The 49783-nt window shown below is 69.7% G+C and carries 37 protein-coding genes and 2 pseudogenes; 25 read left to right on the forward strand and 14 right to left on the reverse strand.

The annotated features are described in order from the left end of the window. Nucleotides 1-173: 173 nt before the first annotated feature. From ABZ826_RS21320 to ABZ826_RS21335, 4 genes are all read left to right on the forward strand, one after another. Nucleotides 174-494 (forward strand): hypothetical protein, encoded by a 321-nt coding sequence (locus ABZ826_RS21320; protein WP_361450339.1) that lies wholly within the window; start codon nt 174-176, stop codon nt 492-494. Between the two features lie 25 nt (nt 495-519). Continuing rightward, nucleotides 520-900, forward strand: a complete 381-nt coding sequence (locus tag ABZ826_RS21325) for a hypothetical protein (protein WP_361450342.1) — start codon at nt 520-522, stop codon at nt 898-900. 9 nt (nt 901-909) lie between these two features. Then, nucleotides 910-2655: an alpha/beta hydrolase gene (locus tag ABZ826_RS21330; RefSeq protein ID WP_361450345.1), complete on the forward strand. Its 1746-nt coding sequence runs from the start codon at nt 910-912 to the stop codon at nt 2653-2655. 131 nt (nt 2656-2786) lie between these two features. Further along, complete coding sequence (locus ABZ826_RS21335) at nt 2787-3632, forward strand: hypothetical protein (protein ID WP_361450348.1); 846 nt, start codon at nt 2787-2789, stop codon at nt 3630-3632. Nucleotides 3633-3743: 111 nt separating this feature from the next. On the opposite strand, the gene ABZ826_RS21340 is transcribed toward ABZ826_RS21335, so the two are convergent. The 4 genes and pseudogenes from ABZ826_RS21340 to ABZ826_RS21355 all read right to left on the reverse strand — a co-directional run. Beyond that, a complete protein-coding gene (locus ABZ826_RS21340; protein ID WP_361450351.1) occupies nt 3744-4616 on the reverse strand; it encodes a hypothetical protein in 873 nt (290 codons plus the stop codon). A gap of 36 nt (nt 4617-4652) precedes the next feature. After that, on the reverse strand, nt 4653-5669 hold the full coding sequence (locus tag ABZ826_RS21345) for a helix-turn-helix domain-containing protein (protein WP_361450354.1): 1017 nt from the start codon (nt 5667-5669) through the stop codon (nt 4653-4655). 615 nt (nt 5670-6284) lie between these two features. Next, entirely contained in the window at nt 6285-7499 is a 1215-nt protein-coding gene (locus ABZ826_RS21350; protein ID WP_361450357.1) for a beta-ketoacyl-[acyl-carrier-protein] synthase family protein, read from the reverse strand. Between the two features lie 170 nt (nt 7500-7669). Then, nucleotides 7670-7903: pseudogene (locus ABZ826_RS21355) on the reverse strand (ATP-binding protein); the annotation flags it as partial. A 175-nt stretch (nt 7904-8078) separates the two neighbouring features. On the opposite strand from ABZ826_RS21355, the gene ABZ826_RS21360 reads away from it, so the two are divergent. From ABZ826_RS21360 to ABZ826_RS21375, 4 genes are all read left to right on the forward strand, one after another. Next, nucleotides 8079-8957 (forward strand): helix-turn-helix transcriptional regulator, encoded by an 879-nt coding sequence (locus ABZ826_RS21360; RefSeq protein WP_361450463.1) that lies wholly within the window; start codon nt 8079-8081, stop codon nt 8955-8957. Then, nucleotides 8954-9163, forward strand: a complete 210-nt coding sequence (locus ABZ826_RS21365; protein WP_361450360.1) for a DUF397 domain-containing protein — start codon at nt 8954-8956, stop codon at nt 9161-9163. Before ABZ826_RS21360 ends, ABZ826_RS21365 begins: the two co-directional genes overlap by 4 nt. A gap of 420 nt (nt 9164-9583) precedes the next feature. Further along, on the forward strand, nt 9584-13684 hold the full coding sequence (locus ABZ826_RS21370) for a carboxypeptidase regulatory-like domain-containing protein (protein ID WP_361450363.1): 4101 nt from the start codon (nt 9584-9586) through the stop codon (nt 13682-13684). 290 nt (nt 13685-13974) lie between these two features. Further along, complete coding sequence (locus ABZ826_RS21375) at nt 13975-14451, forward strand: hypothetical protein (protein WP_361450366.1); 477 nt, start codon at nt 13975-13977, stop codon at nt 14449-14451. 160 nt (nt 14452-14611) lie between these two features. Here ABZ826_RS21375 and ABZ826_RS21380 read toward each other — a convergent pair whose 3' ends face one another. Then, the gene (locus ABZ826_RS21380; RefSeq protein ID WP_361450369.1) at nt 14612-15913 is read right to left on the reverse strand and encodes an LCP family protein; all 1302 of its coding nucleotides are present in this window, start codon (nt 15911-15913) and stop codon (nt 14612-14614) included. 119 nt (nt 15914-16032) lie between these two features. Here ABZ826_RS21380 and ABZ826_RS21385 point away from each other — a divergent pair, with 119 nt between their 5' ends. Continuing rightward, nucleotides 16033-16581 (forward strand): acyl-CoA thioesterase, encoded by a 549-nt coding sequence (locus ABZ826_RS21385; RefSeq protein WP_361450372.1) that lies wholly within the window; start codon nt 16033-16035, stop codon nt 16579-16581. 302 nt (nt 16582-16883) lie between these two features. Here ABZ826_RS21385 and ABZ826_RS21390 read toward each other — a convergent pair whose 3' ends face one another. After that, a complete protein-coding gene (locus ABZ826_RS21390) occupies nt 16884-18248 on the reverse strand; it encodes an LCP family protein (protein ID WP_361450466.1) in 1365 nt (454 codons plus the stop codon). A gap of 277 nt (nt 18249-18525) precedes the next feature. On the opposite strand from ABZ826_RS21390, the gene ABZ826_RS21395 reads away from it, so the two are divergent. Next, complete coding sequence (locus ABZ826_RS21395) at nt 18526-19539, forward strand: glycosyltransferase family 2 protein (protein WP_361450375.1); 1014 nt, start codon at nt 18526-18528, stop codon at nt 19537-19539. A gap of 134 nt (nt 19540-19673) precedes the next feature. Here ABZ826_RS21395 and ABZ826_RS21400 read toward each other — a convergent pair whose 3' ends face one another. From ABZ826_RS21400 to ABZ826_RS21415, 4 genes are all read right to left on the reverse strand, one after another. Then, a complete protein-coding gene (locus ABZ826_RS21400; protein ID WP_361450379.1) occupies nt 19674-21344 on the reverse strand; it encodes an LCP family protein in 1671 nt (556 codons plus the stop codon). Nucleotides 21345-21392: 48 nt separating this feature from the next. After that, nucleotides 21393-23201: an LCP family protein gene (locus tag ABZ826_RS21405; protein WP_361450383.1), complete on the reverse strand. Its 1809-nt coding sequence runs from the start codon at nt 23199-23201 to the stop codon at nt 21393-21395. Nucleotides 23202-23424: 223 nt separating this feature from the next. Continuing rightward, entirely contained in the window at nt 23425-24666 is a 1242-nt protein-coding gene (locus tag ABZ826_RS21410; RefSeq protein ID WP_361450385.1) for an LCP family protein, read from the reverse strand. A 181-nt stretch (nt 24667-24847) separates the two neighbouring features. Beyond that, nucleotides 24848-25600 carry a TIGR03089 family protein gene (locus ABZ826_RS21415; protein ID WP_361450388.1) on the reverse strand — a complete coding sequence of 251 codons (753 nt, stop codon included), beginning with the start codon at nt 25598-25600 and terminating at the stop codon, nt 24848-24850. A gap of 137 nt (nt 25601-25737) precedes the next feature. Here ABZ826_RS21415 and ABZ826_RS21420 point away from each other — a divergent pair, with 137 nt between their 5' ends. The 3 genes from ABZ826_RS21420 to ABZ826_RS21430 all read left to right on the forward strand — a co-directional run bounded on the left by ABZ826_RS21420 (nt 25738) and on the right by ABZ826_RS21430 (nt 29390). Further along, nucleotides 25738-27078, forward strand: a complete 1341-nt coding sequence (locus ABZ826_RS21420; protein ID WP_361450391.1) for an N-acetylmuramoyl-L-alanine amidase — start codon at nt 25738-25740, stop codon at nt 27076-27078. Nucleotides 27079-27201: 123 nt separating this feature from the next. Beyond that, nucleotides 27202-28293, forward strand: a complete 1092-nt coding sequence (locus tag ABZ826_RS21425; RefSeq protein ID WP_361450394.1) for an NDP-sugar synthase — start codon at nt 27202-27204, stop codon at nt 28291-28293. A 98-nt stretch (nt 28294-28391) separates the two neighbouring features. Next, complete coding sequence (locus ABZ826_RS21430) at nt 28392-29390, forward strand: DNA-3-methyladenine glycosylase 2 family protein (protein ID WP_361450397.1); 999 nt, start codon at nt 28392-28394, stop codon at nt 29388-29390. A gap of 24 nt (nt 29391-29414) precedes the next feature. On the opposite strand, the gene ABZ826_RS21435 is transcribed toward ABZ826_RS21430, so the two are convergent. The 3 genes from ABZ826_RS21435 to ABZ826_RS21445 form a co-directional block, all read right to left on the reverse strand. Then, entirely contained in the window at nt 29415-30743 is a 1329-nt protein-coding gene (locus ABZ826_RS21435; RefSeq protein ID WP_361450400.1) for a coenzyme F420-0:L-glutamate ligase, read from the reverse strand. Beyond that, a complete protein-coding gene (cofD, locus tag ABZ826_RS21440) occupies nt 30740-31696 on the reverse strand; it encodes a 2-phospho-L-lactate transferase (RefSeq protein WP_361450403.1) in 957 nt (318 codons plus the stop codon). The genes ABZ826_RS21435 and cofD overlap by 4 nt, the downstream gene beginning before the upstream one ends. A gap of 92 nt (nt 31697-31788) precedes the next feature. Further along, entirely contained in the window at nt 31789-32289 is a 501-nt protein-coding gene (locus tag ABZ826_RS21445; RefSeq protein WP_361450406.1) for a cysteine dioxygenase family protein, read from the reverse strand. A 701-nt stretch (nt 32290-32990) separates the two neighbouring features. Here ABZ826_RS21445 and ABZ826_RS21450 point away from each other — a divergent pair. From ABZ826_RS21450 to ABZ826_RS21460, 3 genes are all read left to right on the forward strand, one after another. Beyond that, the gene (locus ABZ826_RS21450; RefSeq protein ID WP_003968728.1) at nt 32991-33254 is read left to right on the forward strand and encodes a WhiB family transcriptional regulator; all 264 of its coding nucleotides are present in this window, start codon (nt 32991-32993) and stop codon (nt 33252-33254) included. Nucleotides 33255-33664: 410 nt separating this feature from the next. Continuing rightward, nucleotides 33665-37543, forward strand: a complete 3879-nt coding sequence (locus tag ABZ826_RS21455; RefSeq protein WP_361450409.1) for a glycosyltransferase — start codon at nt 33665-33667, stop codon at nt 37541-37543. Continuing rightward, on the forward strand, nt 37540-39057 hold the full coding sequence (locus ABZ826_RS21460; protein ID WP_361450412.1) for a DUF5719 family protein: 1518 nt from the start codon (nt 37540-37542) through the stop codon (nt 39055-39057). Before ABZ826_RS21455 ends, ABZ826_RS21460 begins: the two co-directional genes overlap by 4 nt. 75 nt (nt 39058-39132) lie before the next feature. Here ABZ826_RS21460 and ABZ826_RS21465 read toward each other — a convergent pair whose 3' ends face one another. Further along, entirely contained in the window at nt 39133-39561 is a 429-nt protein-coding gene (locus ABZ826_RS21465; protein WP_361450415.1) for a metallopeptidase family protein, read from the reverse strand. A 322-nt stretch (nt 39562-39883) separates the two neighbouring features. Here ABZ826_RS21465 and ABZ826_RS21470 point away from each other — a divergent pair, with 322 nt between their 5' ends. From ABZ826_RS21470 to ABZ826_RS21510, 9 genes and pseudogenes are all read left to right on the forward strand, one after another. Beyond that, nucleotides 39884-40261, forward strand: coding sequence for a DUF3499 domain-containing protein (locus ABZ826_RS21470; protein WP_361450418.1), 378 nt, complete (start codon nt 39884-39886; stop codon nt 40259-40261). A 128-nt stretch (nt 40262-40389) separates the two neighbouring features. Beyond that, nucleotides 40390-41428 (forward strand): annotated as a pseudogene (locus ABZ826_RS21475) (L-lactate permease); the annotation flags it as partial. Nucleotides 41429-41644: 216 nt separating this feature from the next. Further along, on the forward strand, nt 41645-43018 hold the full coding sequence (locus tag ABZ826_RS21480; protein ID WP_361450421.1) for a phosphomannomutase/phosphoglucomutase: 1374 nt from the start codon (nt 41645-41647) through the stop codon (nt 43016-43018). Between the two features lie 332 nt (nt 43019-43350). Continuing rightward, nucleotides 43351-43533 carry a Trm112 family protein gene (locus ABZ826_RS21485; RefSeq protein WP_328894320.1) on the forward strand — a complete coding sequence of 61 codons (183 nt, stop codon included), beginning with the start codon at nt 43351-43353 and terminating at the stop codon, nt 43531-43533. 56 nt (nt 43534-43589) lie between these two features. Further along, entirely contained in the window at nt 43590-44726 is a 1137-nt protein-coding gene (locus tag ABZ826_RS21490) for an SIS domain-containing protein (protein ID WP_361450424.1), read from the forward strand. A gap of 116 nt (nt 44727-44842) precedes the next feature. Next, nucleotides 44843-46024 (forward strand): mannose-6-phosphate isomerase, class I, encoded by a 1182-nt coding sequence (gene manA, locus ABZ826_RS21495; RefSeq protein ID WP_361450427.1) that lies wholly within the window; start codon nt 44843-44845, stop codon nt 46022-46024. Nucleotides 46025-46111: 87 nt separating this feature from the next. After that, entirely contained in the window at nt 46112-47122 is a 1011-nt protein-coding gene (locus tag ABZ826_RS21500) for a cation diffusion facilitator family transporter (RefSeq protein WP_361450430.1), read from the forward strand. 331 nt (nt 47123-47453) lie between these two features. Further along, entirely contained in the window at nt 47454-48911 is a 1458-nt protein-coding gene (gene ahcY / locus ABZ826_RS21505) for an adenosylhomocysteinase (RefSeq protein ID WP_361450433.1), read from the forward strand. 164 nt (nt 48912-49075) lie between these two features. After that, nucleotides 49076-49687, forward strand: a complete 612-nt coding sequence (locus ABZ826_RS21510; RefSeq protein WP_361450436.1) for a hypothetical protein — start codon at nt 49076-49078, stop codon at nt 49685-49687. Nucleotides 49688-49783 lie beyond the last annotated feature (96 nt).

Genomic DNA, 49783 nt, shown 5'->3' on the forward strand with positions numbered 1-49783 from the left:
CTGGCAGCTTCTCCGGCTCACCCCGCCGGGCCCGTCCGGCACTGCACCGTTAACCGAAGTCGTACCCGCACTCGTGGGCTTGAGAGACCTGCTGACATCGGCTGCGGCTGCCGAAGCCGCAACTGGTGCAGTCTGCCAAGAAATCCCAGCTGGTCAAGGACCACGTGGCATCGGTGAGGCTTGACCAGACCAGGGTGGGCAGTTGCGTGGTCGCCGTGCACACCCCGCTCCCCGACCCTCCGGCCCAGGCCCATCTGTTCGACTACGAGTCCCGCGGCGAGCCCTTCGCCAGACGGGTCTCCCGGAGGCTCTACGAGGCACTCACCTGTGCCCGGGAGGCCGCCGACCTCAGCCTGCGCGATGACGAAGTAGCCGACTTGGCGCCATACGTTCCGGCGGGACTGTCGGTGAATCTCTGCGAAGCGCTGGTCAAGATTGGTGGCGACGAAGGGCCGGGCTTCTCACTCGACAAAATGGGAACAACTCAAGGCTGAGGTGGCTGAACGGCATTCGGCGCGGATGCAGCTCAATCAGGCTGGCAAAGGCCTCAGTAGCAGTTCGGAGGGAGTGAAATCCAATAAAACTGCGTGGATACGAGCGGGCGAGGGCGTCGGTGTGCTGGGAGGGAACGTCAAGAGCACCCTGTCAAAGTTGGAGCAAGAAAAGACGGGCACTGAGGTCAACCGCGAGGTACTGAGCGCGGTGGCTCAGCAAGAGGTCTATCAGTCTTGGAACGAGTACCTCACGAAAGTGCGTGGCAGATGTGGCGCTCTGCGGAACCTATTAGAGAAGACGGGTCACGACCAGTTCAAGAACGACGACGCGATCCGCGAAGCGTTCAATGCGCTGGGGGAGCAGTACGAGGATACGGATAGTGGCCACCACGGCCGGGGGCGGTGACCTAGGGCAGTGGACTACGCCACTCTCAAGAACCTCGACCTCTCCGCGTTCGAGGACGCGGCGGATGGTTACCGCGAGGCCAGCAGCATGGCCAGCCAGGCCAAGGACCAGCTCAACAACCAAGTTATTCCTGGGATGCAGAAGTCTCTCCAGGGTGAAGCTCTGGAATCGGCTGTCATGCAGCTTTGGGAACTGTCGAAGAATTTTCAGTACGCCCAGGTCGAGTGCGGCTTGATCGGTGCTTCCCTGAACGCCTGCGCTCTGGAACTACGGATGGCCAAGGTCAAGCTTGACCTGGCGGTCGGTGACGCAGAGGACGCGAATCTCAAGGTGCGAGAGGATGGGTCAGTCAGTTACTCGGCCTGGAGTGAGGAGCCCGGCACCACAAGTATTCCGGGCGGCAACGTGTCGGGCGGTACCTCGCTGGTGCAGGGACCGGGAATCAACCCAAACCATAACGTGGCGCAAGTCTACGCCAACCGCATTGCCGAGGCTCTCAAAGAGGCGGCTGAGGCGGACGCAAAATGGGCCCCGAAGCTGAGGAATCTGAAGGCAGATGATGACCTGACGGTTTCCGACCACGACTGGGCCGACACCCAGAAAGACATGCGAGGCGCCCGTAAGGATGCCGGGGATTACATGGACCTCATCCTCGAACCGCCCAAGGATGGAACCCCCCAAGAGAATGCGAAGTGGTGGAAGGGGCTGTCCGAGGAACAGAGGAGCGATTACGTCTCCCTCAACCTTGCAACTGTTGACACCCTCGACGGACTTCCGTCAGAGGTTCGAGATGAGGGGAACCGTTACGTCCTGCGGACATCCACTGCCGACTTGGAACTGGAGCGCGCGAATTTGATTGGCCAACGCGACATGCTCTCGCCGAATGGAAGGTATTCGGTCAGTGCTGCCACCGCGCGGATTAAGGATATCGACAAGAAGCTGGCCGGCTTGGAGCAGGTTCAGGAGCATCTCGATTCCACTGGCAGGAAAGGTGTGCCAGAACTGTATCTTCTTGGCATCGATAATGAGAAAAATGGGCACGCCATTATTTCCGTGGGAAATCCTGACGGAGCGGACAATGTAACAACGTATGTTCCCGGCATGAATACTAAACTCGAAACGATTGGCAAAGATATTGACAGAGCGGAAAGTCTTTACAGTCAATCGGTTGCGATGGGGGATCCGGACAAGAAATATGCATCGCTGATGTGGCTTGACTACGATGCCCCGCAAAATCCCGTATCGGTTGCCAAGGAGAAGTTGGCGGATCAGGGAGCTCCTGTTCTTAACGAATTCCTCGACGGATTGCAGGTGTCGCATCAAGGGGAGCCTGCCCACGACACGCTGTTAGGGCATAGCTACGGTTCGCTTGTGTCGGGGAAGATGCTTTCCGGGGACGAGACCCCTCCCGTTGATGCCGCTATTTTCGTGGGTAGTCCCGGAGTTGGGGTGGACCATGCGGGTGACCTCAACCTCTCGCCGGACAGTGTATGGGCAGGGAAGTCGGCGAACGACCTGGTGGCGGGTCTCCCGACACGGACGATCTACAATCCGTGGAGCTGGGGCGAACGCCCTTTCGGCGTCGACCCCACGACCCCAGAGTTTGGCGGCAACAGGTTCGGGGTTCAAGACGGAAGTAAATGGCCCCTGTTTTCTGCACATAGTCTGTACTGGGATGAAAATTCTGAGTCTTTGAAGAACATGGCGCTAATCGTGAATGGGGAATATCCGATGAGTGGGACGGTGTCCGAGTGAAAATAGCACACCTGCTCGGATTCCTCGTCGCCGCTTCTTTCCTTGCAGTCGGTTGCGGGGTGAGCGGCGAGGGTGAGTCGATAAGTCCTCATGCATTGAGTAGCCCCACTGGTGAAAATGGAGGCGCGAGCATGGACATGGACCAGGCCGAGCGGACGGCTGAAGGGTTGATTCAGGAAGCGATCCGTGGAGTGAGTCCCGAGCCGCGTCTGGAGCCGTTCGGTGGAGGTGTGAAGTCCTGTCAGGAGCCCAGCGACGGCGGGTCCGAGGGGCGTGTCACCCTGACACGGAACTACTGGCTCAAGGGGATTCCGCGAGACGAAGCGAAGAACGTGGTCCGGAAGGTCTTCGAGAACTGGAAGGAGGCCGGACACATCGTTGACGCTGCGCCAGATTATGAACGTCGAGTTATTGCGGCCAATTTGAGAAGCAAGCCGGACGACTTCCTCATGCAGGTGGCAATGGGGCTGGGCGGCCAGCTGAGCGTGGGCGTTACCTCTCCCTGTTTCTGGGACAAGAAGCCGACGTCCGAGTCTCTTGGCTACCCGGCGCCCCGGACCGAGGCCGAGCTGCAAGACCGGCAGGAAGCCATGAACGGGGTGCGGTCCGTTTCCAGCCAGATCCTGGACAGCCTCGCCGGCGGGCGCCCTTCGCGTGACGAGCCCGCCGTTCTGGTACGTCTGCAGGACGGCTCGTGCTACGCGGATCATCAGTGGACGTACACCTGTGAAGACGCCTCGACCGCAGAGCGTGCCTTCCACCAGATGGTGCGTACTCTGGGCGAGCGTGGATGGCGGATTGAGGAGCCAGCCACAGAGCTGGCGGCGCAGGGCGGTGACGCCGTCGTGGTCCTGACACCGGATGATCACGAGGCAGGGGCTGGGGTGGCCCGGAACCGCGGAGAGGCCGCCATCAGTATTTCTGCTGCGTGGGAACGCGAATGGCCGCCACCCTACATGCGCGAGGGCGGTCATTAGGTCTGGTTATCGGCCCCGACGCGCCGGGTCCTGCTCCGGCCCTCGGACGCGCGGGGAGTCGCGAACGAGGGGCGGCCTGCGGACAGAAAATGCGCAGGCGCAGGGGCGGGGTTACTCCTCGGTGAAGACTCCCTCGGCGGTGGCGACGGTGGCGGCGTGGTGGAGCCACTGGCGCAGGAGCTGGAGGTCGTCGCAGTTGGTGATCTTCTCGCGGATTTCGTCGGTAACGGCGATACCGCGCGCTTCGAGAACCAGTAGAAGGCTTTCTGCCAGGCCTTTTGCTCGGCCTTCGTCCCGGATTTCTTCCGACATGAAGGACTTGTAGAAAGAGAGGTCCACGGCCACCAGATTCCTCCACTGTTGTGCGGCCGGGCGGTTGCCCAGACCTTGCGCGGTGAGTTCGACGAGGGGGTCGGCGATTGCTTCCGGTGTGTCCCGCAGTGCGGCGGACAGGGTTTTCAGTATGGCACCGACGTCCGGATTGTCGGCGTGTGTGATGGCGGCCAGGGTGGCGAGCGCGAGGTCTTTGCGGGCTTCGGCCACATCGGTGATGACAGGCATGTTGTGCGGACCCGCGACGAGGGGGTTCAGGGCGAGTGTCTGCCATTGACGGACGCCGATGGAGATGGGGCGTGCGGCCCATTCGGCGGTTGTGTGGTCCTGGCAGACGACCAGCAACAGGATGGGCAGCCCATATCTGTTGTGGAGATAGCTGACGTAGTACGGCCAGCTGGCGGTCTTGCGCGGGTCGTTCTTGCCCTGGGCTTCGATGGCCAGGAGGAAGTGCCCGTCGTGCTCTGTTTCGATGCGCAGGAGGGTGTCCACCCGGCGTTCGACGGGACGGGCTTCGGTGAGGTCGGTAGGCAGGGCGGTGGCCAAGGTGGGTGGTGGGATGTCGACTCCGAGCACCTCGGAGACGCGGGAGAAGAGGTCCGGGTACTCCTGGAAGATGCGATGCATTGCCTCATGGGGCGAGCTGACCAAACCATGGAGGTCCGTTCGGGTTGAGTGGCGTTTCGGTCAGGCGGCTGTGGTGAGGTCTGACCGGCAGTCGCGGCAATGGCCGGGGTGGCGGGAGCGGAAGGCGCGGTCGCAGCGGTCGCAGTTCTGGAGCGGGATGACGATGACGCCGGGGCGCGTGGGTGCGAGGTCCTCGGCGCCCGGCAGCGGCGGTGGCAGGAGCGTCGTGATCCGGTGCCGGAGGAGCTTCGCCGGGTGCTTCAGCGGGACGGGGAGGTCGTTGCTGAGGACGTGGCGGATGGTGTCGGGGTGGGCGTCGCGTTCGAGCCAGGTCGCGACGCCGGGGATGAGTGCCTGGATGTCGTGCTCCGAGAGAACGAGCTGGGGCTCGTGGCGGCGCAGGTCGGCGAGGATCGCGGCGGCTGCGCGGTGCAGTTCCGGCGTGAGTTCCCGGGGCTGGGGTAACGGCTGGGGCAGCGTCCTGGGGGCGGTGGGAGCCGGTACGAAGACGGGGGCGGGGCGCGGTTCGGGTGCAGGGGCGGGCCGAGGCTCGGGCATCCGTTGCGGCACGGGCGGTTGCGGCGCCTCGGAGGAGGCAGGGTGCGGCTCGGCGGCGCTCTCGCGTGGTGGCGGCTGTGGCGCGGGGAGCGGGGCTGCCGGTTTGGTGCGCCCGGTCCGCTGCTCGGGTGCTGGGGCGGTGGACGCGGTGGCGCCCGGCTGGTTGTACGAGACGGTGCGGGTGACGACGCGGCCGTCGGCGAGGCGCACGCGGCTGCGGTGGAGATAGCCGTGGGCTTCGAGTTCGCGCAGGGCGGCGGCGATGCGGGATTCGCTCTCGGGGAAGCGGTCGGCGAGGCGCTTGATGCCGATCCTGGCTCCGGCGGGCAGCGACTGGATGTATGCGGCGAGCCCGATGGCGGTGAGGGAGAGGCCGCGGTGCTGGGCGAGGTGGTTGCCGATGACGGTAAAGCCTGCGGCGTGCCGGACGTTGGCGTGGATGACGCCGGATGACGGTGTGGCGTCCCCGGATGCGGGGGACGGGGCGCACGGGGGCGCGGTAATCTGCTGGGTACCCATCGGGAAGCTCCGAACTTCCTCGGTGGTCAGGCCCTCGATCGAGACTGCAATCTCGTCGGGGGCCGTCGCATGTCTGTAGTTGTCGCGCCGAGCTTATGTCAGTCAACCCGTGTGAAATCCAGCCCAGTTGCCCTATGTCACCCGGGCGAGTGACAGGGCCGGGATGGGTTCGGGGTTGGGTGGGGAGGGTGATTTCCCCAAGTTCTTCAAAGCTTTATGCGTCGTGGGACGCGGCGACGTGGCCCAGCGGGTCGTGGGTCTCCGCGACCCGGTGGAAGGGCCACGGTGCGAGGTCGAGTTCTGCCCAAATGGTCTTGCGAGGGACGGGCCCGAGGCCGATGCCCCAGTGGTCGGCGAGGGCCTCGACAATCAGCAGGCCGCGCCCGGGCCGTCTTACGCAGGATGTCGCGCTCCTCCTCCAGCTCGCGGATCCTCTTGCGTACTGCGGCAAGCTCGGCCGACACCGCGTCGTGACTCGGCGCCGCGGCGTTGCCTGCCCAGCGGTTGAGTGCGAGCCGATGTGGCGTCCGCCGACGGCCCGGATTCGGTTCCGCAGCGTTCCGGGGCACCACCCGGCGTCCGCCGTCCATCATTCCTGCCCCCAGACCCGGCGAACTACTTCGTAAACACAAGGCTGATGTTGTGCCCGCCGAACCCGAAGGAGTTGGCCAGGGCGGCCGACCACTGGCCGGTGCGGTTCTCGCCCCGCACCACGTCCAGATCGACCTTCGGGTCCAGCCGGTCCAGATTGAGAGTGGCCGGGACGTTGCCCTCCTTGAGGGAGAGCAGCGCGACCATCGCGCCCACCGCGCCGGAGGCGCCGAGCATGTGACCGGTCATCGACTTCGTCGCCGTCACCGCCGCCTGCCCGCCGATCGCCCGGCGGATCGCTTCGGCCTCGGCCACGTCACCGGCCTCGGTGGAGGTGGCGTGCGCGTGGACGACTCCGATGTCCTGCGGACTGACGCCGGCGTCACGCATGGCCAACTCCATGGCGAAGACCTGGCCGTCGGCGTCAGAGGCGGTGATGTGGTGCGCGCTGGAGCTCACGGCGCTGCCGGCCAGCGAACCGTACGCCCGCGCGTTGCGCGCCCGGGCGAACTCGGCGCGTTCGAGCACCATGATTCCCGCGCCCTCGCCCATGACGAAGCCGGACCGGGCCACATCGAACGGGCGGGACACCGCCTCCGGGTTCTCGGACGCGGTGGACAGCGCCTTCATCTGGGCGAAGGCGGCGATGGTGAAGGGGTGCAGGCACGCCTCGACGCCACCGGCGACCACCACGTCGACCCGCCCCGCGCGGATCAAGTCCTGACCCATGGCGAGGGCCTCGGCTCCCGACGCGCAGGCACTCACCGGCGTCCGCGCGCCGCCCTTCGCGCCGAGGTCCATGCTGACCCAGGCGGCCGGGCCGTTGGGCATGAGCATCGGGACTGTGAACGGGGACAGCCGACGGGCACCCGAGCGCTCGAACACATCGTCCTGACCGAGGGTGGTGAGCACCCCGCCCGTGCCCGTTCCGACGACCACGGCCAGCCGCTCCGGCTCGACCTCGGGCGCGCCGGCGTCCTGCCACGCCTCGCGGGCGCTGAGGATGGCGAGCTGCTCACCGCGGTCCAGCTTCCTCGCCTCCACCCGGGGAAGCATCGTGGCGGGGTCCGACGGGAGGCCGGCCGCGACGTGCACGGGCAGGTCCGCGGCCCACTCCTCGTCCAGGAAACGCACTCCGGACTTTCCGGCCAGCAGAGCGGACCAGGAGGACGGCGCATCGGTGCCCACCGGCGTCATGACGCCCATGCCCGTGACCACGACCTGACCGTTTCCAGTCATTTTCTATCTCCTCAGGATAGTAGAGATCCCACAACAAACTTGCTGGTCTCATGAAGATCATGCCGCCTGAAACCTCACCAGTCAGGGAATGTCCTTGACTGATTCGACGCATGGTCCTTATAGAGTCCCGACAATTTCAACTGCTTCCCGCAGATAGCGGCGGACGTGGTGCCGGGTGCGGGAAGTAATTGCTCGTCCCGGGTGTCGGTCACCTCGATCCGCAGGAGTGCGTCGCGGTGGAGCCGAGTTGGAAGTCCGGCCGGGTGCGCGGCGTGCTCCGGGGGCGGGTCCCAGCCGCCCAGATGTGCCGTGGCGAGGAGGCGGGCGAGCCTGGCACCTCGGCGGGTCGAGGAGAGCAGCCCGGCGAACCGCCAGGTGGGAGTGGAATGTTCGGTTCGAGTGATTTCTTCGGTGGCATCACTCAGCGTGGCCGCGCCTGCGTACCGTGAATAGCGACGAGCCGCTTACGTACGGCGATTGTCCCGGGCTTGTCCAGTGCTGTCCCGGCTGTCCGGGGTGACGTGCTGGGGAGACCAGGGGTTGAGCAAGAACGGCATGCACGTCGGAAGTGGGGCACGGATGAGCGTGGATGGGACTGGTTCGGAGCGCGGGGACGGCGGGGCGGATGAGTCCGGCTGGGACGTCGATCCCGACGACGAGTCGGGGGTTGCGGTGGTCGCCGCGGTGGGCCGTCAGATCAAGGCCTGGCGGGAGGCGGCGGGGCTGCGGGCCGGCGAGTTCGGGGCCGCGATCGGGTATGGGGAGGACCTGGTCTACAAGGTGGAGGGCGGCCGGCGTATCCCTCGGCCGGAGTTCCTGGACCGGGCGGACGAGGTGCTCGGGGCGGGCGGGAAGCTCGCGATGATGAAGGGGGATGTGGCGGAGGTTCGGTACCCGAAGAAGGTTCGGGATCTGGCGAGGCTGGAGGCCAAGGTCGTCGAGCTGGAGGCGTACCACCACCACAACATCAACGGCCTGTTGCAGACCGAGGAGCATATGCGGGCCCTGTTCGCGTCGTGGCTGCCCGCCTACACGCTGGATGAGATGGACCGCGTGGTGGCTGCTCGCATGGCCCGGCGATCCATCTTCGACCGGGATCCCCTTCCATCGCTGAGTTTTGTCCAGGAAGAGGTGACGCTTCGCCGTCCGGTCGGAGGCACAATGGTGTTGCGCCGACAACTCGAACGCCTCCTGGAAGTAGGGCGGTTGCGGAATGTGGCGATCCAGGTTATGCCGACCCATTGCGAGGAGCATCCCGGGACGGGTGGGCTGATCGAGGTTCTGAAGTTCCCCGACGGCAGTGCGGTGGGGCGTTCCGAGGGCGCGTTCAGCGGACGCCCGGTCTCCGACCCGAAGCAGCTCAGGATCCTTGGGTTGCGCTATGGGATGATCCGGGCCCAGGCTCTTACGCCACGGGAGTCGCTGGCCTTCATCGAGCAAGTTCTGGGAGAGACATGATCCACAAGCCCTTTGCCAGGGACACCTCGGAGCTGGAGTGGTTCAAGAGTAGTTACAGCAGCAGTGGCGACGGTAACGACTGCGTTGAGGTGGCGTCCGCACCCGGTACGGTCCACGTCCGCGACTCCAAGAACGCCCCCGGACCCCGGCTGGTCTTCACGCCGGGTGCGTGGGCGGGCTTCGTCTCGTATGCCTCCGGGAGCTGACCTCCTCATCACTCGCGCCCCGTGCCCGGTTGATATCGGGAACGGGGCGCGAAGCTGTCAAAAGAACCGTCGTTCAACGGCTGGCCGAGCCACGCTCAACCCATCACGGAGCGCCTCGGGATCGTCACCGCCGCCGACATCGCCCGGGTGCGTGACCAACAGCTGATGATGCGTCATAAATGGTCGAGGCCATGCCATGTCGCGTATTCGCCACGAAGGCCTTCTTGTCGAGAACATGGCAACAATGTTTAGTTGTCCCGGCGGATGAATCCATCCGCTGTCGACCGAGAACCAGCGCACGGGTCGACCCCAGCTCAGCAGCATGGGAGTCACACATTGCGCACTTCGAGGTATTCCAGACCGGCCGCGCGGAGGACCTCCGCGCGGCTGGCCGCTTTCACCGCAGCAGCCGTCGCCGTCATGGCAGCGGGATTGCCCGCAGCCCAGGCTGCCACCGGCACCGCGGCCGCTTCGGGCACCGCCGCCACCGCGACGCATCCCGGGGTGGAACAGGTCTGCAGCACGCCCAAGAAGGGCGAGTTCAGCTGCTTGGCGCTGCGTCGCACCGACATCAAGGGCGTCAAGGGCGTCCAGCCGACGGCCGGTACACCGAACGGCTTCGGCCCCACTGACCTGCAGGGCGCGTACAACCTGCCGGCGAACGGCGGAGCGGGCCAGACGATAGCCATCGTCGACGCCTACGACGACCCGACCGCCGAGGCCGACCTGGCCGTCTACCGCCAGCAGTACGGCCTGCCCGCCTGCACCACCGACAACGGTTGCTTCAAGAAGATCGACCAGCGCGGTGGCACGAACTACCCGGCGCCGAACGCAGGTTGGGCGGGCGAGATATCGCTCGACCTCGACATGGTTTCCGCGGCCGCGCCCAACGCCAACATCCTGCTGGTCGAGTCCGACAGCGCCAACTTCGAGGACATGGGCGCGGCCGTCGACCAGGCCGTCGCGCAGGGCGCCAAGTACGTGTCCAACTCCTACGGAACCGGCTACGACTCCACGCCGGGCAGCGGTGAGGACCCCTCCGAGACCACGGAGTTGGACGCTCACTACAACCACCCGGGCGTGGCCATGGTCGCCTCCTCCGGCGACAGCGACTACGGAGTCTCCTACCCGGCGGCCTCGCAGTACGTGACCTCGGTCGGTGGTACCGCCCTGGCGCGGGACACCACCACCAGCCGCGGCTGGTCCGACTCGGTGTGGCACAACAGCTACGGCGGTCCGGGCTCGGGCTGTTCGCTGTACGAGCCCAAGCCGGCCTTCCAGACCGACACGGGTTGTGACAAGCGGGCCGTCGCCGACGTCGCCGCGGTCGCCGACCCGGTCACCGGCGTCTCGGTGTACCAGACCTACGGCGGATCCGGCTGGTCCGTGTACGGCGGCACCAGTGCCTCGTCGCCGATCATCGCGGGTGCGTACGCCGCGGCCGGCACCCCGGCCGAGGGCAGCTACCCGAACTCGTACCCGTACAAGAACCCGTCCGCGCTCAATGACGTGAAGCAGGGTTCCAACGGCAGCTGCAACCCGTCGTACCTCTGCACCGCGGGTGAGGGCTATGACGGCCCGACCGGTCTGGGCACGCCCAACGGTCTCGCCGCCTTCCGTGTCGGCCCGCACGGCGAGCTCTCCGGCGCCGTCACCGACAGCTCCGGCAAGGCGCTTTCCGGCGCCTCCGTCGTAGCCGGTGTCTACCGGGCGACCACCGACGCCCAGGGGCGCTACAACCTGACGGTGCCGCCCGGCACCTACAACATGGCCGCGTACGCCTACGGGTACGCGCCCAAGAAGGCCCACAGCGTCGTCGTCGACGGTGGTACCGTCACGACCGACTTCGCGCTGGACGCGGTGGCCCGGCAGACCGTGACCGGTAAGGTGACCGACGGCTCCGGCCACGGCTGGCCGCTCTACACGAAGATCACCATCGATGACGTGCCCGGCGCCCCGGTCCTCACCGACCCGTACACCGGCGCGTACAGCGTCGACCTGCCGCAGGGCGTTGACTACACCCTGCACTTCACTTCCGTGTACCCCGGCTACAAGGCGGTCACCAAGCAGGTGACCGTGGATGACGCGGCGCAGACCGTGAACGTCGCGGTCCCGGTGGACGCCCAGGCGGCCACGGCGCCCGGTTACCAGGTCAAGCGCTCCGGCCCGACCGAGCCCTTCGACTCCACCGCCGGCGCCCCCGAGGGCTGGAGCGTGGTCAACGCCGACGGCACCACCGGCGGCTGGGCCTTCGACGACTTCGGTAACCGGGGCAACAAGACCGGTGGTTCCGGCGCCTTCGCCATGGTCGACAGCGACAAGATCGGCAGCGGTAAAAAGCAGGACAGCTCGCTGATCACGCCGGTCTTCGACCTGACCGGCAACGACAGCCCGCAACTGGAGTTCGACACCGACTACAAGAGCTACACCAACCAGACCGGCGACATCGACGTCAGCACTGACGGCGGTGCGACCTGGACCAACATCTGGAACCGCACCACCACCCTGACCGGCCCTGCCCATGTCGAGCTTCCGCTGACCGACTACGCCGGGAAGCCCGGCGTGCAGCTGCGGTTCCACTTCACGGGCAGCTACGGCTACTGGTGGGAGCTCGACAACGTGTTCGTCGGCAAGCGCGCCTACGAGCCCGTCACCGGTGGCCTGGTCGCCGGCACCGTGACCGACGCCAACACCGACGAGGGCATCGTCGGCGCCACCGTCGTCAACGCGGACGCCTCCGCGGAGAAGGCCGTCACCGCCGCCACCCCGGACGACCCGGAGCTGGGCGGCGGCTTCTACTGGATGTTCTCCACCAAGACAGGCAAGCACGCCTTCACCGCCTCCAAGTCGCACTACACCGACCTGGCCAGGACGGTGAACGTGGCACCGGACAGCACCACCCAGGCGGGCTTCAACCTGAAGGCCGGCAAGCTGGTGGTCTCCCCCAACTCGGTCGACAAGACGCTCGCCTGGGGCAAACAGGGCACCCAGAACCTGACGGTGAAGAACACCGGTGGTGCGCCTGCCGGTCTCACCCTGGGCGAGCAGCCGGGCGGCTTCACCCAGCAGGCCAAGGGCGGCGCGCCGCTCAACCTGGTGAAGGGCAACTACTCCCCGCTGGCCCTCAGCAAGGGCAAGACCTCGGAGGCGGCTCCGGCGGCCAACGCGGCCGGTGACGCCTGGCAGCCGGTGGCCAACCTGCCGACCGCTGTGCAGGACAACGCGGTCGCCGTCTACGACGGCAAGGTCTACTCCGCCTTCGGCTACACGGGCAGCGCGGACACCAACGCGCTGTACGCCTACGACCCCGACAGCGGCTCCTGGACCAAGCTGGCCTCCGCGGCCGACACCCGCGAGGGCAGCCCGGCCCACGGCTTCATCGGCGGCAAGCTGTACGTGGTCGGCGGCTGGGGTGCCAGCGGCGACCCCGACGCCAAGCTGGAGGTCTACGACCCGGCGTCGAACAGCTGGTCCACCAAGGCGTCCTCGCCCAAGCCGTACGCCGGTTCGGGCAGCGCGGTGCTAGGCGGCAAGCTGTACGTCGTCGGCGGCTGCACCAGCAGCTGTGGCACCACGGACGCCACGGTCTACGACCCGTCGTCGGACAGCTGGTCCCAGATCGCCTCCTACCCGGAGCCGATCTCTTGGCAGTCCTGCGGCGGCATCGACGGCAAGCTCTACTGCGCCGGTGGCAGCAGCGGCAGCAGTTCGACCAAGCACGCCTACGTCTATGACCCGGGCGCCGACAGCTGGTCGCCCGTCGCCGACATGCCCGCCGACCTGTGGGGTTCGGCGTACAGCGTGGGCAACGGCATGCTGCTGGTCTCCAGCGGTGTCGTCAACAACAGCGCCGCCATCACCAACCAGGGCTACGCCTTCGACCCGGGCACCGGCAGCTGGACCGCCCTGCCCAACGCCAACACCAGCGCCTACCGTGTGGGTGCTGCCTCCGGCTTCTACAAGGTCGGCGGCAACCCCGGTGGCAGCCTTACGCCGCCGGTGTCCACCGTCGAGGTGCTGCCCGGCTACGACCAGGGCGGCGAGTCCTCGGACGTCAGCTGGCTGTCCACGAGCAAGGACAAGGTGACACTCCAGCCCGGGGAGAGCACCACGATCACCGTCGGCCTGGACGCCACGGTCCCCGAGGTCACCCAGCCCGGCGACTACACCGCGGCGCTGACCGTTCAGACCGACACCCCGTACTCGGTCGCCGACGTCGGCGTGAAGATGCACGTCAACCCGCCGAAGAACTGGGGCAAGTACGCCGGCACCGTGCTGGGCGCCGACGGCAAGGGCGGCACCGCGCCACTGGCCGGGGCGACCGTCCAGATCGACAGCTGGGCGAACAGCTACACGCTGCGGACCGCCAAGGACGGCACCTTCGCCCTGTGGTTCGACACCCGCAACAACCCGGTCACCGTGATCGTGGCCAAGGACGGCTACCAGCCGGTGGTCACCACTGTGAAGCTCAAGAAGGGGGAGACGACGACCGGCAACTTCACGCTGAAGAAGGCCTCGTGACCCTGTTCCCGTGAAACAGCGCGGGCCGGCCCCTCGGGGTCGGCCCGCGCGCCGCTCACTGGCCCACTACCTGAAGGAGGTCCTGCCGCTGATCGAGGAGGCCGACGAGCGGGAGGCCGCTGTGCATGCGCGGGCGGCGGAGCGGTTCATGAAGAGGCTCCGGCCCGATGAGCCGGAGGTGCGGGGGCGTTGCTCCCAGGAGTGGGGCAACGTCAACTCCAACGACTGGCGGTGGACCGGGGCCGTTCCTGATCGCGGCATGACGGCCGCGTGGCGTACCTTCCACGTCCATGACCGACATCGACAAGCTCACCGGCCTGTTCACCGCGCTCGGCGCCGACGACGCCGCGGGCTGGGCCGACTCCGAGGCCGAGGAGAACATTCCGCAGCTCGCCCGCTACCGGTTCCTGCGCATGGTCTGGCAGGACATCGACGGGTGGAGTGCCGCGGCCCCCGACTGGGTCGAGGCGTACCGGAAGGACGGGCTCGCCGGTGGCGCCGTCGAGCGGGCGCTGGCCCTCGGTCTGACCGCCGACGACCTGGGGGAGATAGCCCGAGAGGTGGCGAAGGAGACCGCGTTCGGCCTTCTCTACGGGCTGGCCGACCCGGCCGACGGCGACCTCCCGCCCGAGGTGGAGCGACAACTGCCCGGCTGGTGCCTGGCCGAGCTGTCGCCGCAGGGCGAGCCCACGGGGCGGATTCTGGACGCGCTGTACGAGGACTTGGACGAGACCGAGCCACAGGGGCCCGCGGGAGGCGTGCGATGACCGCGTTCGACGTGAGTGAGCGGCTTATCCGGGAGGGGCGGGCCGAGAGCTACGCCCGTCCGGTGTGGTCGAACGGGCCGGGTTCCCGGGCCCGCGTCCGACACGCAGCTGGGCCCGGACGGCGAACCGTCCGGGCCCAGCTCGTGCCTGCCGCCTGCCGTCAGTTGCCGGAGACGGTGACCTTCTCGTCGTTGTTGAGCTGCTCCACGAGCTGCTTCACCTTGGCCTTGTCCCAGACCAGGTTGCCGCCGGTGGAGCCCGAGATCGGCATGTTCATCGACGTGCCGTCACCACCCGTGACGCCCTTCATGGCGAAGAACATCTGCCCCAGGGACCAGAGCGACATGTCCTTGTCCACGATCAGGGTGTCCAGACCGGCGCCCATCGTCGGGTAGAACTTGAACGGGTTGAGGATCGTGGACGGCGTCGCCGTCTGGCTCGCCAGCGCCGCGAGGAACTTCTGCTGGTTCTTCGTACGGGCCAGGTCCGACTCGGCGAACGCGTACCGGGTGCGGACGAAGGCCAGCGACTGCTCGCCGTTCAGTGTCTGCTTGCCCGCCTTGAAGTCGGCGCCGGACTTCTTGTCCTTGAACCCCTTGGGGATGTCCAGCTCCACCCCGCCGATCGCGTCCACGATCTTGGCGAAGCCGCCGAAGCCGATCTCGACGTAGTGGTCGATGTGCAGCCCGGTGTTGAACTCGATGGTACGGACGAGGAGTTCGGGGCCGTCCTCGGCGTACGCGGCGTTCAGCTTGGTGAACCGGCCGCGGGCCGGGTAGAGCTTGCCGGAGTCGGAGCCCTTGTACGAGGGGATCTCGACGTTCGAGTCGCGCGGCAGGGAGATCAGCGTCGGGCCGTTCGACCCGTCGTGCAGGATCATCATCGAGTCGGTGCGCTTGCCCTCGGCGGAGCCGGTGTGCAGCCGCTTCTTGTCCTCGGCCGTCATGCCCGCGCGGCTGTCGGAACCGACGATCAGGTAGTTGGTGCCGTCGCCGCCCTTCGGCCGCTCGATGACCTTGGAGAGGTCCACCTCGCGCTTGAGCTTGGAGTCGGCCCAGAAGTACGTGCCTATGGAGACCGCGAGCACCACGACGACCAGGGACAGCGTGCCTATCTTTATCCGGCGGCGCCAGTCCGGCGCCGGGCGCCCCTGGAGGTGACCGCCGTCCCCCCGGCCGCCGCCGCCCGTGCCGTTGCCCCGGCCGCCGCCGTTGCCGCCGCCGTAGACCTGGCCCGTGTTGTAACCGCTGTCGTAGCCCGCTCTGTCGTCGTAGCCGCCCGAGTACTGCTGCTGCTCCGCCTGGCGCGGGCGGGGCGGAGCGGGGCGCTGCTGCGGCGGCGCGGGACGCCGCTGGACGTGCGGCATCGCCCGGGCGCCCTCGGGCCGCTCGCCGGCGCTGCCCTGCCCGTAGCGGTTGCCGCCGCGGTTGTCGTCGGACCATCCCTCGGGCCAATCGTTCATGCGGTCCAGTGTGCAGGCCGGGTACCCCGCTCTTACAGGGGGCAAGGGAAATCGCGTCAGGGCTGTTGCGAAGCTGATGCATTGCCGCCGACCGGAGGCCCCCGCATAAGGTGGACGGTATGACAGATCAGGCCCTGCGCCCGGAGGGCGACATTCCGGGCAAACCGACCGCCGCTTCCCGGACCACCCTCAGCCACATCATGACCGGCAGCGACACCAACCTGCTGGGTACGGTGCACGGCGGCGTGATCATGAAACTGGTCGACGACGCGGCGGGCGCCGTGGCCGGTCGGCACTCCGGCGGACCCGCGGTGACGGCCTCGATGGACGAGATGGTCTTCCTGGAGCCGGTCCGCGTGGGTGACCTTGTTCACGTCCGCGCCCAGGTGAACTGGACCGGCCGTTCCTCGATGGAGGTCGGCGTCCGTGTCATGGCCGAGCGGTGGAACGAATCCACCCCCGCCCAGCAGGTCGGCAGCGCGTATCTGGTGTTCGCCGCGGTCGACGCGGACGGCAAGCCCCGCCCCGTACCGCAGGTGATACCGGAGACGGAGCGCGACAAGCGGCGCTACCAGGAGGCGCAGATCCGGCGCACCCACCGTCTCGCCCGGCGCCGGGCGATCAAGGAACTGCGCGAGAAGCGCGTGGCGGACGGGATCGACGCCTGAGAGCCTGTCGGGCGGCCTCTGATCGGGCGGCCACGCCCTGGCACGTACTCCCCCAAGGCCTCAAGGGCCAGGGGGGACCCCCTCCCGCGTTGTCGAAATGTCCTAGTAGCTCCATCCCCGAACTCTCAGCTTCGTTCGAGCAGGGGAGACCCCATTCGAGGACATCCCGGCGCCTTGGAATCGCACGCACCAGACCGCGTCCGCTGTCCGATCGAAGGCCGCCCGACAGGCTCTGAGCCGGACCGGCACCCGGGAGAGCGCCGTCCCGGGGCGGGCCGGCCCCGAGCCCGGCCCGCCCGAGATCAGGGGCAGGCCACCTGGTCGCCCGTGACCGTGCCGAACTCGCCCCGGTTCGTCTCCGCGCCCCGTACCGTCCGCACCTTCTCGAAGTCCGTGCCCGCCGTCACCTTCAGCATGGCGCCCTGCCCCTTCACCGCCCGCAGCTCGGCCCCGGGCAATGCGACGGCCAGGGACTTCGCGGACCGGTCCCAGCGCGGGTCGTAGGTGATCAGGGTGCGCTTGAGATCACTCGGTTCGCCGTTCAGCGGGGCTCGCGTGGTGTCGAAGCCGGTGGCGCGCAGTGCGTCGTCGACCGTCTTGCCGAGCCCGTCCTTCGGGGTCCCGTTGTAGACCTGGACCCGGATCCGCTGCGGGGCGACATCGACCTGCACGGACTTCGGCTGCCCGGAGCGTTCCGGGGCGAGCGGCTTGTCGTCGCGCAGCGCCTCGAAGAGCTTCTTCGACTTCGGCTCGTCCCACCTGACCGTGGAGCCGATGCCCTTGACCGGGAAGGCGAGGTTCCCCAGCGGTACGGAGGTGAACTCGGACGAGGCGGGGGAGAAGCCGCGCATCGCCTGGCCGAGCTCCAGCATCTGCTCCGTTCCGAAGCCCTTGTCGGCCCGGACCGAGCGGAGCATCGTCGAGGCCACGTCCCGGAACTTCACCGGGTTCAGCAGCACGCCGCTGCTGGTCGCCTGCTTGATCAGTGAGGCGAGGAACTTCTGCTGGCGCTGCATCCGGCCCAGGTCGGCGGCCCCGTCGACATGCCGGGAGCGGACGAACTGGAGCGCCTGCCCGCCGTTCAGTTCGTGGGTGCCCGCGGCGAGATCGAGACCGGTGTACGAGTCCTTCATCGGCCGGGCCGTGCAGATCCGCACCCCGCCCAGGGTGTTCACCGTCTTCATGAAGCTGGTGAAGTCGACCTCCAGATAGTGGTCGATCTTGATGCCCGTCATCTGCTCGACGGTCCGCACGGTCAGACCGGGCCCGCCCTCGGCGTACGCGGCGTTCAGCTTCAACGGGTGGGCGGCGTGCGTCTCGCCGGTGTTCTGGTCCTTGTGCTCCGGGATCTCCGCGTAGCTGTCGCGCGGCAACGAGACGACGCTCGCGCGCTCCTTGTCCGCCGACAGGTGCACCAGCATGACTGTGTCGGTGCAGTTGCAGGGCGCACCGCCCAGCCGGTACTTCTGCTTCTCCTCCGCGGTGATCCGGTCGCGGCCGTCGGTGCCCACGAGCAGCAGATTCATGCCGTGACCGGCCCGGGGCCGGTTCTTCATGTCCTTGAACGGGTCGATCCGGTCGATCCCGGTCTCCAGGCTCGTCACCACCGCGTGGCCGATCCCTCCGGCACCGAGGACCAGCACGGAAATGCCGGTCACCACCCGCATGCCCCAGCGCGGCCGCTCGTCCTGCTTTCTGGGCCTGCGCTGCGGCGGGACTTCGCGGTAGCGCGGCGAACGGGGGGAGGGGTGCGTTGTGGGCACGGGGGGAACCTCCGTGGTACAGGGGGGACCGTTCGCACAGTAGGCCCATATGATCTGCACTCCGCCGAGCGACCCGGCGGCGCGCGCCCGCGTCCCCCATTCGCGGTAACGTGGCGGCCGAATATCACCGCCCGGTGGGGTGCGAACCCCCGGCGCCCCCGAGGACCACCCGAGGACCACCATGTCTGCCGCGCAGCACCCCGCCGTCTCCGTGATCATGCCGGTGCTCAATGAGGAACGTCATCTCAGGAACTCCGTCCGGCACATCCTGGAGCAGGAGTACGCAGGTGAGATGGAGGTGGTGATCGCGCTGGGCCCCTCCACGGACCGTACGGACGAGATCGCCGCGGAGCTGGTGCGCGAGGACCCCCGCGTCCACACCGTCCCGAACCCGACCGGCCGCACCCCGGCCGCCCTCAACGCCGCGATCAAGGCCTCCCGCCATCCCATAGTCGTGCGGGTCGACGGCCACGGCATGCTCTCGCCGAACTACATCGCGACGGCCGTCCGCCTCCTGGAGGAGACGGGTGCGCAGAACGTGGGCGGCATCATGCACGCCGAGGGTGAGAACGCCTGGGAGGACGCCGTGGCCGCGGCCATGACGTCGAAGATTGGCGTCGGCAACGCGGCCTTCCACACCGGCGGCCAGGCGGGCCCGGCGGAGACCGTGTATCTCGGTGTCTTCCGCCGCGAGGCCCTGGAGAAGGCGGACGGCTACAACGTGGAGTTCATCCGCGCCCAGGACTGGGAGCTGAACTTCCGCATCCGCGAGGCGGGCGGACTGATCTGGTTCTCGCCCCAGCTGAAGGTGCAGTACCGGCCGCGGCCCTCCGTACGAGCGCTCGCCAAGCAGTACAAGGACTACGGCCGCTGGCGGCATGTCGTCGCCCGCTATCACTCCGGCTCGATCAACCTGCGCTATCTGGCGCCGCCCACCGCCGTCTGTGCCATCGCGGCGGGCATCGTGGTCGGTGCGGTCGTGACCCCGTGGGCCTTCGTCGTCCCCGCCGGGTACGTCGCGGCGATCGTCGCCGGGTCCGTACCGGCGGGCAAGGGCCTGTCGCTGAAGGCGCGGGCCCAGATTCCGGTGGCCCTCGCGACCATGCACATGTCGTGGGGGTACGGCTTCCTGACCAGCCCGCGCTCGCTGGCCAAGAAGGTCATCGCCAGCCGGCGCCCGGCCGTCACCGTCTGACCGTCGTCCGGCGCCCGGCCGTCACGGCATGACCGTCGGCCGGCGGCCGGCCGACGCCGCACAGCCGCCGAGACGGTGTGGGGGCCTTCCGATCCGTCGGAAGGCCCCCACCGTGCGTCGTGCCCGTTACGGCGCTACCAGCCGAAGCCCTGCTGAATGTCCATGCAGGCCGTTTCGTCGTCGCCGTTCAGGGCGCGGGCGCTCTCCGGGGTCTTCTCCTCGGCGCTGGGCGCGGGATAGTCGCCGTCCTCGCGCCAGTCGGCCCCCACGGTCAGGGTGATGCCGGAGACGGCGGTCGACTTCTTCACCGCAGAGAGCGGGATACCGAGTGCCTTGGCGACGGCCTGGGCATTGCCCTGCATGTCCACGCTGGGGAAGAGCACCCCGGTCCGCGCCGCCGCGTCGGTGTTCTGCGAGTCGATCGCGGCCTGGGTGAAGCCCTTGCCGACCAGCAGGTCCTTGACCGCCGAGGCGCGGCCCTTGACCGGGTACGCGGTGTCGGTGCGCGTTCCGTTACGGACGCTGACCGGGATCTCGGCGACGGGGGCGGTGGGCTTCTTGGCGGCCGGCGCCTTGCGCTTGGACGCCTTGCCGTCCAGCGGGACGTCGTCGCGGACCATCTGGAACAGCTGATCGGCGTCGCCGGGCTTCGGGAGGACCCGCTCCGCGTTCACGCCCGTCCCGTAGACGTTCGGCATGGTCGTCATGGTGATGCGCTTGGTCGGCGCCTTCTTGAGCTCTTCCGCGAGGTCGTACAGCTTCTTGACCGTGTCGAGGCCGTTGTCGACCGTCAGCGCGTTGGTCGCGGCCTCGGCGAGGCCCATCAGCTTGCCCGGGTCGGTGAGCTTGGTGCCCTTGCGCAGCTCACGGACCATCGAGTTCATGTACATGTGCTGGGCGTGGGTGCGGCCGAGGTCGGTGCCGTCCTCGAAGCCGTAGCGGGTCCGCAGCCACTGGAGGGCCTGCTTGCCCTTGATCTTCGTGGTGCCCTTCTCCAGCTTCAGCCCGGAGCCCTTGCCCGCGCTGGTGTGGGAGTAGACGTTGCCCTTCACACAGACCGGGACACCGCCGATCGCGTCGGCCATCGAGACCACACCGGAGAAGTCGATCATCATGAAGTGGTCGATGGTGATGCCGGTGAGCTCGTACCAGGCGGCCACCGTGCATCCGGGGCCGCCGCGGCCGAGCGTCTCGTTGGTCATCGCCAGGCCCGTGGTCGCCGGGTAGACGTGTTTCGTCTTCGGGTCGGTGCACTTCGGGACCTTCAGCAGCGTGTCGCGCGGCATGCTGACCACCGACATGTTGCTGCGGTCCGCGGAGAGATGGAGCAGCATCTGTACGTCGGCCAGCGGCGGGGCCCCGAAGGTGTCCTTGGCCCCGCCGAGCTTCTGGTTCTCCTTGGAGTCCCGTGCGTCCGAGCCGATGAGCAGGATGTTCAGCGGCGTCTGACCGGCGGAATTGGCCTTGTGGTCGGCCATCTTCTTGTCACCGAGCGTCAGGTCGGCCTTCTTCAGGTTGCCGTTGAGGTGCTGGTAGTAGAGGTATCCGGCCCCCGCGCCGCCGACTATGAACAGCGTGAGAACCGCGGCGACCCAGCGCAGCACCCGGCGCTTGCGCTTCCTGCCGTGCCGCTTCTGCCCGCCGAGCCGGTGACCGTCGTCCGCCGCGCCGGACTGCCGGCCGTCGTCGGCGGAGTCCGGAGAATTCCCCGGCGCATCCTCGTAGAGCCCGTCGTCCCAACCGAGTTGACCGGCGTGCCGGACGCGTGGTCGCGTCTCCTCTCCGGGTGTACCGCTCCGTCCCACCAGGACCCCCTGTTACTCAGACTCGTGGTTTGGCGCAGTGACCCGGTGTCACTTGGCGCACTCTGCCTTGTCGGCGTTTGCCTGCTGAATACCGTCCGGCACCTTTGCCGGTCCTGTGACGGGGATGCCCGCGCCCTTGAAGTCGGCGCCCAGGGTCAGCACCATTGCCTGGAGCCCCTCGGCGTCCGTGGTGCCCTTCTTCAGGGCCGAGCCGGGCAGGCCCATCATGGCGGCCAGCGCACGGGCCTGGTCCGCCTGGTTCGGCGCGTACTCCAGCGTCGTCTTCTTGATCTTCGCCGGGGCGTTGGCCTTGTTCGTGGACTTGAGCACGCCCTCGTTGTTCTGCAGCCAGACGACGGTCTTCTGCGCGCCGCCGTCGACCTCGCCGCCGTTGTACACATCGACCCGTACGTCGGCCGCGGCGGCCTTGGGGCCCTTGAGGAGAGCGTCCTGCTTGCTCTTCGCCTTCTTCTTCTGCGCCTTCACCTCGGTCAGGGAGGTGTCCTCGCGCATCATGGCGAACAACGGGTCGGCCTTGGCCGTGTTCAACACGACGGTGGCACGGATCTTCTCGGCCGGGTTGTCCAGCACGGGCACCGTCGTGAAGGTGATGTTCTTGGTGTTGACCTTGGCCAGTTCCTGGGCCAGCGAGGCCAGCTTCTTCCCCGTGCCGATGCCGGTGTCGACGGTGAGTGCCTTGGTCGCCGCGTCCGCCAGCTTGAACAGCTTGGTCGGGCTGGTCAGGGTGTCGTCCGACTGCATCTGCCGGATCATCGAGGCGATGAACTGCTGCTGGACCTTGATCCGGTCCAGGTCGCTCTCGTTGCCGAAGCTGTGCCGGGTCCGCACGAACGCCAAGGCCTGCTCGCCCTGGATCCTGTGCTCACCCGCCGGCAGGTCCAGATGCGAGTCCTTGTCCTTGACCGGCTTGGCCAGACAGATCTCGACACCGCCGACCGCGGTGGACAGCTCCTTCACCGCGTTGAAGTCGACCATCATGAAGTGGTCGACCTGCAGGCCGGTGATCGCCTTCACCGTCTCCATGGTGCAGCCGGGGTTGCGGCCTTCCTGGCCGAGGCTCTCGTTGAAGCGGACGTTCGGCGTCCCCGGAATGACCTTCTCCGAGCCGTCCGGCTGTTTGGCCTTGCAGTCCGGGATGTCGGTGATCATGTCGCGCGGGATGCTGAGCGCCGTCGCGTTGGTCCGGTCCTTGGAGACGTGGAAGAGGATGTTGGTGTCGGCGTGGCCCACGCTGCCCTTGTCGCCGTATCCCTCGTTGCCCTTACCGGTGCGCTTGTCGGTACCGATGATCAGGATGTTGACCGGGGCGTTGTTGTCGAAGACGTTCTTGTTGCCGGCGCTGCCGACGTCGACGGTGTTCAGGTTGCCGTTGAAGTGCTGGTACAGCGCGTATCCGGCCACCGACAGGCCGACCAGTACGAACGCCATCGTGCCGCCCGTCCACAGCAGCGCCTTCTTGCGGCGCGCCTTCGGCGCCTTGCGGCTGCGGCGGCCCGCCGTCTCGCCGTGACCGGAACGCTCCTGGCCGCGCGGGCCGTTGGTCGAACGGCGGCCACGCTGTCCCGGCACCGCGCCGCGCGGACCCGACCCCTGCTTGTCACGAGCCGGACCCCGGCGTTCACCACCGCCGTCACGAGTCGTGGTTCTGCGCTCGCCGTCACCGTCGCGGACCGGTTCTCTGCGACGGGGGATACGCGGGGCCGACGGCTGTGAAGTGCCGGCCGAATCCCCTCCGGAATGATTCAGTCGCAGTTCGTAATCACCGGTGTGCGGGTTGAGGACCCACTGGTCTGCGGGGTCGAATTCGTCCGCCCGCCCACGGCTTTGCGCATCCACGGTTGCTTGAGTCCTCCGTCGGTGCCACGCGAGGCGCCTCCCCCGTTCAGGCGCTCGATCTTTCGCTCCGGAAGTGCGCGGCCCGAAGGCCGGAAGCACCGGATCGCGTCACACTATCGGCCCAGTTCGACGTCGAGCGACGAGCGTGACAAATTCCACGGTTCTTACAACTGGTCATTCTGCCCATTACGCGCCGATCACCGGCTTCTGCTTGGGAATTGCTTTACCGCTTGCACAGGTCGGCCGCCGCGTTGTTGCCCGAATAGGTCGGTGTGGGGTTCGGGCCCGCGGCGTCCGGTGTTCCGGTCGCGGCATTGTTTTTCCCGGTGTTCTTCCCGTTGTCGTTCTCAAGTCGGTCCGCCGGGACCACCGTGACCGGAGCGTCGTCGCGCAGCCGCTTGAAAAGCCGGTTCGCATCGGGCTGGACGAGTTCGTCCCGGTTCGGGTCGGCGGCGTACGGCTGCCGGGGCACGGTCAGGAACTGCACCCTGTCGGTCGGCACGTCGCGCAGGCCGCGCACCAGGTCGTACAGGTCCTTGAGGCTGTCCAGCCCCGGATCCGTGGTCAGCGACTTGGTGGCGGCGTCCAGTACCGGGTAGAGCCGGGTCGGATTGAGCAGGACACCATTGCTCTGCACCTTGTTCACCAGCGCGCCCAGGAACTGTTGCTGGCGGTCCATGCGTTCGGTGTCGCTGCCGTTGCCGATCGACTTACGGGCCCGTACGTACCCCAGGGCCTGTTCGCCGTCGAGCTTCTGGCGTCCGGCGGGGAGCTTGAGGTGGGCGTCGGGGTCGTCCACCGGCTTCTTGAGGCAGACCTCGACGCCGCCCACGGCGTCGACCATGTCCTTGAAGCCGTTGAAGTCGACGACCATCTGGTGGTCGATCCGGATGCCGGTCAGCTTCTCGACCGTACGGATCGTGCAGGCGGTGCCGCCGAACTCGAAGGCCCAGTTGAACTGGGCGAATTGTTTCTTCGTGGCCGTACCGTCCGCCTTGTGGCAGACCGGGATCCACACCATCAGATCGCGCGGCAGGGAGATCGCGGTGGCACTCTTCCGGTCCGCTGCCAGATGCAGCAGGATCGTGGTGTCCGAGCGCTGGCTGCCGCCGTCGTCACGACCGTACTCGCGGTTGTCACCGGCCCGGCTGTCGGATCCGATGAGCAGGATGTTCTCCGCGTCGTGCACCACGGTGGCGGGCCGCTCCCGCTCGTACGTCTTGAGTTCGGCGGCCGCCGAGGTGTCGGTCCTGATGTTGCCGTCGAGCTTCCGGTACAGCCACCAGCCGCCGCCCGCCGCGACCAGGACGACGAGCGAGACGCCGAGCGCGGTCCAGCGCAGCCAGTGGTGCCGGTGCCCGGCGGGGGGTTCGGAAGAGACGCCGGAGTCGTCCCCCGCCGGCGATCTGCCCTCGTCCGTGGCCGAGTCGTCGGAGTCCTCCGGCGGGCCGGCGCTTTCGCTCACGTCTGCGTCCATCCTTCACGTTCGGCGGCGCGCTGGGCCGCCGGTCGCAGGAGTAGACGGCTGAACCTCACGCTTGGTTGTGTCCCGAGTGGTCTGTACCGCCGATCATGTACCGGAGTTGACGCGCAGCCCCGAGGACTCGGCCCGCTATGGGCCGGACGAGTGGTCCTCAGGGCGCCTGTCATACCGCGGTGTTGGTGACCCGTTCACTTTCGACGCGCTTCGCCAGACCGTCCTCGCCCAGCTGCCCCAGGTGCCGGCACAGGACCACGGACCCCCCGGCGGCCAGCGGCGCGAACAGCCCCGCGCTCAGGCCTTCCCAGGTGTCGTACGTACGGCCCGTCAGCAGCCGCGACCCGGCGGCCAGCCCGAGACCGGCCGCGTCCTCGTGGGCCCGCGCCACCAGTTCCGCCGCCGTCAGCTCGACCCCGCCCACCACGAGCGCGGGAGCGTCCGGGTCCACCGGCGCGAACGGGGCGAACCGGTCGCCCTGGCCCGGCACCTCGACCGCGTAGTCCGCGAAGCCCCCGGGCGCCTGCGGGAACCTGCCGCCGAGCGGGCGCAGCGCCAGGGCGACCCGCTCGCCGCGGCAGGCGCGCGCGGCCTCCAGCGTGTCCGGACCGCTGACGACGAGATCGGCGCCGGCCGGATCGCCCTGCACATCGGCGATCACACCGACCGAGGAACACGCCAGCAGCCAGACCGCGGACTGCCAGTGCGCGGGCAGCAGCAGGGCAAGCCGGTCGCCGGGTTCCGCGGCGAGATCGCCCTGCAGGAGATTGGCGGTCTTGGCCACCCAATTGGCGAAGGTGGCCACCGACAGTTCGACGCGTTCTCCGGTGGCGTCGTCGTAGAAAGTGACCAAGGGGCGGGCCGGATCCGCGGCGAGCGCGGAACGCAGCAGGTCGGCGGGGGTGCGGTCGGTGGCGTTCATCCGCGCAAGGGTACGCGGCGGCGCCGGGCCGGGCGGGATCGGCGGGCGCCGGGTACACCGGTTGGCCAGACGGCCCGTCAATTGTGCGGGGACACCCCGGTAGCCGGAGTTGTCACAGTGTGCCCAGGATCATTCGTATGCGTTCCTTCCTTGCATCCTCGATCGGTGTCACCTGCGCGGCGGTACTCGTACTGCCGCTGGCCGCGCCCGCGAGCGCCGCCCCGGACACCTCCACCGCCCCCGCCGGGTCCGCCGAGCCCTCCGACACCCCGGGCTCGACGCAGTCACTGCCGTTGTCGCCCCTGTCGGCACCGTCCGACGAGACCACCGGCGAACCCACCCGGACCACCGCGGCCGCCGAACAGGGGCTGCTCGAACGTGACGTCCGCTCCTTCTCCCTGGTCGGCGTCGTCTGGGACGACCCGGACACCGAACTCCACGGCACCGTCCAGGTCCGTACCCGAGCCCTCGGCACCGCCCGCTGGTCCGACTGGCAGGACCTGGAGACGCACAACGCCGAGCACGCCGCCGACCCCGGGACCACCGAGCGCGAATCCGGCACCGTCCGCGGCTCCACCGCTCCGCTCTGGGTCGGCGAATCGGACGGCGTCTCGGTCCGCGTACGTTCCAAGACGCCCGATCCGCAGGACCGGACCGACTCCGCCGCACCGCTGCCCGCCGGTCTGCGCCTCGAACTCGTCGACCCCGGCAAGGACCCGCAGCAGGTCCCCGCGGCGGGTTCCGAGTCCTCCGGCGACGCCGAGGACAGCCGCACCACAGCGCTCGACGGCCGCGTGCTCCCCGCCCTGAGCAAGGCGGAGTCCGAGGCGCGCGGCGAGGCGGAGGCCGGGCTCACCCCCGGTGCCCAGCCGTACATCGGACCCCGGCCGCGCATCATCACCCGCAAGGGCTGGGGCGCCGACGAGAAACTCAGGGAGCGCTCCTTCGTGTACACCAAGACCGTCAAGGCCGCGTTCATCCACCACAGCGCCACGGGCAACAACTACACGTGCTCCCAGGCACCCGCCGTCCTGCGTGGCATCTACCGCTACCACGTCAAGAGCAGCGGCTGGCGGGACATCGGCTACAACTTCGCCGTCGACAAGTGCGGAAACATCTACGAAGGACGCGCGGGCGGCGTGACGAAGCCCGTCCTCGGAGCGCACACGCGCGGCTTCAACGCCAACAGCATGGGCATCGCGGTGCTCGGTACCTTCACCGGGTCGAACCCGTCGGCCTCCGCGGTGAACGCCATCGCGAAGCTCACCGCCTGGAAACTCGGCCTGTTCGGAGCCGATCCGAGCGGCAGGACCACGCTCGTCTCCGCCGGCGGGAACAAGTTCAAGAAGGGCACGAAGGCCACACTCAACGTCATCTCCGGCCATCGGGACGGCTTCGCAACCGAATGCCCCGGAGCGCGTCTCTACAAGAAGCTCGGATCGGCCCGGACCAGTTCCGCCCGTCTGCAGGGCCGCTGACCGGATCACCGTGAGAGACCACCGCGGGCCGCTGACCGGGGACGGCCGAACCGGGCCGAACCGGACTGCATACACTGGCCAGCCGAAACCGGCCGGGCCCCACCAGGAAGCAGAGTCAGCGCTGTGACAGAGGCAAGAGAAGCGATCCTCCTGGTCGGCGGCAAGGGAACGCGGCTGCGCCCGCTCACGGTGCACACCCCCAAACCCATGGTTCCGGCGGCGGGCGTCCCGTTCCTCACGCACCAGCTGGCACGTGCGCGAGCCGCCGGGGTCGAGCACATCGTGCTCGCGACGTCGTATCTGGCGGAGGTCTTCGAACCGTACTTCGGGGACGGTTCGTCGCTCGGTCTGCACATCGAGTACGTCACCGAACGCGAGCCGCTCGGCACCGGCGGAGCGATACGCAACGTCGCCTCCCGGCTCACCTCCGGGCCCGACGAACCGGTGCTCATCTTCAACGGCGACATCCTCACCGGCCTCGACATCCAGGCGCTGGTCGCCTCGCACACCGTCTCCGGAGCGGATGTCTCCCTCCATCTCACCCGGGTCGAGGACCCGCGCGCCTTCGGTCTCGTGCCGACGGACGCCGACGGCAGGGTCACCGCGTTCCTGGAGAAGCCCGAGACGCCCGAGGAGATCGTCACCGACCAGATCAACGCGGGGGCGTACATCTTCCGCCGTCGGGTCATCGACACCATCCCGGCCGGCCGGCCGGTCTCCGTCGAGCGCGAGACCTTCCCCGGACTGCTCGCCTCCGGCGCGCACCTCCAGGGCATGGTCGACTCCACGTACTGGCTGGACCTCGGCACCCCGCAGGCCTTCGTGCGCGGCTCCGCCGACCTGGTCCTGGGCCGCGCCCCGTCCCCGGCCGTCCCCGGGCGCTGCGGCGACCGGCTCGTCCTGCCGACGGCCTCCGTGGCGGCCGACGCCAAACTCGGCGGCGGTACGGTCATCGGCGAGGGCGCGCTGATCGGCGCGGGGGCCCGGATCGTGGGTTCGGCGGTCCTGGCCGGCGCGGTCGTCGAACCGGGGGCCGTGATCACGGACTCACTGGTCGGAGCCGGTGCCAGGATCGGCAGCCGTACGGTGATGGAGGGCGCGGTCATCGGGGACGGGGCCCGGATCGGCGCCGACAACGAACTGCGCGACGGCATCCGCGTCTGGTGTGGGGCGGTCCTGCCGGACGCGGCGGTGCGCTTCTCGTCCGACGAGTAGCGCGGCGAACGGTCCGCCGCGCAGCCGCCGATGCGCTCATGGCCCCCACGGGAAGCCGTTACCCTCGACAGGCACCCCTGACGACCGAGGACCTCACCGTGGCAGGACGATTCGCACCCCGCAGCGCCTCTCGCGCGGCCGTCCCGCACCAGGCGGCGGCTCCGGCGACGGACGCGCTGACCCGCGACTGGACCCCGCCCGGCCCGCTCGACCTGCGCCTGGTCCTCGGGCCGCTGCGCCGCGGCCCCGCCGACCCCACGTTCCGGATGACCCCGGACGGCGCGGTCTGGCGGACCGGCCGCACACCCGCCGGCCCCGGCACCCTCCGCGTCACGGCCCGGGACGGCCGGATCGAGGCGACGGCCTGGGGACCGGGCGCGTCCTGGCTGCTGGACCGGCTCCCCACGCTGCTCGGCGCCACGGACGACCCGGACGCCTTCCGCCCGCGCCACCGGCTGCTCGCCCTGACCCGGCACAGCCGCCCCGGCCTGCGCCTGCTGCGCACCGGACTGGTCATGGAGTCCCTGATTCCGTCGATCCTCGAACAGAAGGTCACCACGGACGAGGCGTACCGGGCCTGGCGTCACCTGGTCCGTGGGCACGGCACCCCGGCGCCCGGCCCCACGGACCACGCCGCGTTCACCGCTCTCGGCCTGCACGTCATGCCGGACGCCCGCACCTGGTCGCTGATCCCGTCCTGGGAATGGCACCGCGCGGGCGTCGACTCCACACGCTCGGCCACGATCCTGCGCGCGGTACGGGTGGCCCGCCGCCTGGAGGAGGCGGCGGCCATGGAACTCCCTCAGGCCATGGCCCGCCTGGAACTGATCCCGGGCATCGGTCCCTGGACCTCGGCCGAGACCCTCCAGCGGTCGAACGGCGCGGCCGACGCGGTGACGGTCGGCGATCTCCACCTCCCCGGCATCGTCGGTCACGCGCTGGCGGGCAACCGGGACGCCGACGACGAGGAGATGCTGGCCCTGCTCGCCCCCTACGAGGGCCAGCGCCACCGGGCGACCCGACTCATCCTGCTCTCGGGCCGCACCCCGCCCCGCCGGGCCCCGCGCATGACCCGGGGCGACATCGCCCGCCTGTGACGGGGAGACGCCCCCGCCCCCGCCTCACCGCACCGTGACGAACCCCTCCGGGTCCCGCCCCGCCCGCGCGACAGGCGCGCTCGCCGGACATCCCACGGCGACCGCCCCCAGCGGATCCCACGAATCCGGCAGCTCCAGCACCTCGCGCACCACCTCGCGGCAGAACATCGTCGACGACACCCAGGCCGAGCCGAGTCGCTCGCCCGCCAACGCCACCAGGAAGTTCTGGATGCCGGCCCCCGCGGCGACGACGAACATCTCGCGCTCCGCGGTGTCCCGCCGCGTGTCCCCGTACGTGTGGGAGCCGTCCATCACCAGGCACGGCACCACCAGATACGGCGCCCGGCGCAGCACGTCGCCCCGCCGCACCCGCTTCGCGACCGACTCCTCGCTCCGGCCGTCCCGGCGCAGGTCGGCGATCCACGCCTCCCGCATCGCGTCGAGCAGCCGGGTCCGGGCCTCCTCGGACTCCAGCAGGACGAACCGCCACGGCGTCGTGTGATGCGGCGCGGGCGCCGTCACGGCCGCGGCCACGGCCCGCCGCACCGCCCCGGGATCCACCGGTTCGTCGGTGAACTCGCGCACCGTGCGCCGCTGGGTCACCGCTTCCCGTACCGCCTCCGAGGTACCGAGCCGGAACATGTCGTCGGCCGCGACCCGCACCATCGCACGGGCCCCGCCCGCGGAATCCGTCGGGTCCACGACATGGCCGAGGCCCCGGACCACGGCGACGGGCAGTCCCGAGGCCTTGCCCTTGACCAGGTCACCGGCCGAGGCCAGCTCATCGGCGGTGGCGACCACCGTCGCGCTGAGCGGATTGCCGTACGCGTCCGTACCGCCGCGCAGATCGTCCAGCACCAGGACCCCGGCCGCGCCGATCGCGACATCGGTCAGCCCGTTGCGCCACGGGCGCCCGAAGGTGTCCGTGACGACGACCCCGACGTCGACGCCCAGGGTGTCCCGCAGCCCGTCCCGGATCGCCCGCGCCGATCCGTCGGGGTCCTCGGGCAGCAACAGCACTGTTCCGGCCGGGGTGTTCGAGGCGTCGACACCGGCAGCGGCCATGACCAGACCCTGCCGGTTCTCGACGATCCGGAGCGCGCCACGCCGCGCCACCACCCGTACCGTCTCGGCGTCGATCGCGGCCTCCCGGTCGGTGGCCTCGACGATCCGGCCCTCCGCCTTGGAGACGATCTTCGAGGTGACCAGCAGGACATCGCCGTCGGCCAGCCCCGGTTCGGTCGCGGCGATCAGCTTCGCCAGGTCGTCCCCGGCCCGCACCTCGGGCATCCCGGGCAGTGCCCAGACGCGGTAGGAAGGTGCGGGAGCGGAACCGGAGTGCTCGGCGCTCACGCCCGTACCTCCTCGGCCAGCGCCAGCGCACGCCGGGCCATCTCCGCCGTCGCGTCGACATCGGTCATCATCAGCGGCACCGCCCGGCAGCGGATGCCGGCGGCCTCGACCTCGTCGACGGCCCCGGCGTCCACGGTGTCGACGAGCCATCCGTCGAGCAGCCCGGAGCCGTAGTGCCGGGCCACGGCCGACGCCGTCGACTCGACGCCCACCGCGGCGAGCACTTTGTCCGCCATGCCGCGCACGGGCGCGTCCCCGACGATGGGGGAGAGTCCGACGACCGGCACCCCGGCCTCGGCGATCGCCTCCCGGATCCCGGGCACGGCCAGAATGGTCCCCACCGACACGACGGGGTTGGACGGCGGGAAGAGGATGACGTCGGCCTCGGCGACGGCCTCCAGCACGCCGGGCGCCGGCTTGGCCTGCTCGGCGCCGACCGGCACGACCGCCTGCGCCTCGACCGAGGCGCGCAGCTTCACCCAGTACTCCTGGAAGTGGATCGCCCTGCGCTCGCCGTCGATGTCGACCGCGACATGCGTCTCGACCCGGTCGTCGGACATCGGCAGCAGCCGTACTCCCGGCTTCCAGCGCGCGCACAGCGCCTCGGTGACGGCGCTCAGCGGATAGCCCGCGCCCAGCATCTGGGTACGGACGATGTGCGTCGCGAAGTCACGGTCGCCGAGCCCGAACCACTCGGGTCCCACACCGTACGCCGCGAGCTCCTCCTTGACCTGGAAGCTCTCGTCCGCACGCCCCCAGCCCTGCTCCTCGTTGATGCCACCGCCGAGGGTGTACATCACGGTGTCGAGATCGGGGCAGACCTTCAGCCCGAACAGATGGATGTCGTCGCCGGTGTTGCCGATGACCGTGATGTCCGCGTCGGGCGCGGCCTGTTTGAGGCCACGCAGAAAACGAGCACCACCGATACCGCCGGCCAGAACCACAATGCGCATGCTCAACAGTCTGTCAGGCGGAGCCCGGTCCTTGTGGGGGTGGTGGTGGGCAACGGGTGGGCTGCCAGGCGGAGCCTGTGCTTTGTGGGGTGTCAGGCGGGTACGGCATCCACGGCCGTCGGGGCGCACTGCGCGGCGTGCATCGGCATCTCGGTCAGGCCCGGGTAGTAGACGTGCAGACTGACGGCCGGTTCGAGGGAGTCGTTGACCACTTCGTGCACATAGCCGGGTGCGAAGACGCGCTGGGCGCCGGGTTCCAGCGTCCGCGCGCCGCGTCCGGCGTGCTCGGTCAACCGGCCTTCCAGGACGGTCAGTACACCGGAGGACAGGCCGTGGTCATGACGGCCGGTGCCCTGGCCCGGCACCCAGCTGAGCAGCCAGACCTCGTATCCGGGTCCGGTGCGCAGCCGGTGGTACCAGCGGGTGGTGGTGTCGTAGCGGACGAGCGGCGCCCACTGCGCGCGGTCGGCGGCGATGGAGCGGGCGAGTCCGACGAACTCGGCCACGGTGGCGGGGTGCTCGCGGGCCGGCTGGAGGAGGTGCTGGACCTCAAGGATGTCGCCGGCGATCTGAAGGTCGCTGTCGCTGTTCATGGAAGCGGTGGTTCCTCGGCATGGGGGGTGCATGTGCGGGGTGTCGCGAAGACCGGAGAGCCGGGGAAGCGCAGAGGGAAAGGTCTGAGGAGACGCTCTGCGAGAGGGCTCGACGGAGAGGAGCTGGATCAGAGCCGGTGCCCTGGGGGCATCAACAGCTGTGACAGCTGGAACAGCAACAGCGGGCCTGGACAGCGCTGCGGAACCCACGGACGTGGGTGGCGTACATCGCTGCGGTCGCTGGCATGCAGTCAAGGAGACCGGCTCGATCCTCCACTGTCAACCTGATGCCCTATTTGGGCGTAATGTTTCGCCTCATCCGGTTACTGGACCGGGGGAAAGGTTTGTGCGGTCATCGCGGCGGAGATGTGGCGCATCGACCGCGGCCGTAAACGTCGTTGGCGCCCCGTGACCCGACTGTGATCTTGGTCGCTCAGGTGATCGAATCGAAACATGAAGGCGGGGCCGGTCGTCTCACTCGGTGAGAGAGGGGGTGCGGTGAGGCGCATGGCATATGTCAGGTTTTTGGTGATTTGCACACTTTCCGCATACCCTTGGTTCCGCAGAGTGAATACCGGGGCCAATAGCAGATCTTCGCTTGACTGGCCTGGAGATACACACTTGTAATTTCACTCGTGTCGTTCGGCCGCAATCAGTAACGGCTGCATCACGGGGACGCAAGAGACAGACGAGGGGCGCACATGACCGAGCTGTTCCAGCAACTGCTGGTCGAGGACGCGGACGAGGAACTCGGCTGGCAGGAGCGCGCGCTGTGCGCCCAGACCGATCCCGAGTCCTTCTTTCCCGAGAAGGGCGGATCCACCCGCGAGGCCAAGAAGGTCTGTCTCGCCTGTGAAGTCCGGTCCGAGTGCCTTGAGTACGCCCTTTCCAATGACGAGCGGTTCGGAATCTGGGGCGGCCTTTCCGAGCGTGAACGGCGCCGCCTGAAGAAGGCCGCCATCTGACCGCGAACCGCTCGACAGCGGACCGCCGCGACAGCGGACCCGCGGCAGGCGGACCACCGTGACAGCAGAACAACAGAACGCGTGACAGCGGAACAACAGAACAAAGGAAGGCCCGGACCACGCACCGGATCACCACGACCCATTCGCCGGACGCGCGTGGGAACGCGTACCGGACCCGTCGACCGACCATGGCCCGCCGCCTGCACCCCGCCCGCAGACGACGGGCCATAGCCGCGCCCGCGGCCCCTCCTGGTCGCCCCCGTTCAACCGCTCGGCGCCATCGTGGTTGTCCGTACCGTTAGTGTGGGGCCCCGTCCGAGACGCGCCAACGCCCCGACGGAGCGCGCGTGTACACCGATGCAGCCCCCGGGGGGACGCCCCCCGGACCCGGCCGGAGGGCCCGTACCTCGATGTCCGTGCACAGCCAACCGACGGCGCCGTACGCGGCCGCCGCCGCCCCAGAGTTCCCCCGGCATGTCGTCACCGCCGTGCTCGTCTCCCATGACGGCGCACGCTGGCTGCCCGACGCGCTCGCGGGACTGCTCGGGCAGGAACGCCCCGTACAGAACGTCGTCGCCGCCGACACCGGCAGCGCCGACGACTCCGCGCGGCTGGTCACCGAGGCGCTCGGCGCCGAACGCGTCCTGCACCTCGCGCGCCGTACGAGCTTCGGCACCGCCGTCGACGAGGCGACCCGCACGGCCGGCGTCCTCACCCCCGAGGACCTGCCGTACCTCAAGCGCCCCGACAGCTGGGACCCCGTCAGCAGGACCTGGCGCGACGACGCGTACGACCTGCCCGACCTGCCGCACGGCGAACCCGTGCAGTGGCTCTGGCTGCTCCACGACGACTGCGCACCGGAGCCCGACGCGCTCGCCGAGCTGCTGCGCGTCGTCGACACCGACCCGCACGCCGCGATCGTCGGCCCCAAACTCCGTGGCTGGTACGACCGCAAGCAACTGCTCGAAGTCGGCGTCTCCATCGCCAACAGCGGTCGCCGCTGGACCGGACTCGACCGGCGCGAGCAGGACCAGGGACAGCACGACCAGGTCCGTACCGTGCTCTCCGTCTCCACCGCGGGCATGCTGATCCGCCGTGACATCTGGGAGGAGCTCGGCGGGTTCGACCGCAGGCTCCCGCTGATGCGTGACGACGTCGATCTGTGCTGGCGCGCCCACACCGCCGGACACCGGGTGCTTGTCGCCCCCGACGCCGTCCTCAGGCACGCCGAGGCGTCCGCCCGCGAGCGCCGCCCCATCGACTGCGCCGGCCGCTCGGTCGCCTCCCCGCACCGCGTCGACAAGGCCGGTGCTGTCTACACGATGCTGGCCAACGCACGCGCCAAGGTCCTGCCCTGGGTGCTGCTCCGGCTCGTCGTCGGCACGCTGCTGCGTACCCTCGCCTATCTCGTCGGCAAGGTGCCCGGCCAGGCCCTCGACGAGGTCGCCGGGCTCTTCGGCACCCTGCTCCGCCCCGGACGGATCCTCTCGGCCCGGCGCGGCCGGGGCAAGGGTGCGGTCGACCAGACCGAACTGCGCGGACTCTTCCCGCCGCCCGGCGCCACCGTCCGCGCCACCGTCGACCAGGTCGCCGGAAACTTCGGCGGCGGCTCCGACGCCGATTCGGGCGGCTCCCGGCACGGTGCCGTGGAGTCCGGCCCCGGCGGTGACGACGCCGACTTCCTGGAGATCGAGCAGTTCGCGCGGCTGAAGCGGATCGGGCGCAAGCCGGGCCCGGTGCTCTTCGCCGTGCTGCTGCTCGTCTCGCTCGTCGCCTGTCGCGGCCTGCTCGGCGGCGGGGCGCTCGCGGGCGGTGCGCTGCTGCCGGCCCCCGCGGACGTCTCCGACCTGTGGGGCAGGTACGCGGACGGCTGGCACACGGTCGGTACGGGCGGCACCCAGACCGCGCCGCCCTACCTCGCCGTGCTCTCCGTGCTGTCCGCGTTGTTCCTCGGATCGACCGGCTTCGCGCTCACGCTGCTGCTGGTCTGCTCGGTCCCGCTCGCCGGACTCACCGCGTACTTCGTCTCCCGGCCGCTGCTCCAATCGAGGCTGCTGCGGGCCTGGGCGAGCGTCGCGTACGCCTTCCTGCCGGCGGCGACCGGCGCCCTGGCGACGGGCCGCCTCGGCACCGCCGTACTGGCCGTCCTGCTGCCGCTGATCGCCCGTGCCGCCGTCTCCGCGCACGGCATGCGCGCCGGTGGCGACCCCCGCGGCAGCTGGCGTGCCACCTGGGCGTACACCCTGCTCCTCACCTTCGCGATGGCCTTCACCCCCATCGTCTGGCCGCTCGCCGTGGTCCTCGGCATCGGCGTGCTCGCACTGCGCCGCGACGACATCGCGGCGTACGGGCTCCGCTTCCTCGCGACGATCGGCACACCACTGCTGGTTCTCGCGCCCTGGTCGCTCTCGCTCCTCGCCGACCCGTCCGCGTTCCTGAAGGAGGCGGGCCTGGACATCGGTACGGGCACGGCCTCGGCCCTCGATCTGCTCGGCATCAGCCCCGGTGGCCCCAAGGCCGCGGGCGGCGTGCTGCTGCTCGGCATCGTGTTCGCCGCGCTGGCCGCGCTGCTGCGCGGGGAGCGGCAGTTCGCGGTACGCACCGCGTGGGCCGTCGCGCTCGTGGGGCTGGTCTTCGCCGCTCTCGCCAATGGCTCGGGCTGGGCGGGCCCCGCCACCCTCGTCTACGGCATCGCGCTGATCGCCGCCGCGCTGGTCGGCGCGGACGGCGCCCGGGTCCGTGTGGCCGAGCTCAGCTTCGGCTGGCGCCAGCCCGTCGCCGCACTGATCGCCGTCGCCGCGGGCCTCGCCCCGGTGCTGGCCGTCGCGGGCTGGATGATCGGCGGCGCCGCGGGCCCGCTGGAGCGCCGCGACCCGGTGCAGGTGCCCGCTTTCGTCGCGGAGGAGAGCACCACCCGCGACCAGCCGCGCACCCTGGTCCTCGGCGGCACCTCGTCCGCCAGCGTGTCGTACACCCTGGTCCGCGGCTCCGGTGCGCGGCTCGGCGACGCCGAACTGGTCGAGGCGGGCGGCAGCAACAGCCACCTCGACAAGGTCGTCGCCAATCTGGTCGCGGGCTCCGGTGCCGACCAGGGCAGCCAGCTCGGCGGCTTCGCGATCCGTTACGTACTGGTGCGGGACGGCGCTCCGAAGGAGATGAGCCGAGTCCTCGACGCCACCCCGGGGCTCAGCCGGCTCAGTCAGCTGGACGGCAGTGCGCTGTGGCGCGTCGACCGGCAGGTCGCCCGGATCATGATCGTCCCCTCCGGCACCGACGGTGAACAGCTGCCCGTGGGCTCCCTCCCCGTCGAGGCACACACCAAGATCCCGGCAGGCGGCTCCGGCCGGACGCTGCGGATCGCCGACGCCGCCGATCCCGGCTGGGAGGCGACGCTCAACGGCCGGGCCCTGACCCGGAAGACCGTCGACGGCTGGGCCCAGGGCTTCGAGCTTCCCACCGAGGGCGGCACGCTGGACCTCACGTACAACACCCCGATCACCCACACCGCCTGGGTCTGGGCCCAGACCGCGCTGGCCGTGGTCCTGCTGGTCCTCGCCCTTCCGGGCCGCCGCCGGGAGATCGACGACGACCTGCCCGAGGAGGCCACGACGGTTCCGGCGGAGCCGGTCGCGGGAGAGGGACGCCGGGCGCGCAGGCTCCGGGCGGCCGTCCAGGCCGAGGCCGAGGCCGCGTCGGAACCGGCCGGGAACGGACATGCCGAGGAGGCACCGGAGACGGTGGGGGAGTACGTCCCGGCGGAGCAGGCGGGTGAGCACATTCCCGCACAGCAGACGGCCGAGCCGCAGCCGCCGCACCCCGACAGTGGCCAGGACGTCTTCGCCGCGCAGTCCGACAGCGGCCAGGATGCCTTCGACGCGGCCGACAGCGGCCAGTACGCGGCGGTGCCGCAGCAGCAGTACGGCGAATGGGGCGCGCCGCAGTCCCAGGGCGCCGACTACCAGCAGTACCAGGGCGAGCAGCAGTACCAGGACGGCCAGTACGGCACGCAGCAGGATCACCCGGCGACCGCCGACCCGTACCAGCACCAGGCCTACGACCCGTACGGCTACGCACAACAGCAACAGCAGCAGTCGTACGACCCGCAGGCCCCGTACGCCGCGCAGACCCAGCAGTACGACCCGCAGGTCCCGTACGACCCCCAGGCCCCGTACGACCCCCAGGCCCCTTACGGCCGGCAGAACCAGTACGACCCGCAGAACCCCGACGAGAACGCCCCGGGCCAGAACCCGTGGCCGACCGGTAACGCATCGCGAGGCGAGTCCGAGTGAAGTCCACCAGCCTGTCCCTCATCGCGGGCACCGTCGCCCTCGCCGCCGTCACCGGATTCGCCGCGGTCACCGTGCCCGGCGACGGGGGCACGACGGAGGCGAAGACCGCCACGCGACTGCCCGTCGAGCGGTCCAGCCTGCTCTGCCCGGCGCCCGGTCTCTCGGACCTCGCGGAGACGACGTACACGTCCTTCACCCCGACGGGCAGCGGCGGCGGTGAAGCCGGTACGGCCGAACTGAAGCAGTCCACGGCCGCGGACGCCACGGGCAAGGACGCGGGCAAGGACAAGAAGGACAAGAAGAAGGCGGATTCCGGCAAGCCGGTCGTCTCCCTCAAGGAACCCGGCAAACCCGCCACCGCCGACGCGTCCGGTGCCGGCGCCCCCGCGCTGGTCGGTACCGCCACCGGCCGTCTGGCCCCCGGCTGGACCGCTCAGCAGACCACGACCGTCGAGGCGGGCAGCGGCCGCGGTCTGCTCGGCGTCAGCTGCACCGTGCCCGACACCGACTTCTGGTTCCCGGCCGCGAGCACCGCGAAGTCCCGCGAGGACTACGTCCACCTCACCAACCCCGACGACACCGCAGCCGTCGCCGACATCGAGCTGTACGGTCCGGACGGCAGCCTCAAGTCCGACGTGGGCGAGGGCATCACGGTGCCCGCCCGGTCCAGTGTCCCGGTCCTGATCTCCACGCTGACCAGCGAGGCGGCCGAGGACGTGACCGTCCACGTCACCACCCGTACCGGGCGTGTCGGCGCGGTCGTCAGGACCTCGGACGAGGAGACCGGCAGCGACTGGCTGGCCGCCTCCGCCGACCCCTCGGGCACCCTGGTGCTCCCCGGTATCCCCGCGGACGCCACCTCGGTCCGCCTGGTGGCCTTCGCACCCAGCGACGACGACGCCGATCTGACGGTGAAACTGCTCGGCAAGAACGGGGCGATCTCCCCGGTCGGGCACGAGAACCTCCACGTCAAGTCGAGGATGACCGCGGGCATCGACCTGAAGGACGTCACCAGGGGCGAGGCCGGCTCCCTGCTGCTGACCCCGGTCCGGAGCGGGAAGTCCACCCCGGTGGTGGCCGCACTGCGCGTGGTCCGCGGCAAGGGCTCCGGGCAGGAGGTCGGCTACATCCCGGCGACCGGCCCGGTGGGCGCCCAGGCGACCGTGGCCGACAACCGGGCCACGGGATCCACGCTCTCGCTCGTCGCACCGGGCGCCGGCGCCACCGTGAAGGTCACCGCCTCCGCGGGCAGCGAGGGCGGCGAACAGGTCGTCAAGACGTACACGGTCAAGGGCCGTACGACGCTCGCGGTCACCCCGCCCGTACCGTCGGGGCTCAAGGGCGGCTACGCGCTGACGGTCCGGACGGAGTCGGGCGGCCCGGTGTACGCCGCGCGCACGCTGAGCATTCCGCGGAACGGCGTCCAGATGTTCACCGTGCAGACCCTGCCGGACGACGGAGCAACGGTGGAGGTGCCCGCGGCCGTCCAGGACCTGGCTGTCCTGGACGACTGAGAGCCTGTCGGGCGGCCTTCGATCGGACAGCGGACGGCCCCGGCGGAACCGGTCGCCCTGCCCGGGTGGCCGGTTCTACTCCTGCCCGTACCGCGGATCCACCGACTCCGGTGAGAGCCCGAGCAGCTCCGCGACCTGCTCCACCACGACCTCGTGCACCAGCAGGGCGCGCTCGTCGCGGTTCTTGGTACGGATCTCGACGGGCCGCCGGTAGACGACGATCTGCGCGGGCCGGCCCTTCTCCGCGGAGACCGCGCGCCCCAGCGGCACGGTCTCCTCCTGCGGCCCCGGCACATCGAGCACCATGAAGTCGACATCGGCCAGCTGCGGCCAGCGCCGCTCCAGCCGTTCCACCGAGTCCTGCACGAGATCACGGAAGTTCTCCGCCCGGCTGACCGAGAGCGGCACCTGGGGCGGGGCGACGGGTCCGCGCATGCCGCGGCCATGGCGGTCACGACGACGCGGGCGCGGCTCGGACGGGTGGGGCGGTACGGGACTGTCCATCACTGACGCAGGGTAACCCTCCACGGGGCGGCCGGATCGCCGCTCGCTGACAGGGCGTCGGCCTGTCCAATCCTGAACAATCCGGCCAAGCGGGAGCTCGTTTCCGGCCCAGCTCCTGACCGTTGATCTCCTGCTGAATGACAGCTTTTGTGCCGAGTGGTGACCGGAATCGTTGCTGGTACGACCTGCGCTTCTCTGTTCCGTCGCAGGTCAGGAGGCCTGTCCGGAAGACGCTTGGGCCGGAGGTGATGGGGCGACACGGAGGGGTGAGCTGAGGGAGAGTCGTCGCAGCCCGCTCAAGAGTGCGGTACCGTCCAACATCGTGAGCCCTGTACGTCGCTGTTCGCGCACCGCGTGCGGCCGCCCTGCCGTCGCGACACTGACGTACGTCTATGCCGACTCGACTGCGGTCCTCGGCCCGCTCGCCACCTACGCCGAGCCCCACTGCTACGACCTCTGTGCCGAGCACAGTGAGCGGCTGACCGCACCACGCGGCTGGGAAGTCGTCAGGCTCTCCGACCCCTCCGCTCCTACGAGCCCCAGCGGCGACGACCTCGAAGCGCTCGCCAACGCCGTACGGGAAGCGGCGCGGCCGCACGACCGCGGCCCCGACGGCAGGGGCGACGGCCCGCAGGCCGCGGATCCGATGGAGGTGGCACGCCGCGGCCATCTGCGGGTGCTGCGCTCACCGGACTCCTGAGTGCGGCGTGCCGCGGCACGCCTCGCACGAGACTCCCCCTCTCTCTCGTTTCCCGTTCACGTTTTCGCGTACGAGTCATTGCCAAATGTGTCGCGGACATGACCTTTTCCCATGCGTGAGAAGTGCCCTTCGGCGCGCTCCTGGAAGCCCTCGCCGGATTCGGGGCACCGGTCGCGATCTCGTCCGTGATGCGAGTGGCACTCGGCTTCGATCCGGTGAAGGCGGCCGTCGTCTCGCTCGTGGCCGACACCGCCCCCGTCGCGTTCGGCGCCATGGGCACCCCCGTGGTGACGCTCGCCCAGGTCACCGGTCTGCCGCTGGACGACGTGGCCTCCGTCGTGGGCCGCCAGACCCCGCTCCTCGCCCTCCTCGTACCTCTGATCCTGGTCCTCCTGGTGGATGGAAGGCGCGGGCTGCGCGAGACCTGGCTGCCCGCACTCATCTGCGGGGCCGCCTTCGCCGCGGCCCAGTTCGCCGCCTCCGACTACGTCTCCGCCCAACTCGCGGACATCGCCGCCGCGCTCGTGGGGGCGGCGGCGCTGATGGCCGTCCCCACGGCACGCAGGCCGGCCGAGGAACCGGTACGGGCAGCCGTTCTGACGGGCGTACGGAGCGAGGACCTCGACCACGAGGACCCGCACCGCGAAGTGCTGCGCGCCTACGCCCCGTACGCCCTCATCGTCGCCGTCTTCTCGCTCGCCCAGGTCCCGCCGGTCAAGAAACCGCTGGCCGAGGCGACGCGGCTGTTCGACTGGCCGTTCCTCGACGTCGCCGACCCGGCGGCCAAACCGGTCGGTGCCAACCTCTTCACGCTCCCGGTCATCGCCACCGGTGGCACCCTCGTGCTGCTGGCCGGTCCGATCACCGCCGCGGTGCTCGGCGTACGGCCCCGCGACGCGGCGCGCGAGTGGACGGGAACGGTGCGTGAACTGCGGTACGCGATCCTTACGGTGACCTCCGTACTGGCACTCGCGTACGTCATGAACCTCTCCGGCCAGGCCGCCACGATCGGCCAGTTCGTGGCGGCGGCGGGCGCCGGTCGGCCTGGCCGGACGCGAGGGACACCTGTTGCGCAAGGTGCTGCCGTGGAGCCTGGGACTGCTGCTTGTAATGTGCCTGATCGTCCTGGCACAGAGCACGGCGGTGCTGGGCTGGATGCTGCCCTGATCGACCCGGCTCCCGCTCCGCCCGCCGAACGGGACGGAGCGGCAACGGCGTGCTTCCCGAACGAAGGACCCCAGGTCTCCGGGGAGCGGCAGCCGCCCGCCCCGGTCACCATGGGCGTGGGGAGGCCACCGGGCGTACAGCCACAAGGCCCCGAGGTTCCCCGAGCGGCCGCCGGGTAGTTTGGGCGGTCCGAAGAAATCTCAGGAGGACCGGCCCGTGGCTGCTGATCTGTCGCAGATCGTGAAGGCGTACGACGTGCGCGGGGTGGTGCCCGACCAGTGGGACGAGTCGCTGGCCGAGCAGTTCGGGGCCGCGTTCGTCGAGGTGACGGACGCTGACGCGATCGTGATCGGCCACGACATGCGGCCCTCGTCGCCCGGCCTCGCGGCAGCCTTCGCGCGCGGCGCGGCGGCGCGCGGCGCGGACGTCACCATGATCGGTCTCTGCTCGACCGACCAGCTGTACTTCGCGTCGGGCAGCCTCGGCCTCCCCGGCGCCATGTTCACCGCTTCCCACAACCCGGCGCGGTACAACGGCATCAAGCTCTGCCGGGCGGGCGCCGCACCCGTGGGCCAGGACACCGGGCTCGGCGAGATCCGCGCCCTGGTCGAGAAGTGGTCCGAGACCGGCGTGCCGCGGCCCGCCGTCACCCCGGGCACCCTCACCGAACGCGAGACGCTCCCCGACTACGCCGCGCACCTGCTGTCCCTGGTCGACCTCGCATCGATCCGCCCGCTGAAGGTCGTCGTCGACGCGGGCAACGGCATGGGCGGCCACACCGTCCCCACCGTCTTCGCGAACCTGCCCGTGGACCTCGTACCGATGTACTTCGAGCTCGACGGCACCTTCCCCAACCATGAGGCCAACCCCCTCGACCCGAAGAACCTCGTCGACCTCCAGGCCCGGGTCGTGGCCGAGGAGGCGGACCTGGGCCTCGCCTTCGACGGCGACGCCGACCGCTGCTTCGTCGTCGATGAGCGGGGTGCGGGCGTCTCCCCGTCCGCGATCACGGCCCTGGTCGCGGCGCGCGAACTCGCCCGCAACGGCGGCAGGGGCACCGTCATCCACAACCTGATCACCTCGCTCTCCGTCCCCGAGGTCGTCCGCGAGAACGGCGGAACGCCGGTCCGCACCCGTGTGGGCCACTCCTTCATCAAGGCGGAGATGGCCGAGCACGGTGCGATCTTCGGCGGCGAGCACTCCGCGCACTACTACTTCCGCGACTTCTGGAACGCCGATACGGGCATGCTCGCCGCGCTTCACGTCCTGGCCGCGCTCGGGGGCCAGCCGGGCACCCTGTCGGAACTGGTCGCCCAGTACGACCGCTACACCGGGTCCGGCGAAATCAACTCCACCGTCGCCGACCAGCCAGGACGCACGGCGGCGGTACGCGATTCCTTCGCACCCCGCGACGGCGTGACGACCGACGATCTGGACGGCCTGACGGTCATGGGCCCGGACTGGTGGTTCAACCTCCGCGCCTCCAATACGGAACCCCTGCTGCGCCTGAACGTCGAGGCCCGCGACGAGCGGACAATGACGGCGATCCGGGACGAGGTCCTGGCCCTGGTCCGGTCACGGGCCGCTTAGGGCGGGACCCGGCCGGACGGGTCCCGGGCCGCGTAGGGCGAGACCCGACCGGACGGGGACGAGCTTTGCCGAGGGAGTCCGGGGGCGAGGGATCCGACCCGGTCGAGCGATTCCGACCTGCTGGGCGGCGCCGATCGGCCTGCCCTGCGGCGTCGCGCGGACACCTCCCCGCCCCGAACCGCCGCCCCACCGGCCGAGCCCGCACCGCGCCCCCACGCTCGCCGACCCCGCCTCGCCCCGGCCCGCGTCCCCCGTACCCCGGCGGTAGGCTGACGTCGCCTGATCCGTGTGAACCCGAACCGCTTGTTCGAATGCTTGAAGGGACTCACCCCATGCCGCTCGAAGCCGGCCTTCTGGAGATCCTCGCCTGCCCGGCCTGTCACTCTCCGCTCGACGACCGGTCGGCAGCCGACAGCCCCGAGCTGATCTGCACCGGCAAGGACTGCGGTCTGGCCTACCCGGTACGGGACGGCATCCCCGTCCTCCTCGTCGACGAGGCCCGTCGCCCCGCGTAACGGCATTCGTGCCCGAACCCGCACGGTGATCAGCATGTGATCGGAGGACCGTCCCCATGCTCGACGAGTCGCTGCTCGACGCCCCGGAAGCCCTGGCCCGAGCCGACCGCCGCGGCCTGCTCCGCGGCGCCGCCGAGGCCGGGGCCCGGGTCCGCACCGCCGCCCGGCACGCGGCGGAGGCCGGGATCGCCGCGCTGAACCCGGAAGGCCGCCCCCGCGCCGTACTCGTCGCGGGCTCCGGCACCGCCGCGTCCGGCGTGGCCGACCTGATCACCGCCCTGGCGGGAGCCTCCGCGCCCGTCACCCGTATCCAACCCACCGGGGTCGCACCCGCCGCGGGCGCGCTGCGCTGGACGCTTCCCGGCTGGGCCGGCTCCGTGGACCTGCTGCTGATCGTCACGGCCGACGGTTCCGAGCCCGGCCTCTCCCTCCTCGCCGAACAGGCGTACCGCCGCGGCTGCAGCGTCGTCGCCGTCGCCCCTCGTCAGTCACCGTTGCGCGAGGCGATCGACGGGGCGCACGGACTCGTCGTACCGATGGCCACCGCCCCGCACGGCGAGTACGACGCCGAGACGTCCGCGGCGGGACCCGGCACGCTCTGGGCCCTGTTCACCCCGCTGCTCGCACTGCTCGACCGGGTGGGCCTGGTCACCGCGTCCGCCGAGGCACTGCAGAGTGTCGCCGACCGCCTGGACCGCACCGCGGAACGCTGCGGTCCGGCCATCGCCACGTACAGCAATCCGGCCAAGACCCTCGCCGCCGAGCTCGCCGACAGCCTGCCCCTCATCTGGACGGAGGGCGACGCGGCGGCCCCGGTCGGCCGCAGATTCGCCGCGGTCCTGGCCGAGCTGTCCGGCCGCCCGGCCCTCGCCGCCGAACTTCCCGAGGCGCTTCCCGCCCACGGCGCGCTGCTGGCGGGCACCTTCGCCGCCGGTGCCGACCCCGACGACTTCTTCCGCGACCGGGTCGAGGAGCCGGAGGCGCTGCACGCCCGCGTCGTACTGCTCCGCGACCGTCCCACCAGCGGACTGAGCGCTGGCCCCGCCGCCCGCGAACTGGCCCTCGGCCACGACACGGCGATCAGCGAACTCGAACCGGACGAGGGCACCGAGCTCGAAGCCCTGGCCGAACTCCTCGCGGTCACCGACTTCGCCGCCGTCTACCTGGCACTCGCGTCGGCAGCCCGCGCCTGAACACCCGAGCCGGTCCGGCACCGCACACCCCATCCCCACCGGACCCGCGCCGCCCCACCCCGCCAAGCCCACCTGCACCACCACCCCCGATCCACGCATCTCACAAGGACGAACCCATGGACCGGCTCTCCAACACCGTGCGCCCTTACGCCTGGGGCTCCATCACCGCCATCCCCGAGCTGCTCGGCGTCGCCCCCACCGGGGAACCCCAGGCCGAGATGTGGATGGGCGCCCACCCCGGAGCCCCCTCCCGCCTCACCCGCATAACCGGCACCGGAGAGGCCGGCCACGAACAGGCCCTCACCGAGGTCATCGCCGCAGACGCTGAGCGCGAACTGGGCCGGGCCACCGTCGAGAAATTCGGCCCCCGCCTGCCCTTCCTCCTCAAACTGCTCGCCGCCGGCGCACCCCTCTCCCTCCAGGTCCACCCCGACCTCGCACAGGCGAGGCGAGGTTACGAGGACGAGGAGCGCCGGTCCGTCCCGATCGACGCACCCCACCGCACGTACAAGGACGCCAACCACAAGCCCGAGCTGATCTGCGCGCTCACCCCCTTCGCCGGCCTGTGCGGCTTCCGCAGGCCCACCGAGGCGGCCGAGGCGATGGCCGCACTCGGCGTCGACTCCCTCAAGCCCTACGTCGACCTCCTCGGCGCCCACCCCGAAGAGGCGGCCCTGCGCGAGGTCCTCACCGCGATCCTCAGCGCCGACCCGACGGAAATGGCCGAAACGGTGAACCGGGCAGCCGCCGCCGCCGAACGCCTCGGCGGCGCCCACGCCCCGTACGCCCGGATCGCCCACCACTTCCCCGGCGACCCCGGTGTCCTCGCGGCGATGCTGCTGAACCATGTGGAACTCCAGCCCGGCGAAGCACTCTTCCTCGGCGCCGGAGTCCCGCACGCGTACCTGGACGGCCTCGGCGTCGAGATCATGGCCAACTCGGACAACGTGCTGCGCTGCGGACTCACGCCCAAACACATCGACGTCCCCGAGCTCCTGCGCATCGTCCGCTTCGAGGCGACCGACCCCGGTGTCCTGCGCCCCGAAGCGTCCCCGTCCGGCGAGGAGCTGTACGAGACGCCCGTGGACGAATTCCGGCTCTCGCGCTTCGACCTGTCGCCCGGCGCGGACCCCGTCGAACTGACCAGGGACACCCCGCAGATCCTGCTCTGCACCGCGGGCGCCCCGACGGCGGGCAGGCTCGGTCTCACCCCCGGCGCCTCGGTGTTCGTACCCTCCGGCGAGAAGGTCGAAGTGTCCGGTACGGGAACTCTGTTCCGCGCGACCGTGGTGGTCTGACGTACCGTCCGCACGAACGGCTGCAACAATGTCCGGCCGTACCGCGGCGCCAGGGCCGCAGCACCGAAGAAGGGACACCAGGCACCCATGAGTGCGTCAGGCGGAACCAAGGCGATCGTGGCGGCACTCGGCGCCAACCTCGCGATCGCAGTGGCCAAATTCGTGGCGTTCCTGTTCAGTGGCTCGTCGTCGATGCTCGCGGAGAGCGTCCACTCGGTCGCCGACTCGGGTAACCAGGGACTGCTGCTGCTCGGCGGTAAGAAGGCCCAGCGCGAGGCCACCCCCCAGCACCCCTTCGGCTACGGCCGCGAGCGCTACATCTACGCCTTCCTCGTCTCCATCGTGCTGTTCTCGGTCGGTGGCATGTTCGCGGTGTACGAGGGCTACGAGAAGATCAAGCACCCGCACGAGATCGAGGCCTGGTACTGGCCGGTCGGCGTACTGGTCTTCGCGGTCATCGCCGAGGGCTTCTCCTTCCGTACGGCCATCAAGGAGTCCAACGAGACCCGCGGATCGCTCTCCTGGAAGGAGTTCATCCGCCGCGCGAAGGCCCCCGAACTCCCCGTCGTGCTCCTGGAGGACTTCGGCGCACTGATCGGCTTGGTGCTCGCCCTCGCGGGCGTCGGCCTGGCCCTCGCGACCGGCAACGGCGTCTGGGACGGCATCGGCACCCTCTGCATCGGCGTCCTGCTGATCGCCATCGCGATCGTCCTCGCCGCCGAGACGAAGTCCTTGCTGCTCGGCGAGGCCGCCGGAGCCGACCAGGTCGAGAAGATCAAGGCCGCGGTCGTCGACGGTGACACGGTCACCGGCATCATCCACATGCGTACGCTCCACCTCGGCCCGGAAGAACTGCTGGTCGCCGCCAAGATCGCGGTGCAGCACGACGACACGGCCACCGAAGTGGCCAACGCCATCAACGCCGCCGAGACCCGTATCCGCGCAGCCGTCCCGATCGCCCGGGTCATCTACCTGGAACCGGACATCTACAGCGAGGCGGCCGCCGCAGCCGGCACCAACCCCGGCAAGGCCCCGGGCGGATCTCCCGCCCCGACTCCCGACGGGTCCTCGGACACCCCGACGCATTCCGGCCACTGAACGCACCCACGCACATTCTCCGACCCCCCTCCCGGCCACCCTCGCACCAGCTCTCCCACCAGCCTTTCGGCCCGCCCTCCCGCCCGCCCAGGTATCCGTTCCCCACTCCCGCCCGTCCGGGCGGGCTGGGAGCGACTGGGCCGATCGGTGTAGATTCGATGCCAGTGTCAGACGTCGCTGCTGATGGCGGTCGATCGGTCCGTACGCGCGGACCGGCCGAGGGAGAGAGGGCCTCCGACGGACTGTGCTGCGAGTACTCGGGCATTCGTATGTCCGGTGCCGCAGAGCCAGCCGTGCCCACCTCGACACCCATCACGAGGAGCAGCCCGTTATGACAACGGTCGCCAATCGCCAGGACTTCAAGGTCGCCGACCTCTCCCTCGCGGCGTTCGGTCGCAAGGAGATCACCCTCGCCGAGCACGAGATGCCCGGCCTGATGTCGATCCGCAAGGAGTACGCCGCCGCGCAGCCGCTGGCCGGCGCGCGCATCACCGGTTCGCTGCACATGACCGTGCAGACGGCCGTGCTGATCGAGACCCTGGTCGCCCTCGGCGCCGAGGTCCGCTGGGCCTCCTGCAACATCTTCTCCACCCAGGACCACGCCGCCGCGGCCATTGCCGTGGGCCCGAACGGCACCCCGGACGCCCCCGCGGGCGTCCCGGTCTTCGCCTGGAAGGGCGAGACGCTCGAAGAGTACTGGTGGTGCACGGAGCAGGCTCTGACCTGGCCGAACACCCCCACGGGCGGCCCGAACATGATCCTCGACGACGGTGGTGACGCCACGCTCCTCGTCCACAAGGGCGTCGAGTTCGAGAAGGCCGGTGCGGCCCCGGACCCGTCGACCGCGGACAGCGAGGAGTACGGCCACATCCTCACCCTGCTGAACCGCACCCTCGGCGAGTCCCCGCAGAAGTGGACCCAGCTGGCGTCCGAGATCCGCGGCGTCACCGAAGAGACCACGACCGGTGTGCACCGGCTCTACGAGATGCACCGCGACGGCACCCTCCTCTTCCCGGCGATCAACGTCAACGACGCCGTCACCAAGTCCAAGTTCGACAACAAGTACGGCTGCCGCCACTCCCTGATCGACGGCATCAACCGCGCCACCGACACCCTCATCGGCGGTAAGACCGCGGTCGTCTGTGGCTACGGCGACGTCGGCAAGGGCTGCGCGGAGTCGCTGCGCGGCCAGGGCGCCCGCGTGATCATCACCGAGGTCGACCCGATCTGCGCGCTGCAGGCGGCGATGGACGGCTACCAGGTGACCACGCTCGACGAGGTCGTCGACAAGGCCGACATCTTCGTCACCACCACGGGCAACAAGGACATCATCATGGCCACGGACATGGCCAAGATGAAGCACCAGGCCATCGTCGGGAACATCGGTCACTTCGACAACGAGATCGACATGGCCGGCCTGGCGAAGATCGGCGGCATCGTCAAGGACGAGGTCAAGCCGCAGGTCCACACGTGGACGTTCCCCGACGGCAAGGTCCTCATCGTGCTGTCCGAGGGCCGCCTGCTGAACCTGGGCAACGCCACCGGCCACCCGTCGTTCGTGATGTCCAACTCCTTCGCGGACCAGACCCTGGCCCAGATCGAGCTGTACACCAAGCCCGAGGAGTACCCGACCGATGTCTACGTGCTGCCCAAGCACCTGGACGAGAAGGTCGCCCGTCTCCACCTCGACGCGCTCGGCGTGAAGCTGACGACGCTCCGCCCCGAGCAGGCCGCCTACATCGGTGTCGAGGTCGAAGGCCCGTACAAGCCGGACCACTACCGCTACTGATCCCGCCCGTCAGCGACCGTGCACGTCACCACCGGTCAGTGACGACCGGCCGCTGACAGACGGAACAGCCTCAGCAGCAGCTACCAGCGCAGGCCCCCGCACCCCCGTGTCGGGGGCCTGCGCCGTACCGCACCCGCTCAGCCCGAGGAACCTCGAAGGACCCCATGCCCCGCGGCCGATATTCGCTCCACGATCTCCACGATCACTCCCTCCTCGGCGAAGAACACTTCCAGTGCGCCCCCGGTCCCTCCGGCTGGCGCTACGTCTCCCGGACCACCACCCCTTCCGGCGACCACCTCAGTTCCGTCGACCTCACCCTCGACGAACTGGGCCGCCCCATCCGCCTCGAACTCCACGCCGCGAGCTGGCAGGTCCGCGGCGCCGCCCTGGAAGGCGTCACCTGGGTCCGTACCGACCCGACCGGCACTCACGCCACCGAAGGCAATGTGCGCGCCCACGCCTTCACCGGCACATCCCCCGCATTCCTCATCGCGACCGCACGGCTGCTGCGCCTCACCTCAGCTTCCCCCGCGACCCGCGTCCGCCTGGTCGCCTTCACGGACCCCGTCCTCGCCCCCCGTACCGTCGACCAGTCCTGGGCCCTGGTGAACAGTGAAGCGCACGCCACTGACAACGGCCCTCTGACGGTGGACGAATACCGGGTCAGCGCCCTGGACACCGGCGAACAGCACACCGTGCACATCGCCGGCGACGTGGTCCTCTCGGCGCCCGGCATCGAGCTCGAAGACCTGGAATCCCCACCATCACCGACCTAGTGTCCTGCGCCGAGAATTCGTTGAATAAGTAGACTGCTTCCATGGCGAAGATGGGGCGGCCGATGGCCGAGCTGGTGTTGTCTGAGGAGGAACGCG

This window comes from Streptomyces sp. NPDC047515, from assembly GCF_040643055.1.
GTDB lineage: Bacteria > Actinomycetota > Actinomycetes > Streptomycetales > Streptomycetaceae > Streptomyces.

Bases quoted from the DNA above. Each gene is read 5' to 3' on its own strand.
- ABZ826_RS21325 (WP_361450342.1), top strand. From the start codon at position 520: ATGCAGCTCAATCAGGCTGGCAAAGGCCTCAGTAGCAGTTCGGAGGGA.
- ABZ826_RS21335 (WP_361450348.1), top strand. From the start codon at position 2,787: ATGGACATGGACCAGGCCGAGCGGACGGCTGAAGGGTTGATTCAGGAA.
- ABZ826_RS21345 (WP_361450354.1), bottom strand. From the start codon at position 5,669: ATGGGTACCCAGCAGATTACCGCGCCCCCGTGCGCCCCGTCCCCCGCA.
- ABZ826_RS21350 (WP_361450357.1), bottom strand. From the start codon at position 7,499: ATGACTGGAAACGGTCAGGTCGTGGTCACGGGCATGGGCGTCATGACG.
- ABZ826_RS21360 (WP_361450463.1), top strand. From the start codon at position 8,079: ATGAGCGTGGATGGGACTGGTTCGGAGCGCGGGGACGGCGGGGCGGAT.
- ABZ826_RS21365 (WP_361450360.1), top strand. From the start codon at position 8,954: ATGATCCACAAGCCCTTTGCCAGGGACACCTCGGAGCTGGAGTGGTTC.
- ABZ826_RS21370 (WP_361450363.1), top strand. From the start codon at position 9,584: ATGGCAGCGGGATTGCCCGCAGCCCAGGCTGCCACCGGCACCGCGGCC.
- ABZ826_RS21375 (WP_361450366.1), top strand. From the start codon at position 13,975: ATGACCGACATCGACAAGCTCACCGGCCTGTTCACCGCGCTCGGCGCC.
- ABZ826_RS21380 (WP_361450369.1), bottom strand. From the start codon at position 15,913: ATGAACGATTGGCCCGAGGGATGGTCCGACGACAACCGCGGCGGCAAC.
- ABZ826_RS21385 (WP_361450372.1), top strand. From the start codon at position 16,033: ATGACAGATCAGGCCCTGCGCCCGGAGGGCGACATTCCGGGCAAACCG.
- ABZ826_RS21390 (WP_361450466.1), bottom strand. From the start codon at position 18,248: ATGCGGGTGGTGACCGGCATTTCCGTGCTGGTCCTCGGTGCCGGAGGG.
- ABZ826_RS21395 (WP_361450375.1), top strand. From the start codon at position 18,526: ATGTCTGCCGCGCAGCACCCCGCCGTCTCCGTGATCATGCCGGTGCTC.
- ABZ826_RS21415 (WP_361450388.1), bottom strand. From the start codon at position 25,600: ATGAACGCCACCGACCGCACCCCCGCCGACCTGCTGCGTTCCGCGCTC.
- ABZ826_RS21420 (WP_361450391.1), top strand. From the start codon at position 25,738: ATGCGTTCCTTCCTTGCATCCTCGATCGGTGTCACCTGCGCGGCGGTA.
- cofD (WP_361450403.1), bottom strand. From the start codon at position 31,696: ATGCGCATTGTGGTTCTGGCCGGCGGTATCGGTGGTGCTCGTTTTCTG.
- ABZ826_RS21445 (WP_361450406.1), bottom strand. From the start codon at position 32,289: ATGAACAGCGACAGCGACCTTCAGATCGCCGGCGACATCCTTGAGGTC.
- ABZ826_RS21450 (WP_003968728.1), top strand. From the start codon at position 32,991: ATGACCGAGCTGTTCCAGCAACTGCTGGTCGAGGACGCGGACGAGGAA.
- ABZ826_RS21455 (WP_361450409.1), top strand. From the start codon at position 33,665: ATGTCCGTGCACAGCCAACCGACGGCGCCGTACGCGGCCGCCGCCGCC.
- ABZ826_RS21465 (WP_361450415.1), bottom strand. From the start codon at position 39,561: ATGGACAGTCCCGTACCGCCCCACCCGTCCGAGCCGCGCCCGCGTCGT.
- ABZ826_RS21485 (WP_328894320.1), top strand. From the start codon at position 43,351: ATGCCGCTCGAAGCCGGCCTTCTGGAGATCCTCGCCTGCCCGGCCTGT.
- ABZ826_RS21490 (WP_361450424.1), top strand. From the start codon at position 43,590: ATGCTCGACGAGTCGCTGCTCGACGCCCCGGAAGCCCTGGCCCGAGCC.
- manA (WP_361450427.1), top strand. From the start codon at position 44,843: ATGGACCGGCTCTCCAACACCGTGCGCCCTTACGCCTGGGGCTCCATC.
- ABZ826_RS21500 (WP_361450430.1), top strand. From the start codon at position 46,112: ATGAGTGCGTCAGGCGGAACCAAGGCGATCGTGGCGGCACTCGGCGCC.
- ahcY (WP_361450433.1), top strand. From the start codon at position 47,454: ATGACAACGGTCGCCAATCGCCAGGACTTCAAGGTCGCCGACCTCTCC.
- ABZ826_RS21510 (WP_361450436.1), top strand. From the start codon at position 49,076: ATGCCCCGCGGCCGATATTCGCTCCACGATCTCCACGATCACTCCCTC.